This window comes from Arthrobacter castelli DSM 16402, assembly GCF_000430705.1.
GTDB classification, from domain to species: Bacteria; Actinomycetota; Actinomycetes; order Actinomycetales; family Micrococcaceae; genus Arthrobacter_C; species Arthrobacter_C castelli.
In genome coordinates this window covers 1-57,671 of record NZ_AUMN01000002.1, presented here as the reverse complement: position 1 = coordinate 57,671, position 57,671 = coordinate 1, and the positions used below count along the sequence as shown (strand labels likewise).

50 protein-coding genes, 1 tRNA gene, 2 pseudogenes and 1 riboswitch (1 of these 54 running past the window's edge) are annotated in these 57,671 nt (G+C 64.1%); of the genes and pseudogenes, 12 read left to right on the top strand and 41 right to left on the bottom strand.

The window, feature by feature from the left end; genetic code table 11:
* Positions 1–2,630 carry the 5' portion of a DNA polymerase III subunit alpha gene (locus tag H535_RS23150; protein ID WP_051298419.1) on the bottom strand. 883 nt of this gene lie to the left of the window's left edge, so the window shows 2,630 of its 3,513 coding nt (coding positions 1–2,630); its start codon is at positions 2,628–2,630; its stop codon lies beyond the left edge, outside the window.
* A 23-nt stretch (positions 2,631–2,653) separates the two neighbouring features.
* On the bottom strand, positions 2,654–2,977 hold the full coding sequence (locus H535_RS0102815; protein ID WP_342667709.1) for a DUF6504 family protein: 324 nt from the start codon (positions 2,975–2,977) through the stop codon (positions 2,654–2,656).
* A 187-nt stretch (positions 2,978–3,164) separates the two neighbouring features.
* Between H535_RS0102815 and H535_RS0102810 the strand changes: the two genes are divergently transcribed.
* From H535_RS0102810 to H535_RS0102800, 3 genes are all read left to right on the top strand, one after another.
* Entirely contained in the window at positions 3,165–3,623 is a 459-nt protein-coding gene (locus H535_RS0102810; RefSeq protein ID WP_026818336.1) for a VOC family protein, read from the top strand.
* Positions 3,624–3,688: 65 nt separating this feature from the next.
* On the top strand, positions 3,689–4,411 hold the full coding sequence (locus H535_RS0102805; protein ID WP_026818335.1) for an SOS response-associated peptidase: 723 nt from the start codon (positions 3,689–3,691) through the stop codon (positions 4,409–4,411).
* 59 nt (positions 4,412–4,470) lie between these two features.
* Positions 4,471–4,728 (top strand): mycoredoxin, encoded by a 258-nt coding sequence (locus H535_RS0102800; protein WP_026818334.1) that lies wholly within the window; start codon positions 4,471–4,473, stop codon positions 4,726–4,728.
* On the opposite strand, the gene H535_RS0102795 is transcribed toward H535_RS0102800, so the two are convergent.
* Entirely contained in the window at positions 4,725–5,552 is an 828-nt protein-coding gene (locus tag H535_RS0102795; RefSeq protein WP_211236511.1) for a DUF1684 domain-containing protein, read from the bottom strand. The two genes, H535_RS0102800 and H535_RS0102795, sit on opposite strands and share 4 nt — an antisense overlap.
* A gap of 114 nt (positions 5,553–5,666) precedes the next feature.
* On the opposite strand from H535_RS0102795, the gene H535_RS0102790 reads away from it, so the two are divergent.
* Complete coding sequence (locus tag H535_RS0102790) at positions 5,667–6,755, top strand: S-(hydroxymethyl)mycothiol dehydrogenase (protein WP_026818332.1); 1,089 nt, start codon at positions 5,667–5,669, stop codon at positions 6,753–6,755.
* Entirely contained in the window at positions 6,752–7,402 is a 651-nt protein-coding gene (locus tag H535_RS0102785) for an MBL fold metallo-hydrolase (RefSeq protein WP_026818331.1), read from the top strand. The genes H535_RS0102790 and H535_RS0102785 overlap by 4 nt, the downstream gene beginning before the upstream one ends.
* A gap of 142 nt (positions 7,403–7,544) precedes the next feature.
* On the opposite strand, the gene H535_RS27555 is transcribed toward H535_RS0102785, so the two are convergent.
* From H535_RS27555 to H535_RS0102770, 3 genes are all read right to left on the bottom strand, one after another.
* Positions 7,545–9,329 carry an HNH endonuclease signature motif containing protein gene (locus tag H535_RS27555; RefSeq protein ID WP_051298418.1) on the bottom strand — a complete coding sequence of 595 codons (1,785 nt, stop codon included), beginning with the start codon at positions 9,327–9,329 and terminating at the stop codon, positions 7,545–7,547.
* Between the two features lie 533 nt (positions 9,330–9,862).
* Positions 9,863–10,624: a lipoate--protein ligase family protein gene (locus tag H535_RS0102775; protein WP_051298416.1), complete on the bottom strand. Its 762-nt coding sequence runs from the start codon at positions 10,622–10,624 to the stop codon at positions 9,863–9,865.
* 17 nt (positions 10,625–10,641) lie between these two features.
* On the bottom strand, positions 10,642–11,427 hold the full coding sequence (locus tag H535_RS0102770) for a thioesterase family protein (protein ID WP_035768268.1): 786 nt from the start codon (positions 11,425–11,427) through the stop codon (positions 10,642–10,644).
* 98 nt (positions 11,428–11,525) lie between these two features.
* On the opposite strand from H535_RS0102770, the gene H535_RS0102765 reads away from it, so the two are divergent.
* Entirely contained in the window at positions 11,526–12,662 is a 1,137-nt protein-coding gene (locus H535_RS0102765) for a CapA family protein (RefSeq protein WP_211236510.1), read from the top strand.
* 122 nt (positions 12,663–12,784) lie between these two features.
* Here H535_RS0102765 and nrdF read toward each other — a convergent pair whose 3' ends face one another.
* The 5 genes and pseudogenes from nrdF to H535_RS29805 all read right to left on the bottom strand — a co-directional run bounded on the left by nrdF (position 12,785) and on the right by H535_RS29805 (position 20,551).
* On the bottom strand, positions 12,785–13,759 hold the full coding sequence (gene nrdF / locus H535_RS0102760) for a class 1b ribonucleoside-diphosphate reductase subunit beta (RefSeq protein WP_026818327.1): 975 nt from the start codon (positions 13,757–13,759) through the stop codon (positions 12,785–12,787).
* A 177-nt stretch (positions 13,760–13,936) separates the two neighbouring features.
* Positions 13,937–16,063 (bottom strand): class 1b ribonucleoside-diphosphate reductase subunit alpha, encoded by a 2,127-nt coding sequence (gene nrdE, locus H535_RS0102755; protein ID WP_026818326.1) that lies wholly within the window; start codon positions 16,061–16,063, stop codon positions 13,937–13,939.
* Between the two features lie 14 nt (positions 16,064–16,077).
* Complete coding sequence (gene nrdI, locus H535_RS0102750) at positions 16,078–16,548, bottom strand: class Ib ribonucleoside-diphosphate reductase assembly flavoprotein NrdI (protein ID WP_051298414.1); 471 nt, start codon at positions 16,546–16,548, stop codon at positions 16,078–16,080.
* A 47-nt stretch (positions 16,549–16,595) separates the two neighbouring features.
* Positions 16,596–16,841, bottom strand: coding sequence for a glutaredoxin-like protein NrdH (nrdH, locus tag H535_RS0102745; protein ID WP_026818324.1), 246 nt, complete (start codon positions 16,839–16,841; stop codon positions 16,596–16,598).
* Between the two features lie 479 nt (positions 16,842–17,320).
* Positions 17,321–20,551: pseudogene (locus H535_RS29805) on the bottom strand (S8 family serine peptidase).
* Between the two features lie 278 nt (positions 20,552–20,829).
* On the opposite strand from H535_RS29805, the gene H535_RS0102735 reads away from it, so the two are divergent.
* Positions 20,830–21,762, top strand: coding sequence for a LysR family transcriptional regulator (locus H535_RS0102735; RefSeq protein ID WP_026818323.1), 933 nt, complete (start codon positions 20,830–20,832; stop codon positions 21,760–21,762).
* Between the two features lie 122 nt (positions 21,763–21,884).
* Here the strand turns inward: H535_RS0102735 and H535_RS0102730 are convergent, their stop codons facing one another.
* The 4 genes from H535_RS0102730 to H535_RS0102715 all read right to left on the bottom strand — a co-directional run bounded on the left by H535_RS0102730 (position 21,885) and on the right by H535_RS0102715 (position 26,321).
* Entirely contained in the window at positions 21,885–22,826 is a 942-nt protein-coding gene (locus H535_RS0102730) for a glycine betaine ABC transporter substrate-binding protein (protein ID WP_026818322.1), read from the bottom strand.
* Between the two features lie 43 nt (positions 22,827–22,869).
* Complete coding sequence (locus tag H535_RS23135; RefSeq protein WP_051298408.1) at positions 22,870–23,718, bottom strand: ABC transporter permease; 849 nt, start codon at positions 23,716–23,718, stop codon at positions 22,870–22,872.
* On the bottom strand, positions 23,718–24,857 hold the full coding sequence (locus H535_RS23130) for a quaternary amine ABC transporter ATP-binding protein (RefSeq protein ID WP_245580149.1): 1,140 nt from the start codon (positions 24,855–24,857) through the stop codon (positions 23,718–23,720). Before H535_RS23130 ends, H535_RS23135 begins: the two co-directional genes overlap by 1 nt.
* A gap of 417 nt (positions 24,858–25,274) precedes the next feature.
* Positions 25,275–26,321, bottom strand: a complete 1,047-nt coding sequence (locus H535_RS0102715) for an App1 family protein phosphatidate phosphatase (protein ID WP_026818321.1) — start codon at positions 26,319–26,321, stop codon at positions 25,275–25,277.
* A 122-nt stretch (positions 26,322–26,443) separates the two neighbouring features.
* On the opposite strand from H535_RS0102715, the gene mshA reads away from it, so the two are divergent.
* A complete protein-coding gene (gene mshA, locus H535_RS0102710) occupies positions 26,444–27,685 on the top strand; it encodes a D-inositol-3-phosphate glycosyltransferase (RefSeq protein WP_155838536.1) in 1,242 nt (413 codons plus the stop codon).
* A gap of 25 nt (positions 27,686–27,710) precedes the next feature.
* Positions 27,711–28,475, top strand: coding sequence for a phosphatase (locus H535_RS0102705; protein WP_026818319.1), 765 nt, complete (start codon positions 27,711–27,713; stop codon positions 28,473–28,475).
* 55 nt (positions 28,476–28,530) lie between these two features.
* Here the strand turns inward: H535_RS0102705 and H535_RS0102700 are convergent, their stop codons facing one another.
* The 17 genes from H535_RS0102700 to H535_RS0102620 form a co-directional block, all read right to left on the bottom strand.
* A complete protein-coding gene (locus H535_RS0102700) occupies positions 28,531–30,801 on the bottom strand; it encodes a 2OG-Fe(II) oxygenase family protein (RefSeq protein WP_026818318.1) in 2,271 nt (756 codons plus the stop codon).
* A 104-nt stretch (positions 30,802–30,905) separates the two neighbouring features.
* Positions 30,906–31,064: a hypothetical protein gene (locus tag H535_RS28855; protein WP_155838508.1), complete on the bottom strand. Its 159-nt coding sequence runs from the start codon at positions 31,062–31,064 to the stop codon at positions 30,906–30,908.
* Between the two features lie 128 nt (positions 31,065–31,192).
* Complete coding sequence (locus H535_RS29540) at positions 31,193–31,354, bottom strand: nucleotidyltransferase family protein (protein WP_211236509.1); 162 nt, start codon at positions 31,352–31,354, stop codon at positions 31,193–31,195.
* A gap of 148 nt (positions 31,355–31,502) precedes the next feature.
* Complete coding sequence (locus tag H535_RS23120; RefSeq protein WP_051298405.1) at positions 31,503–32,123, bottom strand: M23 family metallopeptidase; 621 nt, start codon at positions 32,121–32,123, stop codon at positions 31,503–31,505.
* A 215-nt stretch (positions 32,124–32,338) separates the two neighbouring features.
* Positions 32,339–32,411: transfer RNA gene (locus H535_RS0102680), tRNA-Ala, on the bottom strand.
* Between the two features lie 136 nt (positions 32,412–32,547).
* On the bottom strand, positions 32,548–33,243 hold the full coding sequence (locus H535_RS0102675; protein WP_051298403.1) for a histidine phosphatase family protein: 696 nt from the start codon (positions 33,241–33,243) through the stop codon (positions 32,548–32,550).
* Between the two features lie 7 nt (positions 33,244–33,250).
* Positions 33,251–33,718, bottom strand: a complete 468-nt coding sequence (gene rsfS, locus H535_RS23115) for a ribosome silencing factor (RefSeq protein WP_081416406.1) — start codon at positions 33,716–33,718, stop codon at positions 33,251–33,253.
* 37 nt (positions 33,719–33,755) lie between these two features.
* The gene (locus H535_RS0102665; protein WP_026818316.1) at positions 33,756–34,376 is read right to left on the bottom strand and encodes a hypothetical protein; all 621 of its coding nucleotides are present in this window, start codon (positions 34,374–34,376) and stop codon (positions 33,756–33,758) included.
* 8 nt (positions 34,377–34,384) lie between these two features.
* Positions 34,385–34,969: a nicotinate-nucleotide adenylyltransferase gene (gene nadD / locus H535_RS0102660; RefSeq protein ID WP_281171220.1), complete on the bottom strand. Its 585-nt coding sequence runs from the start codon at positions 34,967–34,969 to the stop codon at positions 34,385–34,387.
* A gap of 82 nt (positions 34,970–35,051) precedes the next feature.
* A complete protein-coding gene (locus H535_RS0102655) occupies positions 35,052–35,297 on the bottom strand; it encodes a hypothetical protein (protein WP_026818314.1) in 246 nt (81 codons plus the stop codon).
* Between the two features lie 155 nt (positions 35,298–35,452).
* Positions 35,453–36,799: a glutamate-5-semialdehyde dehydrogenase gene (locus tag H535_RS0102650; RefSeq protein WP_026818313.1), complete on the bottom strand. Its 1,347-nt coding sequence runs from the start codon at positions 36,797–36,799 to the stop codon at positions 35,453–35,455.
* A gap of 54 nt (positions 36,800–36,853) precedes the next feature.
* Positions 36,854–38,002 carry a glutamate 5-kinase gene (gene proB / locus H535_RS0102645; RefSeq protein WP_026818312.1) on the bottom strand — a complete coding sequence of 383 codons (1,149 nt, stop codon included), beginning with the start codon at positions 38,000–38,002 and terminating at the stop codon, positions 36,854–36,856.
* A gap of 26 nt (positions 38,003–38,028) precedes the next feature.
* On the bottom strand, positions 38,029–39,579 hold the full coding sequence (obgE, locus tag H535_RS0102640; RefSeq protein ID WP_026818311.1) for a GTPase ObgE: 1,551 nt from the start codon (positions 39,577–39,579) through the stop codon (positions 38,029–38,031).
* A 222-nt stretch (positions 39,580–39,801) separates the two neighbouring features.
* Positions 39,802–40,065, bottom strand: coding sequence for a 50S ribosomal protein L27 (gene rpmA / locus H535_RS0102635; protein WP_026818310.1), 264 nt, complete (start codon positions 40,063–40,065; stop codon positions 39,802–39,804).
* 100 nt (positions 40,066–40,165) lie between these two features.
* Positions 40,166–40,474 carry a 50S ribosomal protein L21 gene (gene rplU, locus H535_RS0102630; protein ID WP_026818309.1) on the bottom strand — a complete coding sequence of 103 codons (309 nt, stop codon included), beginning with the start codon at positions 40,472–40,474 and terminating at the stop codon, positions 40,166–40,168.
* 133 nt (positions 40,475–40,607) lie between these two features.
* Positions 40,608–42,122 carry a bifunctional hydroxymethylpyrimidine kinase/phosphomethylpyrimidine kinase gene (gene thiD, locus H535_RS0102625; RefSeq protein WP_026818308.1) on the bottom strand — a complete coding sequence of 505 codons (1,515 nt, stop codon included), beginning with the start codon at positions 42,120–42,122 and terminating at the stop codon, positions 40,608–40,610.
* Positions 42,123–42,199: 77 nt separating this feature from the next.
* A riboswitch (TPP riboswitch) is annotated at positions 42,200–42,296 on the bottom strand.
* 16 nt (positions 42,297–42,312) lie between these two features.
* Positions 42,313–45,648 (bottom strand): Rne/Rng family ribonuclease, encoded by a 3,336-nt coding sequence (locus H535_RS0102620; RefSeq protein ID WP_026818307.1) that lies wholly within the window; start codon positions 45,646–45,648, stop codon positions 42,313–42,315.
* 461 nt (positions 45,649–46,109) lie between these two features.
* Between H535_RS0102620 and H535_RS23110 the strand changes: the two genes are divergently transcribed.
* Complete coding sequence (locus H535_RS23110) at positions 46,110–46,787, top strand: vitamin K epoxide reductase family protein (protein WP_035768173.1); 678 nt, start codon at positions 46,110–46,112, stop codon at positions 46,785–46,787.
* 39 nt (positions 46,788–46,826) lie between these two features.
* On the opposite strand, the gene ndk is transcribed toward H535_RS23110, so the two are convergent.
* From ndk to H535_RS0102590, 5 genes are all read right to left on the bottom strand, one after another.
* Positions 46,827–47,243, bottom strand: a complete 417-nt coding sequence (gene ndk, locus H535_RS0102610) for a nucleoside-diphosphate kinase (RefSeq protein WP_026818306.1) — start codon at positions 47,241–47,243, stop codon at positions 46,827–46,829.
* A 42-nt stretch (positions 47,244–47,285) separates the two neighbouring features.
* Entirely contained in the window at positions 47,286–47,726 is a 441-nt protein-coding gene (locus H535_RS0102605) for a DUF4233 domain-containing protein (RefSeq protein ID WP_026818305.1), read from the bottom strand.
* Positions 47,710–49,095: a bifunctional folylpolyglutamate synthase/dihydrofolate synthase gene (locus H535_RS0102600; RefSeq protein WP_026818304.1), complete on the bottom strand. Its 1,386-nt coding sequence runs from the start codon at positions 49,093–49,095 to the stop codon at positions 47,710–47,712. The genes H535_RS0102605 and H535_RS0102600 overlap by 17 nt, the downstream gene beginning before the upstream one ends.
* A gap of 2 nt (positions 49,096–49,097) precedes the next feature.
* Positions 49,098–52,712, bottom strand: coding sequence for an isoleucine--tRNA ligase (locus tag H535_RS23105; protein WP_081416405.1), 3,615 nt, complete (start codon positions 52,710–52,712; stop codon positions 49,098–49,100).
* 393 nt (positions 52,713–53,105) lie between these two features.
* Positions 53,106–53,705 (bottom strand): hypothetical protein, encoded by a 600-nt coding sequence (locus tag H535_RS0102590; protein ID WP_035768171.1) that lies wholly within the window; start codon positions 53,703–53,705, stop codon positions 53,106–53,108.
* Between H535_RS0102590 and H535_RS23100 the strand changes: the two genes are divergently transcribed.
* A complete protein-coding gene (locus H535_RS23100) occupies positions 53,698–55,890 on the top strand; it encodes an ATP-binding protein (protein ID WP_051298401.1) in 2,193 nt (730 codons plus the stop codon). The genes H535_RS0102590 and H535_RS23100 overlap by 8 nt on opposite strands.
* Before the next feature lie 160 nt (positions 55,891–56,050).
* Here the strand turns inward: H535_RS23100 and H535_RS0102580 are convergent, their stop codons facing one another.
* The 4 genes from H535_RS0102580 to H535_RS0102565 form a co-directional block, all read right to left on the bottom strand.
* Entirely contained in the window at positions 56,051–56,392 is a 342-nt protein-coding gene (locus H535_RS0102580) for a type II toxin-antitoxin system PemK/MazF family toxin (protein ID WP_155838504.1), read from the bottom strand.
* Entirely contained in the window at positions 56,389–56,589 is a 201-nt protein-coding gene (locus H535_RS0102575) for a hypothetical protein (protein WP_026818301.1), read from the bottom strand. Before H535_RS0102575 ends, H535_RS0102580 begins: the two co-directional genes overlap by 4 nt.
* Before the next feature lie 180 nt (positions 56,590–56,769).
* Positions 56,770–57,087, bottom strand: coding sequence for a type II toxin-antitoxin system RelE/ParE family toxin (locus tag H535_RS23095; RefSeq protein ID WP_155838503.1), 318 nt, complete (start codon positions 57,085–57,087; stop codon positions 56,770–56,772).
* Positions 57,084–57,335: an addiction module protein gene (locus tag H535_RS0102565; RefSeq protein WP_026818300.1), complete on the bottom strand. Its 252-nt coding sequence runs from the start codon at positions 57,333–57,335 to the stop codon at positions 57,084–57,086. Before H535_RS0102565 ends, H535_RS23095 begins: the two co-directional genes overlap by 4 nt.
* A gap of 57 nt (positions 57,336–57,392) precedes the next feature.
* Here H535_RS0102565 and H535_RS0102560 point away from each other — a divergent pair.
* A pseudogene (locus H535_RS0102560) lies at positions 57,393–57,671 on the top strand (AraC family transcriptional regulator); the annotation flags it as partial.

Here is a 57,671-nt window from a genome sequence, read left to right as displayed (position 1 = left end):
GGTCCCCCGCTCCCCTCCCCGGCCGGTGGTTCCGTATCCGGAATGCGTTCCACCCGGTACTGGCCTGTGCTGCGGTTGATGTCCAGGGGCAGGATTTCAATTCCCAGTCTCCGCGCTTCGGCCACCAGCAGGCGCCGTGGATACATCCCGGGGTCGTGTTCGAAAATGCCGGCCAGGAAGGCCTCCGGGTGGTGTGCCTTCAGCCAGGCCGACTGATAGGTGGGAACTGCGAAGGCCGCGCCGTGTGCCTTGCAAAAACCAAAGCTGGCGAACGATTTCAACGTGTGCCATACCTTGTCCACCACCTCAAGCGGGTAATTCCTGGCTATGGCCCGGGTCCGGAAGAACTCCTCGACCGCCGGTTCGGCGTCCTCGTCACCCAGTTGGCGTCGAAGCACATCTGCCTGGGCCATGCTGCACCCGGTAAAGACATGGAACGTGTGCAGTATCTGCTCGTGGAAGACGGTGACGCCGTGGGTTTCCGCCAGCGCCGGTTTCAGGTCCGGATGCGGATAATTCTCCGGTGCCCAGCCATGCCGGTGCTCCAGGAACGGTCGGACCATATCCGACTTCATCGGTCCGGGGCGGAACAGCGAGATGTCAATGATCAGGTCGTTAAACCCGGCGGGAGCGAGCTTGCCGATCAGTTCGCGTTGTCCCGGGGATTCGATCTGGAAGCATCCCAGGGTGTGGGTGCTGCGGATCAGTTCATAGGTGGGTTCGTCATCGAGCGGCACCGCGTCCAGGCTGATCTGTCCATCGCCGGAGATGAAGTCCGGGATGGAGCCGTCCGGTTTCCGGTGTCCGCCGGCGGAGGCCACCTCCGCGGCGGAGGGATGGATGCGGATGATTTCGTTTAAGGCGTAGGCCATCGAACTTTGCATCCGCACGCCGAGTACGTCCAGCTTCAACATCCCCATGGGATCCATGTCGTGCTTATCGAACTGCGACATCGGAAGTCCCAGCCCGCTGGGCTGGACCGGGCTGCGGTCCAACAGGTTCTTGTCTCCCAGGATCACCCCGCACGGGTGCATGGAAATATGCCTGGGCAACCGGTCCAGCCGCTCGGTCAGATCGACCAGCAGGTCCAGCTGCTGGTTCTGGTCCACTTGGGAGGAAAAGTCCCTCAGCTCCGGCTTTTCAGCCATGGCTTCACGGAATTTGCCGGCCGAAAACCGCCACAGCTGCTTGGCGATGGTGCCGACGTCGTCCTCATCCATCCCCAGGGCAAGCCCGGCATCACGGACGGCGCCACGGGCGCGGTACCCGTTCTGCATACTCATCAAGGTGACCCGTTCGGGTCCGAACCGCTCGAAGATCCGGTGGTACACGTTATGCCGTTCGGCGCTTTCGACGTCGATATCAATATCGGGCAGGGTGGAGCGGTCCTGGGAGAGGAAGCGCTCGAAGATCAGGCCATGCTCCAGCGGGTTCACATGGCTGATGTGCAGCAGGTAATTCACCAGCGATGAAGCGCCCGATCCCCTGGCAGCCGCCCGGACTCCCATGCCGGTAATCATTTTTGATACCTCCGCCACGGTGAGGAAGTAGGAGGAAAACCCGAGCCGGCCGATGATCCGCATTTCATGGTCCAGCCGACTTTGCACCCGCTCTTCCTGCTGATGCGACATCCCGGCGAACCTGCGGCCGATACCGGCCTCGCAACGGTTCCACAGCTCGGTCAGCGGCTCGGATTCAACACCGATGACCGACACTTCAGGGACCACCGGCTGTTTCCACCCCATGTCGGAGACCGGATCCATCCGGCAGCGGTCAGCTAATTCTTCTGTCGCCGCCAACAGCCGGGTGGCACCGGCACGGCCCAGATCGGCTGCCTTGGAAATTTCGGCAGCCAGCGCCTTCATTTGCCGGGCCGGTTTCAGCCATCCCTGGCCATTGGGCTGCAGGTCAGAGAGCTTCTCCAAAGCGGTCAGGGCGCGGGCCGAATCCAGCACATCGGCCGTGGCCGCGCCGTCGATATCGCAATACCGCACTGCATTGGTTAACACCGCCGGAAGATTGCGTTCGGCTGCCAGTTTGTACAGCTTCACCGCATGCCCGGTGCTCAACGACTGTCCCGGCGGGCTCAAATGCGTCACCACTTCAGCAGCCAGACTGCCGTCCGGCATCAGCTGCTGCCACCGGGAGATCAGCGAACGCGCCATGGAATACCGATGGGCGCGCAACGCCTGGCCGACGTCGGAATACGGGCCCAGCAACACGGTCAATACCGGGGTGAGGGTGGCAGGATCCAGGCAGCGGGAGGCTAGTTCTTCCATGGTGATGCCGACCGGTTGGTGCGACTGCGCTCCCGTCCCGGCATGCGCATCCGAGATCAGCCGGCATAGCGCCCGGTATCCCGCCCCCTGGATGTGTCCATGTGCCAGGATGACCACCCGGCCGATAGCCTGGCCATGATCCAGTACGGCCAGATCCACCCCTGCGATCGGGTCGATCCCCGCGCTGGCGCATGCCTTGAGGTGTTTCACCGTCCCGTAGAGCCCGTCGCGGTCGGTGCATGCCAAGGCACTGGCACCGTCAGCGGCAGCCGCGGCGGCCAGTTCATCGGGCCACGACACACCATAGTGGGCGCTGAAAGCGGTCGATACATGTAGATGGGTAAAACTCATCGCGGTTTCTGTCCGTCCAACCCTTACGCGCTCAGCTCCCGCACGGCATCATGGATCTTCACAATCCGCCACCGCCCGGTGTCCGCCTGATACGCGATGTCGAAGGTCCGCAGCTCCGACTGCTCATTCGCCCTGGCCTGGACCCGCCAGATTTCATGGTCCACCAGTCCTGCCCCGCGGCCCCGTTCGGCCCGCAGCTCCTCCTCCCACCACTTGCGCCGCTCATACCAGCGCAATGGATCCGCCGCGATTTTGTAGCTCCGGTTCCCCCATTGGAGCCGCAGCGGCTGCCCGGAAGGTGAACACACCACCTCTACCGATTCGCTGAAGAGTCCCACTTCAGCCACCTCCCAACCGTGTCTCTTACCTGTCTCATACTGCTTCATCGAATATGTGTTCGAGTATGGTTTTAAGCGTACGCCCGGCCGGTGACAAAATACAGATCAGTCGTTCAGCCCATCACGGACACCCCGCAACAGACCCGTACGTTGGGCCTTCAGCCCACGTTTATGAATCGTGTGAGAATATCGACACATGCAACCTAACGTCGATGTGCTGACCCTGGCCGTGGGCGATCTCGATGCATCGCGCAGGTTTTACATCGACGGGCTGAAGTGGGTGCCGACCCTGGACGTTCCCGGCGAAGTGATTTTTATCCAGATCGGCCATGGCCTGCTGTTGTCCCTGTACGACGCCGAAAAGTTCGCAGTCGAGGCGGACCTCGAGCCGTCAGCTGTCGCGCCTGTATCCCTGGGCCACAATGTGGACAGCATCGAGGAAGTCGAAGCCGTCATGGAACAAGCCGAAGCCGCAGGTGCAACGATTATTGCGCCCGCCCGCCGGATGAGCTGGGGCGGTTGTTCCGGCTACTTCGCCGACCCGGACGGTTTCCGGTGGGAAATCGTCTTCAATCCGGGACTGTCTGTTGACCAGGACGGAACAGTGCGCATCGAAGTCATCGACCAGGCAGACACCGCAGACCCGGCAGAGTAAACCGGCCGGCACCCGTAACCGCGGCTTCCGCAGCGGAATCGCCGCACCTGAACCATAATGGAGGCATGTGCGGCAGATATGTGATGGCTCGAAGCACCGGCGACCTCGTTGCCTCCTTCGATATCGATGAACCTTACGAGCAGCAGATCCCTCCCTCCTACAATGTGGCCCCGACCGACGAGGTGCCCATCGTCGTCGAACGCCAATCCCGGAACGGCGCGGAGCATTCCCGGCAGCTGGCCGGCGCACGGTGGGGGCTGGTTCCCTCGTGGTCAAAGGACCGCAAGGCCGCGGCACGGTTGATCAATGCCCGGGCCGAAACGGTGACGCAGAAACCATCCTTCCGGAAGGCCGCGGCGAAAAGACGCGCGCTGGTGGCCGCCGATGGCTACTTTGAATGGCAGAAAACAGACACCGGAAAAATACCGATGTACCTGCACGGGCCCGATGAGCAGATCCTGGCCTTCGCCGGATTATACGAGTACTGGCCGGACCCCGCACTGCCGGAGGACCACCCCGAGAAGTGGCTGCGCACCTGCACCGTGATCACCACCGCGGCCACTGATTCCCTCGGGCACATCCACGACAGGACCCCGCTGATTGTCCCGCCTGACTTCTATGACGACTGGCTGGACCCGGACACCACCAGCACGGCCGACGTCGCCCAACTGCTCGATGCCATGCCCGAACCCAGGCTGGTGCCCCGGACGGTCAGCAACCAGGTCAACAGCGTCCGCAACAACGGACCCGAGCTGATCGAGCCGGTCAGCGGACTGCTGTGGGAATGAGCTCGACGACGACGGCGTTGACCCAGTTGACAGCGACAACGCCACTACAAGGAGCAACCGTGGACTACACCCCCGACGCCGGCAGCATTACGATGTTTTCGACCACCTGGTGCGGCTATTGCCGCCGCCTGAAGTCGCAGCTGGACGCCAAGGGCATCGGTTACACCGAGATCAATATCGAAGAGGTCGAAGGAACCGCCGAGCTGGTCGAAACGCTCAACGGCGGCAACCAGACAGTTCCCACAGTGCTGTTCAATGATGGCTCCAGCGCCACCAATCCGTCACTGGCAGAGGTCCAGAACCGGGTCGCAGCCTAGCCGGCCGCACCGGGGACGTACTCCTTCTCCCCCGCCTCGACGGCGAACGGCAGCCTGTTCTGAGGCGGGGGCAGCGGGCAGGTGGCATGGCGCGTAAACGAGCACGGCATATTCACCGCCCGGTTGAAATCCAGCAGCACCGAACCGTCCGACGCCGGAGGCGCGACAAACATCGTCCGGCACAGTGCCGACGTGGCCGAGCCGGTGGTCTTATCGGTAAACAGCACCTGGAAAGAATTCGGTTCCTTGCCCGGGAACGCTGTGAGCCGGTGGGTCCGGCCGGCCAGGTCGAACTCCAGGGATCCGGGCGAATCATAGGTGTGCTGCACCCGTTCCAGCACCGATGCCACGGTGACCGGACGCCTGTTCGGGATGAACATGCCGGCCAGCTGCCAGCGGGGATCGGGCTCGAAGGTCGGCACGCCGGAAAAAGCCTTCAACGCGGGGGCATCGGGGCGCCGGGAACGAATCAGGTCTCCGCCACCGCGGCGGGCGATTTCGACGGCGAAATCCGCCGTCCGAACGGTAATTGACTGGCGCTCACGGAGCGCACCGAAGTTGTGGAACCCGGTGACCTGTCCGCCGTCGACAAACAGCTCCTCGGTCTCGGGCAGCTGCACCCATACGCCTGTTTCCGTGCTGGCCCATTGGCCGGGAATATCGGCAAAGCGGCGAGCCGTCGTGTCCAGCCAGTGCATGTCCGTCACGGACAACCATCCGAATGGATCAGATAAGGTGGCCTCACGGGTCAAGTGCCATGCCTTCCAATCCTGGATAAACGCACGCCGGTCGGCGGCGGGCATGGGAACTACGGATTCGCTCATGAGGCCATCATAGGAACCGGCGGTGCCTGTTACCTACGATGACCGAAACGCCCGTTACCGGAAGAGACGCGGTTGCCCCATCACAATGGTGCCCGGCGGAGAGGACAGGACTACATGGTTCATACAGTGCGTGGAGTGATCGCGCGCCACAAGGATGCGGACGTGACAGTGGAGAATATCCTGGTGCCGGATCCCGGCCCGGGCGAAGCCTTGGTGGACATCCTCACCTGCGGTGTCTGCCACACGGATCTGCAGTACAAGCAGGGCGGCATTAACGACGACTTCCCCTTCCTGCTCGGACACGAAGCGACAGGCGTGGTCAACGCCGTCGGCGACGACGTCACCGACATCGCCCCCGGTGACAAAGTCATCCTCAACTGGCGGGCGGTGTGCGGCCAATGCCGCGCCTGCAAGCGTGGTGAGCCGCAGTATTGCTTCGATACACATAACGCGACTCAGAAGATGACGCTCGAGGATGGTACGGAATTGTCCCCGGCGCTGGGCATTGGCGCTTTTGCCGAGAAGACCCTGGTCGCGGCCGGGCAGTGCACCAAGGTCGATCCTGACGCGGATGCGGCGGCCGTCGGGCTGCTCGGGTGCGGTGTGATGGCCGGCATCGGCTCCGCGATGAACACCGGCAATGTCAGCCGCGGCGACTCGGTGGCAGTGATCGGCTGCGGCGGCGTCGGAACGGCTGCCATCGCCGGCTCCCGGCTGGCGGGCGCGACGACGATCATCGCCGTCGACATTGACGCCGGCAAGCTGGAGACCGCCACGTCGATGGGGGCGACGCACACGGTCAACTCCCGCGAATCCGACCCGGTGGAGGCCATCCAGGAACTCACGGGAGGCAACGGCGCCGACGTCGTGATCGAAGCGGTGGGCCGCCCCGAGACGTACAAGCAGGCCTTCTACGCCCGGGACCTGGCCGGCACGGTGGTCCTGGTGGGCGTGCCGACCCCCGACATGAAGATCGAACTGCCGCTGCTCGACGTGTTTGGTCGAGGCGGCGCACTCAAGTCGTCCTGGTATGGTGACTGCCTGCCGTCGCGGGACTTCCCGATGCTGGTCGACCAGTACCGGCTGGGGCGGCTGGACCTCGACGCCTTCGTCTCCGAGCGGATCAAGCTCGATGAGATCGAAGAGTCGTTTAGCAAAATGGAACAAGGCAAGGTACTGCGATCGGTGGTGGAACTGGGATGACAGAGACAACAAGCGGATCCGCATTGCGGATTGAACATTTGGAAACTGCCGGGACATTTTCGCTCGACGGCGGTACCTGGGATGTGCAGAACAACGTCTGGATCGTCGGCAACGATGACGAGTGCATCGTCATCGACGCTCCGCACGACGCGGGCGCCATCGTCGAAGCCATCAACGGACGAAATGTAGTTGCCATCCTGCTGACCCACGCTCACGATGACCACATCAGGGTGGTCCAGGAGCTGAGTGACGCCGTCCGGGCTCCCACCCACCTGCACTCGTCGGATTTGATGCTGTGGGAACGGGTCTTCCCGTCGATCGACCCGAACCACGAAATCCAGGACAGGGACATCTTCGAGGTGGCCGGGCAGCGGATCAAGGCCCTCCACACCCCTGGTCACTCCCCCGGGTCCACGTGCTTTTACCTGCCCAGCGAAGGCGTCGTCTTCACCGGCGACACGCTGTTCAATGGCGGCCCGGGCGCGACCGGTCGTTCCTTCAGCGACTTCGAGGTCATCATTGAGTCGATCCGGGATCGGCTGTTCGAGTTGCCGCCCGAGACAGTTGTGCACCCGGGACACGGGGGATCAACTACGATCGGCGATGAGTCCCCGCACTTGGACGAGTGGTTGGCCCGCGGCGAGTAACCGCCGATGGTCGACGCAGGAGCGCGGAAGCCAGGGAAGCTAGTGCAAGCATGACACGGTTACCTGCCCAAAGCCGCTTGACGAGGCACTAGCACCATACGACCGTAGTCTGGCCGAAGTGGTCCTTGCGCGGCCTCGGGATTTAGAAGGGTGCTGGGTCGGTGGGGTCGTTTACCGGTTTGCCGTGAGTGGCGTCGCCGGCGATGCCATCCTTTTTGGTCTTGGGCACTTGCCAGGGGTCCTTCCGGGCCGGCTTCTTGCCCGGCCCCTGTGCTGGTTTGGCGTGGTGTTTGGCTGTCTCGAGTAGGGCGGCGATGTCGGGGGCCGGTCGCATGTCGGGCAGCGGGCCCTCGGGGGTGGTGGTGTATTCCCTGCCTGCCGGTGAGGTCCAATCCACCCTCCCGTTGCGGTGTTGGATATCGGACCAGAGTTTCGCGGTCTTGAGCGCATGGCTCGGCTTGCACTGCGCCTTGAGGTTGCCTAACTCGGTCTCACCGCCGGGGTACGGGATCGTGTGGTCGATTTCGCAGTGGCGTGCGGCCTTGTTGCACCCGTATCCGCGACAGGTCCGGTCCCGCAGCCGGACCATTTTTTGCAGGTCCTTGGGCACCGCGTAGCTGTCCCGCCCATACGATAACGGCGCGCCGGTCTCCGGGTGAGTCAGTAACCGCTTGAACGAGGGAGCATTCGCGGCCAATTGTCGGGCGGTGTCCTCATCGACGGGACCGTACCCTTCAAGATCGGCGGGCTCATCGGATAATCCCATCAGGGTCAACACCGGCACCACCACCGTCACTTCGGCCTTGATCCCGGCATAATTGGGGATCCGACCCGAACCAGGCGGAGCACCACCGCCGGCGCATCCGGTGGTTCCTGCGGTGCCGGGGGCGGCGGTCCCGTCCGGGGTCCCCGGTGGCGGCCGGCTGCCGTAGAAGACATCATTGACACTGCCCGACAGTGCCGCCGGGGGTAGTCCGGTGCCGGTGCCGGTATGGAGCAGGTCCGCGGCCACATCGGCCCGCAACTGCGACAAGTCCCGGGGTTCGTCGGGGCCCTGCAAGGTGCGGGCCAGGGACGTCAGCCGATTGAACGCGGCGGTGGCGGCCTCGGCCGGCAAATACATGCTCAGCCAGCACATGCCGTCTTCGACCGGCTCGAGGACCACCGTCCGATCGGCGGCTGCTTTTTCCTTGCGGTGTGTGATGGTCTCGGGGTGTGAGCGTTCCCGCACCCGGCGTGCCTTGGCCGCGACCAGGTGCTTGGCCCGGCCCGGGGCGAAGGCCACCATCTCGGCCTCAAACCCCGCATACGCCTCCGGTGGCAGCGACCCGCATTGATCGGCGATCACCTCCGCCTGGTCCGGATTCAACTCCCCGTTCTCCAGGGCCTCCAACGTGGCCGGCAGGCCGCCGGTGAGCAGGTTACTGTGCCCGATGAGCTTCTCCGTCGCCCGCTTCGACACATCCAACACCGCCCCGATCTCCGACTCGGCCACCATCGACGCCAACCGGTCGGCATCGGGGCCGGCCGGCGGCAACACATCTTCCTCATCGACCCGGTCGCCGGCCGTGGCACACACCCGCGCCACCGCCTTGACCTTCAACGCCTCCGCCGCGGAGGCAAGCCGGGCGGCCTCGTCCAGCAGATTCACCGCCTGCCGATAATCCAACGTTTCGGGATCGACATGGGCCAGCCCGTTCACGATTCCCCTCGCCAGCACCGGCTCATCCCGGAACCCGGCGGCCCGAAACAGCGCCACGGTCAAATCCAGCTCAGCCTCCACGCTCGGCCGCCCCTCCTCACCGGCAGCCGCACCAGCGCCACCAGGGTCAGAGCCGAAGGCACCGGAGGCACCGGTCCCGGCAGCGCCGGTACCGGCACCCGGCAGTCCGCCGCCGTCGTCGTCAACATTCCTTTGAACTCCCATACCCATAGCCAACCACCCGGGTACGACAAAATAGGCACACAGAAGCCACCGCATATAACGGTAAGATAACGAAAAGCCGCGCCCACTTGAGCCATAGTGGCCGGGCGACGTGGGGACGTTCCCCGGGGTTCTATAAGCGGTCCCGCAGTTCGCTCGCACCGGCGGCCAAAGTGCAGCTTCACAGTCCACCGCGTTCGGGCTGGTTTTTCAGGTGCTTCGCCCCGCCGTGGGGTTGGATAATTTCCACCTCAGTGGAAGTGCAAGCCAGCGCGTCGTCGGGCGGCTTTGGGCAGGTAACCGTGTCATGCTTGCGATCGACCTCTCCGGCCTTAAGGCTGGAGGTGAGTTTGATGGCGAGGAAACCGGAAGTGTTCGTGCGGGAATTGACCGCAGCAGCGGGTCAGCGGTTGCGGCGGCTGACCGACGGGCGAAGGATCCGCCCCGGCTGCAGGCGACGATTGTGACGGCCTCAGCGCCGGGTGTCCGGGGATATGTTTGTTCCGTCAGGCGCTGCGCCGTCAGCAGCGCCGCCGTCAGCCGCCTGTTGGAACTCTCCCGGCCTGCAGTCCGGCGTAGGCCGCGTATGCGCTCAATATCGCGGTCTTCACCGCATCGAGGCCCAGGCCGGGAACCAGATCCTCGGCGGCTCCGGCGGTGGCCGGATTCCATTCCAGGTCCAGCGCCGCATAGACGTCCGCGAGCACGGCGCGAAGCGGGGCGGAATCCGCAACGACGATGGAAGACGAGAACAGCCACGCCCCGGATACCACCCGCTGGGCTGTACCAACGAGTTTCAGCGCCGTATCGAGCCGGTCCGGACTTCGCAGGCCGTGCACGGTGTATTCGCCCGGGCAATATTCGCCCGGGATCTCGCCGACGCCGGCATCCACCCCGGCGGAGCCCAGCGCGGTGGCAAGCAGCCGGGCGAAGAAGGCAAAACGCTTCTTGGAGCCGGCGATGGCATCGGAATGCGGTTCGATGTGGTCGAGCACCAGGCAACCCTGGTGGTAGGCCGCAGCCCGTCCTCCCGCCCGGCGCACCATTGGGGTGAAACCGTGGTCCAGGCACGCCTGCCGTGCCGCTTCGAAGCCTGGCAGCCGGGTGTCGCGTTGGCCGAACGCCACGGTCGGTTGCGGAATGTAGAAGCGAAGCGAGGGCCCCAATTGTCCGGCACGGGCCTCATGGAGCATGGTGATGGCATGCTCCAGGTCCGCGACAGCTCCCAGCGAGGTCTGCTGGTTGATCACGGACAGGGATTCAGACAGCCCGGGCGGCCGCGGCGCATCGATATTCATAGACCTGCCAACGGCTCTCAGGAGCCGGGAAGCTGGCGGACGGTCAGGATCTGCTCGGCACGGCCGAACGGGCCATCGACGTCGTTGAGCACTGTCGAGGTGAGCCCGACGCCGTCGGCCGCGAAAGTGACCTTGGTATCCAGCCCCAGCCACTCTCCTGTTGGCTTGCGGTACAGATGCATTTGCAGATCGAGGTTCGGGAACATGTAGTTGCCCGGTCCCGGCGGAACCCTGGATGAAACCCCATTGGCTGTATCGACCAGGCCCAGCAGGTGGACGAAATCGGTGGTTTCCAGGCCCTCGATCATGGCGTAGGGCGAATTGATCCATGCCTGTCCCCTGCCCCTGCGGTGCCCTGGGATCACCCGGATATCCAGCGAGGCGATGTAGCCGCCCGGCCACTCGTCCATGCCGTCCCAGTGGACAGCCTCTTCGACGCCGGGCATGGCCTCATCTTCAAGCGCCGCCACCTCGGCGGTGTCGCTGGTGATCATCCGCCATGCATTGGCCCGTACGGCTGTGCGGCCACCGGCGGACATCTCCGCCTGGATGAGCTGGATCGTCCGGCCCGGCCGGATGGTCGTCGTCGTAATATCGAATTCGCCGCCGGGGATCATGCCGAGGATCTCGTAGCTGATCCGGGCCATCCGCATGTCCGGCCTCGGCTCGTGCTGCTCCAGGCAATGGGCGATCAACCCCGACACGGGAGCCATATGCTGTTCTTCTGGATTCCAGGCACCCTGTGCCAGAATCGTCGATTCAAATCGGCCATCGCCGAGCTGTCGGTAATACGAGTCAGTCATGGTGCCTTTGATGTGGTCGGGGCAGGTCCGCGCCTTATTATTCCCCACTTCGATGGACTTCTGCACTTCGTGGTTCGCCAGTGTACGACGATTAGTCCGTGAAGCGCCGTCGTAAACTGCGCAATGTGGGTATTACCTCCGGCACGATGACGGTGTTCCTGGCCGGAGACGTCATGACGGGCCGGGGACTGGACCAGATTCTGCCCAGCCCCAGCGGACCGCAATTGCATGAGCACTACATGCGGGACGCCCGCGGCTACGTAACGCTGGCAGAGAAGACCAATGGGCCGATACCGAAACCAGTCGAGGTGGATTGGCCGTGGGGTGACGCGCTGTCGATACTCGACGAGGCCGACCCGGACGCGCGATTGATCAATGTGGAAACCAGCGTGACCCGCAGCGACGATTACGCTCCCGCTAAAGGCATCCACTACCGCATGCATCCCGGCAATGCCGGGGTCCTGGCCGCTGCCCGCATCGATGTCTGCGCCATGGCAAACAACCACGTGCTGGACTTCGGAGTCCGCGGCCTTGAGGAAACGCTCGACACACTGGCCGGCGCCGGACTGAGCGCTGCCGGCGCTGGCAGGAACACGGAACAAGCGTGGCGACCCGCCGTCGTCGATGCCGGTGCAGGCCGGATCTTGATGTTGTCGGTGGCGCTGACTTCCAGCGGGGTGTCTGCTGCCGATGCCGCCGGCCCCAGCCGGCCCGGCCTGGCATTGCTGCCCGACCTGTCCGATGCCAGCGCCGCCATGGTCATTGAGGCAGTGCAGCGGCGCCGGCGCGCCGGTGACCTCGCGGTGTTGTCCGTACACTGGGGTTCGAACTGGGGGTACGACATCCCGGATGAACAGGTGCGCTTCGCCCACCGCCTCGTCGACGCCGGGATCGACATCGTCCACGGACATTCGTCGCACCACCCGCGCCCGATCGAGATCTATCGGGGCAAACCGATTCTGTACGGTTGCGTTGACCTGATCAACGACTACGAAGGAATCGGCGGCAACGAGCAGTTCCGTGACGACCTGCGGCTTTTGTACCTGGTCGCAGTCGACGCCGGGACCCGGGAGCTTCGTGAACTACGCATGGTTCCGGTACAGGTACGCCAGATGCGGCTGCATCGAGCGGCCGCATCTGACGTTGAGTGGTTGCGCGAAAGGCTCAACGGCATCAGCGCGCCCTTCGGCAGTCACTTCGCTGCCAACGACGACGGCGAGCTGGTCGCTGGATGACACCACCTCGGCCTGCTTTTAGAGCTTTTTACCCGCCAACTCCTTGACCCATCCAGGCGTGGCCTTATTCAGCTTTCCGTCGGTGGTGATACGGAGCCGGGCGCCGCTGCTGTGGTCCAGTCCTAGAAGTCCCAGTCCTCGTCTTCGGTGTTCACGGCCTTGCCGATCACGTAGGAGGATCCGGATCCGGAGAAGAAGTCGTGATTCTCATCCGCGTTCGGTGAGAGCGAGGCCAGGATGGCCGGGTTTACGTCCGTGACGCTGGAGGGGAACATCGCTTCGTAGCCGAGGTTCATCAGCGCCTTGTTGGCGTTGTAGTGCAGGAACTTCTTGACGTCCTCGCTCAGGCCAACGCCGTCGTAGAGATCGTGGGTGTACTGCACCTCGTTCTCGTACAGCTCGTAGAGCAGCTCGTAGGTGTAGTCCTTGATCTCCTGGCGGCGTTCTTCGGTTTCCTTCTCCAGCCCGCGCTGGAACTTGTAGCCGATGTAGTAACCGTGGACGGCCTCATCGCGGATGATCAACCGGATCAGGTCAGCGGTGTTGGTCAGCTTGGCCCGGGACGACCAATACATCGGCAGGTAAAAGCCGGAGTAGAACAGGAACGACTCCAGCAGCGTGGACGCCACCTTGCGCTTCAGCGGATCATCGCCCTGGTAATAGTCCAGGATGATCTGCGCCTTGCGCTGCAGGTTCTCGTTCTCCTGCGACCAGCGGAAGGCATCGTCGATTTCCTTCGTGGAACACAGCGTGGAGAAGATCGACGAGTAACTCTTCGCGTGCACCGACTCCATGAAGGCGATGTTGGTGTACACCGCTTCCTCATGCGGGGTGACCGCGTCCGGAATCAGGCTGACGGCGCCAACGGTGCCCTGGATGGTATCCAGCAGGGTGAGGCCAGTGAAGACGCGCATGGTCAGCTCCTGCTCCTCCGGCGTGAGCTGGTTCCAGGACTGGACGTCGTTGGAGAGCGGAATCTTCTCCGGCAGCCAGAAGTTATTGACCAGCCGGTTCCAGACCTCGTTGTCCTTCTCGTCCGGGATCCGGTTCCAGTTAATCGCCTCAACGTGGCTGAGCAGCGCCACTTTCTCTGTCATTTTGAATTCCTCTCGGTGGTCGAGCTTGTCGAGACCCGGTGGTCGAGCTTGGGCCCACACCCGCGGGGTTCCCTGGCCGAGCCTGCGAGGTTAGGGGGCGGGTGGGGAGCGAGACCCGGTGCTTGGTTGTGTGGCGAGGTGACGACGGCGGCGAGCCCCGCCGCCGTCGTCAATCCGTCAAAGTGCGCAGCTGACGCAACCCTCCACCTCGGTGCCTTCCAGGGCGAGTTGCCGCAGGCGGATGTAGTAGAGCGTCTTGATGCCCTTGCGCCATGCGTAGATCTGCGCCTTGTTGATCTCACGGGTGGTGGCGGTGTCCTTGAAGAACAGCGTCAGCGACAGCCCCTGGTCCACGTGCTTGGTGGCCTCGGCGTAGGTGTCGATGATCTTCTCGTAGCCGATCTCGTAGGCATCCTGGTAGTAGTCCAGGTTGTCGTTGGTCAGGTACGGGGCCGGGTAGTAGACGCGCCCGAGCTTGCCTTCCTTGCGGATCTCGATCTTGGAAGCCACCGGGTGGATGGACGACGTCGAGTTGTTGATGTAAGAGATGGAACCGGTGGGCGGAACCGCTTGCAGGTTCTGGTTGTAGATCCCGTGCTCCATCACCGAGGCTTTCAACTCCAGCCAGTCCTGCTGGGTGGGGATGGCGACGCCGGCGTCAGCGAAGAGTTCACGCACCCGCTCGGTTTTCGGCTCCCACACCTGCTCAGTGTACTTCTCGAAGTACACGCCGCTGGCATAATCCGACTTCTCGAAGCCGCCGAAGACTTCCCCCCGCTCCTTGGCGATCTCATTCGACGCGCGCAGTGCGTGGTAGACCACCGAGTAGAAGTACATGTTGGTGAAATCCAGGCCCTCTTCGGAGCCGTAGTGGACCCGTTCCCTGGCGAGGTAACCGTGCAGGTTCATCTGTCCCAGCCCAATGGCGTGCGACTGGTCGTTGCCATTCTCGATCGAGCGCACCGAGGAGATGTGGCTCATGTTCGAAACGGCGGTCAGGCCCCGGATCGCGGTCTCAATGGTGGCGCCGAAGTTCGATGAATCCATCGTCTTGGCGATGTTCAGGGAGCCCAGGTTGCAGGAGATGTCCTTGCCGACTTCCTGGTAGGACAAGTCGTCGTTATAGACCGTTGGCTCGGAGACTTGCAGGATCTCCGAGCAGAGGTTGGACATGATGATCTTGCCATCAATGGGGTTCGCCCGGTTCACCGTGTCTTCGAACATCACGTAGGGGTAGCCGGACTCGAACTGGATCTCGGCCAGGGTCTGGAAGAAGTCCCGTGCCTTGATCTTCGACTTCTTGATCCGGGAATCATCGACCATTTCGTAGTACTTCTCGGTGACCGAAATGTCGGAGAACGGCACCCCGTAGACGCGCTCGACGTCGTAGGGAGAGAACAAGTACATGTCCTCATCCTTCTTGGCCAGCTCGAAGGTGATGTCGGGGATCACCACACCCAGGGACAGGGTCTTGATGCGGATCTTCTCGTCCGCGTTCTCCCGCTTGGTGTCCAGGAACCGGTGGATGTCCGGATGGTGGGCATGCAGGTACACCGCGCCGGCACCCTGCCTGGCCCCCAGCTGGTTCGCGTAGGAGAAGGAATCCTCCAGCAGCTTCATCACCGGAATGACGCCCGAGGACTGGTCCTGGATCTGCTTGATCGGTGCCCCGACCTCACGGATGTTGGTCAGCGCGAAGGCGACGCCGCCGCCGCGCTTGGACAGCTGCAGGGCGGAGTTGATCGAGCGTCCGATCGACTCCATGTTGTCTTCGATGCGCAGCAGGAAGCAGGAAACCAGTTCGCCGCGCTGTTTCTTGCCGGTGTTCAGGAACGTTGGCGTGGCGGGCTGGAAGCGGCCGCTAATAATCTCGTCGACGAGCTGCCGGGCCAGTTCCTGATCGCCGCGGGCGAGGCCAAGGGCGACCATGCACACGCGGTCCTCGTAGCGTTCGAGGTACCGCTTTCCGTCGAATGTGCGCAGCGTGTAGGAGGTGTAGTACTTGAAAGCGCCAAGGAAGGTCTGGAAACGGAATTTGTGGCCGTAGGCCTGCTTGAACAAGGACTTGATGAAGTCGAAGCCGTACTGATCCAGCACCTCGGCCTCGTAATAGTCGTGCTCGATGAGGTAGTTGAGCTTTTCGCGCAGGCTGTGGAAGAACACGGTGTTCTGATTAACGTGCTGCAGGAAGTACTGATGCGCAGCCTCCCGGTCAGCGTCGAACTGGATCAGTCCGTCCGCCCCGTAGAGGTTAAGCATCGCATTGAGCTCGTGATATCCGAGTCCTTCGAAAGCCGCCGGCATCGGCTTCTCTGTTGCTACTTCCGGCTCTGCAACTGTCGTGTCCAAAACTCTTCCAATCCTTCATAAACCCTGGAAACGTCATCTGGCGTTCCCATCAGCTCAAATCGATACAAGTGGGGCACCTGGCACTTGGTGGCGATCACATCGCCTGCCAGGCAGTAGGTTTCCCCGAAATTCGTATTTCCGGCCCCGATCACACCACGGATCAGGTTCCGGTTCTCCTCACGATTGAGGAACTTAATCACCTGCTTTGGCACTGCGCCCTTGCCCGACACTCCCCCATAGGTGGGGACAATCAGCACGTACGGCCGCTGTGCCTGCAGCGTTTCTTCCTTGGTCCGCAGCGGAATCCGCCCCGCCTCTATCCCGAGCTTCTCGATGAACCGGTGCGTATTTCCGGACACCGAGGAGAAATAGATCAACGACGCGCAGGTGCTGTCCGGCTGCGCCGCTACTCCGGTGGAGGTCGAATCCCCTTCCATCATGACCGGTATTGGCATGGGAGCTGCTCCTGGAAGACGGTGGCTGTCGTTCAGGCCACCGACGTCGCTGCCGTGTCAGCGAGTTCGCTGATCTTGTCCGGGCGGAATCCCGACCAGTGATCCTTCTCCGTCACGACAACGGGGGCCTGCATGTAGCCGAGGGAACGGACGCGTTCCAAAGCGTCGGCATCCTGGGACATGTCAACGCTCTCGTAGGTGATGCCCTTCTTATCCAAGGCGCGGTAGGTTGCGTTGCACTGAACACAGGCTGGCTTGGTGTATACCGTTACGGTCATGGTCCCTCTCCCCTTGAACGTTCTCTTAACTGCATTGCGTTGGGCCTTCCGGCCGGAACGGGATGCCTCATCTTCAAGGCTGTTTCCCGCCTCATCCGGTGACCCCGCCAGCGTGGCGATCTTGTTCTTCGATACTACATCTAGTGCGCCCTCATGGAAGCCACCCCAAGATGATGTATTACAAGTATGTCATTCCCGCCGCCGATAGTCCACAGCCGGGGAGCTGATTTTTGCTTCCACATGCCCGGATTTACGGGGCAGACACGACGGTCGTCCACAGCTGTGGAGGAGGAGCTCCACAGGAAAATATCCACCGTGTCGCGGTGGTTCGGCGTGTCGTGAATGGGGACGGAAGCTGCCATAAATCCAGATAGTCGGGCGAAACAACAGGTATGGAACTATGCGCCCGGTATAACAATTGCAACGGGCCCGATGTTCCCCTGTCAGCCCCTTGTTATCCCTCTGGAGGCCGCTGCGCCTCAGGGCTTTCCGGTCTCCACTCTGACCGCGGTAGTGGCTGTGCTGCCGGAGTAGTCCACCAGTGAGCGGTAGACCGAGTCATGGTCCAGGTCTTCCCAGGACAGCTTGATCTGCCGGAGTTGTCCCTGCTTGGCTGTGACGCTCTTCGGCGTGGCCGCCAGCGACCCGTCGGCCGCCGAGGGGATGGCGAAACTGGTCAGTTCGAATTCAGCCATCGTGTTGGCCGGCGGCGGGGATTGCACCTTGACTTGCACCAGGTAGGCGGATGAGGCGGGGTCGTCGATGACCACCGTTTCGTCGGGTGACCCGGAGGCCGATTGCCATACTTGGGCCGGAATGCCGTCGCCGTCGAGTTTGACCACCACCAGATCCAGATCGGCCCCGTTGTTCATCGCGTCCAGGCTGAATCGTGCCTGGCGGGTGCCTCTGGGAATCTCGGTCTCGTATCCGATGGTCTGTCCTGCCAGTGCGCTGCCGCTGTGACCGAAGCTTTCCACCTTGCCTCCGCCGGTCGGGTCGCCCAGGAAACCGTCGATGAAGCGGCCCTGCGCAGGTTTGAAAACATGGCCTTTGACCAGTCCCATCGTGTTAATGGCGGTCTCACCCTCACCGTCCGGGGCGACTGTCATCTCCAAATTTCCGGTGGCGCCCTTGCCATTCACCGTGTCAGGGGCCGCCAGGTCCTGTGGGGCAACAGCCAGGGGCATGCGGATGGTGTCTCCGCCCTTGGATGTCCAGGTGAGGTACCCGGTGGAAATCTCATCGCCGGTTTCGCCGGCCGGTCTGGTGGGTTTGAAGGTGACTTCAAACGTCTTCTGCTGCCCCGCCTTGTTGAACTTCAGGTGTGACGGGCTGACCGACACATCAACCCCCGGCATTTTCACCGACGGCTTGTAGGTGCCCTTCTCAGTCGACACCACAGTGCGTTTGACCGTCTCGGTTCCGTCCATCTGCCCGATGGTGATTGAGGGAAGATTCAACTGGCTCCGGTCGGCTGCGGCCACATTCGTGCCGGCATCGAAGCCGAGTCCTTCCAAGTAACCGGCCCATTCATTCGTGCCTGCCGGGAAGTACATGCCGACGTCCAGATAGCGACCCGGGTCGACATGGCCGGCGCCTTGGGCCAGCACGTCAGTGCGGGGATCCCCGCCGGCATCGACGGTATTGGAGGCCGTTGTCATCAGGGCAGACTTGATTTCCGCCGGCGACGCGTTGGGATGCTCACCCAGATAGACCGCCGCCAGGCCGGCCACGTGAGGCGTCGCCGTCGACGTGCCCGACATCCGCGTCTGCACGGGGTCCTCGTCCCGGGCATTCGCCCCGGCCGCGAGTACGTGCGTTCCCGGAGCGACGACGTCGGGGGTGACGAAGGCCCCCGCTCCGGCCAGGGGCTGCTGATCGGAGTCTGTGGTCGCGTCCGCGGCTGCGTCCTTCGGCGGGTCCCCGTCCTGTGGCTGGCCGGTGGCGTTCTGCTCATTGGACTGATCGGCGCCCGTGTCCTTCTCAGGGGACTGATCGTCGTCCGTGTTCTCCTCAGGGGCTTGGTCTATGCCGGCGGATGCCGGCAGCTGCGGAGCGGGAAGCTCGAGCCGGTCGGTCGCCTCGCTGACCATCGATGCGGACGCGCCCTCTTCCTGTGCATAGGAACGTACCGCCTGCCGGTGCTTGGCCCCCAGGTGCACCGTCGGAACGGCGTAGTCGATCGCCTGTACGCCGTCGTCGCCATCAGACGTGTTCAACAGCACCATTGCTGTGCCTCCGGATTCGGCCACCTCCGCAGCTTTGGCCGTCAGCTTCATATCACCGCCGCGGTCGCAGACCACGATCTTGCCGTTGACCTGGTCCGGATCCAGGGAATCGGGCGCACACTGTCGGGCGCCTGTGCCGTCGTCCAACGCGGCATTGCCGGCCAGGACCAGTGGTGCGCTCCCCACCCCTTCGCCGGTCACCGTTGTCGAGGCGCCGGTCAGTTCGGTCCCGTCGTCCAGCACGAGGCTCGCCTGGGGCGTTCGGTAGCTGCTGGTTCCCACCGACGTAATCCACGGTGCCGAATTGGTCGACGCCGGGGAGGCGGATTCCGGGTTCGGGGCCGACGCGGCAACGAAGATCCCGGCGTTCGCGGCCCCGAGGAACGCCCGTTCGATGGCCGAGACGGTGTCTTCGGCCGGCACGCCGCCAATGGAATAGTTGATCACGTCCACACCATCGGCGGTGGCGGCTTCGACGGCCGCGAGCACGTCGGCCGTCGCGCACCCATTGTCCTTGGTGGTGCCGACTTAGTTGCCCGTCCAGCAGGCCTTGTAGGCCGCGATCTTCGCCGCGGGGGCGACGCCCGAAATCGAGTCGGTCTGTGCTTCATCGGCAGTGACGTCGACACCAAAGTTGCCGGCCGCCGTCCCGGCGACATGCGATCCGTGTCCATTGCCGTCGCGCGGGGACCCGTACTCGCCGTCCGTCTCCGGGGTGCCGATATTGGAGGGGCCGAATCCTTCGACAAAGTACTTTGCGGAGATCAGCTTCGTGTTGCAATCGTCCGGCATGAATTGTGCGCCACTCTGGCAGGCGCCGGTGAACGTTCCGCCGTCGGCCTTCTGGTAGATGATGTCGTCACCGTCCAGGTACGGCGTGGAGGCCGAGGGTTCACTTTCCAGCTCTTCGCCGGCGAATGACGGGTTCTCGGGTGCAATGCCCGTATCGATGACGCCGACGACGACGCCCCTTCCGGCTTCTTCGGTACCGCCAACGGAGTTCCACACTCCACCGCTTCCGTCGCGGTCGCTGCCCATGCCCAGGAAATCCGTACTGCTTTGCTGTACGTTGTGCAGCTGGCTCTTCTCAACTGCGACGACGTTCTTCTGCACCGCCAGCTTCTTGGCTTGAGTGGCGGATAACTCGGCGGCGAAGCCGTTAATCGTCAGGGTGTAATGGGACGAGGGGTCGGCATCGACCTTTGCGGCTGTCTCGTTTTGGTGCTTCAGCAGATGTTTCCGGTATTCCTGCACCGATTCCGAATCTGCCTTGAACTGCCCGTCTTCATCAGGGGTGGTGGCAGCAATGCCGCTGACGCCGCCGTCGTACATGGTGGCCGGATCCTCGGCCAGCGTGACGATGTATGTGGCCCCGTCGACAAAGCCCGAGGTGTCGACGGGTTGGCCCGTCGTTGACTGACGTTCACCCTGCTCAGGTTCGGCGGCTGCTGTTCCGGCAAGGCCCGCAATACCCAGCGCCACCACGGCGGCTGCGGAGAGAATCCATGCGGACGGGCGGCGCTGCGACCGCCCATTTTCCGGGGAATTTTTCCTCTTCACAACTCTCCATAGCCAGGAACATCGATGTCAGTTACCTCAAGTCCCCTATGTCCGGCGCGTGTGATGCGGAGCCTAACGCACTCCAGTTTACCGGCTATGGGCGCCTGACGTACCAGCAACATGCAGGCCGGGCGTAAAGGTATGACGCCACTATTCTACTGCCCGGGCCGCGGACGTCGCTGTGAGCTACAGTTTTCCTTATGGTCAATCCGATTCATTTGCGGACATTGCTGGAGGTTATCCGGCTCGGATCGTTCGCCGCAGCGGCAAGCCGCCTGGGGTACACGGCCTCTGCTGTGTCCCAGCAGATGTCGACCTTGGAGAAGGAAGCCGGGGCCGAACTCTTCCACCGCACCGCCCGCAGTGTGTTGCCCACCGAAGCCGCCGAGGTGATGTCGCGGCACGCCACCCGGGTGCTTTCGGATATGGAGGCATTGCTGGCGGCCACGTCCCGGACCCATAAGAACACCACACAGGAGCTCCGGCTGGGGATCTTCCCCAGTCTTGCGACCCATGTGCTCCCCCGGCTGATGGAGATGCCGGCCTGGCACGATCTGGGGATCAGCCTGCGGGTGTCGGTGGCCGAGCCCGCCGAAACCATCAAGGGGCTGCGGTCCGGAGGCGAGTTGGACGTTGCGCTGGTCTATCAAGTCGGTCAGACCGGCCTGGCGTGGCCGTCGACGATTGATAAGCAGTGGATTGGCGACGACGATTTCAGGGTGGTGCTTCCAGAGTCCTGGGGCATCGGGGCCGGCTCCCAGGTGAGCGCGACGCAGCTGTCCGACATGCCATGGATCCTCCACCACCCCGGAACCAGCGATGCGGCGGTCATCGAGCGGTTGTTCGCCAGCTGCAACCTGCATCCGCGGCGGGTGGCACTCAGTGACGACTTTAATGCCAGCCTGCAGATGACGGCGGCCGGTATCGGCGCATCGCTGGTCCCCGAACTTGCGCTGCTGAACCGGCCCGACGGCGTCGTCGTGCTGGATGTGCCGGAGATCCGCTTGGCTCGAAATCTCTTTTCCCTGCTGATCAGCGACAAGCAGACGGCGGAAGTGGGCGTATTCATTAATCTGCTGGCGCAGATCCTGGCAGAGCTGGATATCGCTCCCGACAGGTCCGTGCGCTCCTGACACAGCACCGGCGCACGCAGGCCCGCGCCCGCTGCTTGAACCGGGCCGGACAGCACTCAGGCCAGCCACCGGAGCGGTCCGGATGGCTGGCCTGAGTTCAGCAGCTGAGTCAGCGCGACTGCCTACTTGGCGGTCAGGCTGTCCACGTACTCCTGGTTCTCGGAAACCCACTTGTCGATGATCGGATCGTATTTATCCGTCTCGTTCTTGTTGAACATGACATTTTCGAGTGAGTAAAGCAGGTCGTTCTTCATCTTGAAGTTGGAAATCCACTTCGCGACCTTCGGGTATTCCTCCTTGATGTTCTTGGACCCGTAGGAGTAAATGCTTTCGGCAGTCCCCAAGGTGTTCTTTGGGTCCTTCAGATCCTTGATGTCGAACGCGTTATAGGCCCAGTGCGGGCGCCACAGCGTGACGACGATGTTCTCGTCAGCCTCCATCGCGGACTTCAGCTCCGAAAGCATGGCGGGAGTCGAGGAGGTGATGTATTCCATGCCCTCCAACCCGTAAGTGGGAATGACTTCTTCCGTGGTGGCCTCGGTCAAGCCCGCACCCGGCTCGATGCCGATCAGTCGGTTATCGAACTTTTCGGCGTTCTCAGCCAGTTCCGTTAGCGAATCGATTGGCGCATCCGCGTTGGTTGCAATAGTAAGCTTGGCCGCATCGTTCCAGGCGCCGAGCTCTGTGATGCTGTCTCCGTGTTCCTTCAGGTATTGCTCGTGAGTCGTCGGCAGCCACACGTCCATCAGCAGGTCATAGTCGCCAGCGGCCAGGCCGCTGAAGGCAGGGCCGGCTTTGGCGGTTTCCAAGTTGACCGTCATGCCCTTTTCTTCGAGGATGTGCTGCCACAGTTCGGATACAGCACGGCCCTCGGGCCATCCGCTGAACACGCCGATGGTCAGTTCCTTGCCTTCCAGGCTGGCTGCGGAAGTCTCGCCACCGCCACCACCACTGCCGTCGGTGTTGCCGCCGCCTTCGGAGCCACCGGTGTCGCCACCGCATCCTGCCAAGGCCAGCGCGGTAATCATCCCCATTGCTGCGATTGAGGTAAAACGCTTTTTCATCTTCTTTCCTTTCACCTGCGCGGAGCAGGGTTTATTCGAACGATCAGGCTGTCGACGCCGGTGTTGACGACTTGCCCAAAGTTGCGGTCAGTCGGTCGAGATAGATGGCCAGGATTACTACAGAAATCCCTGCTTCCATGCCCAGCGCTGTGTCTACACGGCCGAGCGCGAGGGAGACTTCACGGCCCAAGCCACCCGCCCCGACGAGCCCGGCGATGACGACCATGGACAGCGACAGCATGATTACCTGGTTGATGCCGGCCATGATGGTCGGCGCGCCCAGCGGGATCTGGATCTGACGCAGAATCCGCCACGGTGAGGATCCGAATGCCTGTCCGGCTTCGACAACTTCCTTGTCGACACCACGGATGGCTAGTTCGGTGAAGCGCACCCCTGGCGCCACCGCGAACACGATCGTCGCAAAGATACCTGGCACCACCCCGACGCTGAAGAATGCCACCGCCGGAAGGAGATAGACGAACACCGGCATTGTCTGCAGGAAATCGAGGATCGGCCGGAAGATGACGGACGCCACTTCAGACTTAGCCGCCAAAATCCCCAACGGTACGCTCATCAAAATCGCCAGGGAGCTCGCCAACATCACCAGAGCCAAGGTCTCCATCATCGGATCCCACATATTGACGCCGTAGACCAGAAGCAGTCCCACCCCAGTGCCGATGGCGAACTTCCAATTCTTTACCAACCACCCGATGGCTACCAGCGCCAGCAGGATGGCCCAAAACGGCGGGGTCAACAGGATCCATTCAAGCCCTGTGTAGATCGACTCGGCAGCGAATGAGACAAAATCGAATACGGCTTGGAACGTGCTTTCGAGCCACCCGAACCCGGACTCTATCCAGTCGCCCAGCGGAATCGTGAATTCGAACTCCATCAGCTGACACCTCCCTTACGCTTGTCATCATCCGCGCTGGGGGCATCGCCGCCTGCAACCCCGGCGCCTTCAGCCTGAGGCGCCGTTGTGGGTCGTTGGTACTTGTCCTGCTCTTCCACAAGGGTCTTCGGATGATCCGCGTTTGGATTGCTCAGGGCAGACAGCAGGGTTCCATGACCGAGGGACCCAACCACCTGGTCTTGGCCATCCACCACTGCCAGCGGCTTTTCGTTCGCCGCGGAGACGGCGAAGACGTCCGACAGCAGGGTGTCGGCCTTCACCGGCGTCATTCCCGGACGTGATACGAATTCAACGTCTTCCGGGCTGGCGTCCATCACAGATTCGACAGTCAGCACACGGCTGCGGTCAACATCCTGGACAAACTGCTCGACATAATCACTCGCCGGGGCGGTGAGAATCTGGTCCGGGGTGCCAATCTGCACGATCCGGCCATCATGCATCATCGCAATCCGGTCGCCCAGCAACATTGCTTCGTTCAGGTCATGGGTAATGAAGATGATCGTTTTGTCCAGCTCGCGCTGCAGGTCGATCAGCTGCTCCTGCATCTCCCGCCGGATCAGCGGGTCGAGCGCCGAGAAGGCTTCATCCATCAGGAGGACCTCAGTCTCAGCCGCCAAGGCGCGGGCCAACCCCACGCGTTGTTTCATGCCGCCCGAGAGCTGGGAGGGGAACTTCTCGCCCCAGCCTCCCAGGCCGACGCGTTCGAGCACCTTGGCAGCCCGTTCTTCGCGTTCGGACTGCTCAACCCCCTGCACTTCGAGGGCATAGGCGGCATTGTCGAGCACGGTGCGGTGCGGCATCAAGGCGAAGTGCTGAAACACCATCGAAACCTTCTGCTGGCGAAGCAGCCGCAACTCCTTGTCTGAAATCTCAGACAGCGAGGTGTCGCCGATGGTCACGGCTCCGGCAGTGGCAGGCAGCAGCCCATTGAGCATCCGGATCAGTGTGGACTTGCCCGAACCGGACAGGCCCATCACCACGAATATCTCGCCTCGGCGGACTTCGAAGGACGCATCGATGACAGCTGCCGTGCCGAACCGGCTCAGTTCCTCCCGGCTTTGTCCGTCCTGCAGCTTCTGGACAACTTCTGCGGAGCGGCGGCCGAAAACCTTGTACATGTTCTCGGCCTTCAGGGCAATGTTCTCGTTCACTCTTCCCAATCCATGGGCCCCCACGGTGAATATATCTTTGGTGTAGTTCCCCGTTGCGAGCACCATTATGCGTAGTGGGACGATGCACCGTACCGGCGTCCCCTGAACGGTAGGAGATGACGGCGGCGCTCTAAGGCAGTACAAGGCCACGTACTGTCTGCAGAATCCCGTTGGATCATGTGCTTTAGTAATAGAGCCTAACAACGCCTCGTTCACTGTGAGCGTAACGATATGGGATTAATTCAGATATAGCCGAGCCTCAAAGGAGCATAAGGCCCCTGAATGCCCTGAATTGGCGCGGTTTTAACGTGTTATAGCTTTGTTACTGCGGGGTAGCGCGCTGCGGCCTGTCGAGGGTGTCGAAAGTGTTGTCAGTCACTGATCTTATAGTAGCTCAAGCTGCTCGAGCTTTCTGGCCAGGCCCGCGCCATCGGGCCCATAGACCATAGGAACTTCGCTGTGGCCGCGATTGCTGTCCCGGGCGCGGCCACCGGCGAGCACTGCTTCGCTGACGGACAATTCCCGGATAGCGATAGCGGCGCTGTGACCGGGCAGGTTGCGGGCAAATTCTGAATAGATGTCTTCGTCGTGCTGCCCGTCGTCGCCGATCAGCAGCCAGCGGATGTGCGGGAACTCCCGTGCCAGCCTGGCCAGGTTGCTCCGTTTGTGTTCGGAGCCGCTGCGGAACCAGCGCTCGCGCGTCGGGCCCCAGTCGGTGAGCAGCAAGGTCCCGGCCGGGTACAGGTTCCTGGTCAGGAACCTGGTCAACGTCGGCGCCACGTTCCAGGCTCCAGTCGACAGGTAGATCACCGGCGCGCCGTCATGCGTCTTGGACAACCGCTCCAGCAGCACGGCCATTCCGGGAGTCGGCGTTCTGGCGTGCTCGTTCAACACGAAGGTGTTCCAGGCGGCCAGCAGTGGCCGGGGCAACGCGGTGACCATCACCGTGTCATCGATATCGGAGATGATGCCGGTTGTCGTGTCCGGAGCGACGATGAACACCATTGCTTCGGCCGGTTCCGACTGCGCGGTTTCCATAGTGATGGTGTGCCATCCCGGGGACAGGCCGGCGTCGACGACCACATCCACCACGCCTCCCCGGTCGGCGGTGACAACATGGCTGGTTCCGTTCAAGCGGACTGTCACCTCGGCGTCGGCCACCGGAATACTGGTGAAGCTCCGCCAGCCGCGCACGTTCGCAGCTGTTGACTGCATGTGCCGGTGGTGGGCGGGCTGCCGGGTGAGCAACACCCTGCCCAGTACCCGCACCCATTCGGTGGAGCCATAGCCTGCGTAGGCGATGATGGCCTCGGTGTAGTCCCTCCGGCGGGCGCGCCGTTCACGGAACATGTGAAAGGCGTCCTCGGCCCGGGCGGCGAAGTTGGTGACCCGGTCGCGTGCGGATTCCGTGCGTGGCGTCGCATCCGTCATAACAACAGTGTGTCATGACAGATCGGTCACGCTGCCCGGTCATGCCGATCGGTCAAGCTGCCGGCCTGACCCGGGACAGCTAGAATCGAAGCCATGGCAGGGCGCAGGAAGAAGGGTTGATGGTGCATCGGGTCCGCCGTGTGGCGATGTTGTCGCTGCACACCTCCCCGCTGCGGCAAGCCGGTGGCGGTGATGCGGGAGGCATGAACGTCTACATCAAGTCATTGGCGCAGGCGCTGGCCGAGTCCGGCATTGAAGTCGAAATATTTACGCGTGCCGATGCCGAGGATCAAGCCGAAATTGAGCATGTGTCGGACGGCGTGCTGGTGCGGCATATTCACGCCGGTCCGCGAACCGTGGCCAAGGAAGAGCTGCCCCGGCACGTCTCATCCCTGGCCGGAGCAATGAATCGGATCAAGGCTCTGCTCGCGGACGGCCATTTCGACGTCATCCATTCGCACTACTGGGTTTCGGGAATGACCGGATTATTGATGACAGACCATTGGGACACCCCGCTGGTGCATTCGATGCACACCATGGCCAAGGTGAAGAACCAGTCCTTGGGCCCGGCCGACCGGGCGGAACCGGCGGCGCGCGTGGCCGGCGAACAACGGATTGTGGAGCAGGCAGACCGGCTGATCGCGAACACCCAGGCCGAAGCCGGCGACTTGGAACGGCTGTACGGGGCCGATCCCGCCAGCATTGACGTGATCGCCCCCGGGGTGGACCTGTCAGTGTTCAAACCCGGCGCCCGCAGCGACTCCAGCCAGCGGTCAGACATAGGAATCTTCCATGTATTGTTCGCGGGCCGGATCCAGCGGCATAAGGGTCCTCAGGTGCTGATCAAGGCGGCTGCCGAACTGAGGCGCCGCCGCCCGGAGCTTCCTCTTCGTGTCACTTTGCTCGGGGCGCCGAGCGGTTCCGAGGCCCTCGAGCTGGGGCCGGAGGTGAGCCGGTTGGGGCTGGACGACGTCGTCACGGTCCTCCCGCCGGTGGAGCCGGCCGAGTTGGCTGATTGGTACCGGGCCAGTGACGTGGTGGCGATGCCGTCGTTCAGTGAATCGTTTGGTCTGGTCGCCCTGGAGGCCCAGGCCTGCGGAATTCCGGTGGTTGCCACCGACGTCGGGGGTCTGGGTAAAGCGGTCCGCGATGGCCGTACCGGCCTGCTGATCGATGGGCATGCGCCCGCAGACTGGGCAACCGCGTTGGAACAGTTGTACGACGACGACGAAACCCGCCGCGCCCTGGGCCGTGCCGCTGCCCTCTACGCCCAGGGGTTTGGGTGGCAGCACACGGCTGAACTGACGGCGGACAGCTACCAGCTCGCGGTCGCGGCCCACTCGGGCACCTCCGGGGTGGAGTGAGCGGCCGGTTCACTAGACTTGAGGCGTGAATTCGCAACAGCTGGAAGAATACCTGGACTCAGTACGCATCACCGGCCATGTCGCCACCCCGCGGGAGGTGAATGTGCGCCACATCCACCGGTTCATTGACGGGGCGGAAGATCTCGGGTTCGGCGTCCGGTGGAGCCACCGGTGGACCTACGACGATGTGTTTGAGCTGATGCATCACCGAGTGGGCACCAGCTCCGACCAAGAACACCGCCAGGGCCAGGACACTATCAGCGCCCGGTTGTGTGTGGCGGCCCTCGACAGATTCGCGGCACGGCTTGCCGCGGCTGCTGCCAAACGGGAGACTTTGCTCTTCGCCACCGGGCACCCGGCGGGGCTGCTGCCGGTGCACGCCGCGCTGGCCCAGGCCATGGCCGGTGCCGGTTGTCCCGTTGCCGCGATCCCGGCCGGCATCGGCTTCGATGCAGGCGACATCCGGCAGATCAATCACGTAGTGATGTGGCATCAACACGGCAGCCTGATGCATACCCACCTGCCGGTGCCCATGGAATCGGTGCTGGCCCGGCTGCAGGCCGACGGCGGGCCGCTGCCGGATCTGGTGGTCGCCGATCACGGGTGGGCCGGCCACGCAGCCGAGGCGGGAATCGACGCGATGGGCTTCGCGGACTGCAACGACCCGGGCCTGTTTGTCTCGGAAGCGCAGGGCCAACTGCAGGTCGCCGTACCGCTGGACGACAACGTGTCTCCGCAGTTGTATGAACCGATGATCGACTACGTGCTGGAACGGTCCGGACTCAACTGATACAGGCCCCACCTGATACCTGCTGACGCGCTTCGGTATATGGCGCCTGGCTCGCTTACCCGAACGCCGACGTTAGCCACGCGAGATCCGTCCGTGCCTGCCGGCGTACTTTATCCTCGCGGTGGAACAGGTCGTCGGTCTTCGCCAGGATCAGGGTGTAGGGTCGGCCCTGTCGGCGGGTTGTGTGCCGGACAGGTAGGTCGGCGGCGTCGATCTGCTGGTGAACGTGTTGGCGGCCCGGCTTGGCCAGCGGCCATTCGTCGGTGTGTTCGGAGTGGGCTCTCAGGAATTGTGCCAGCCGATCGCACACGTCACATCCGCATCCGGTCCAGGTCATCGACCAGTCGCCCTCGGCTCGTGCCGGACGGTCCCCGAGCCGGGTCAGCCGGCTCCGGCAATCGTGTGCGATGGCGACCAGTGCAGGAGTCGGTGGCGGGCGATGGGCCCGCAAAAGCGGAACCAAGAGTTCGACCACGTTGTCGCCCGAGGATCGCAGCGCGTCGGCAATGGTGGCGCCGAGATCGTGGGACGCGGCTTCCAGCACCCGTGCCAGCGGCACTCCAAGTTCAGCCAAGTTTGTACGTCGTCGCTCGGGGTGATCCTGCCCGATCCACATCTCAATCCGGCCCCACAGCCAGTGCCAGACCCGGTCAGCGCACCCAGCTGCAATCTGGTCCGCGTCATGCTCGCGCAGCTTCTGGCATAACGGAAGCAGGGATTCGGCGCCCCACGTGAGTCGATTCACACCATCGGACCGGTTCGAGGACTCCCAACTGGCGATAAGCTCCAGCAACCACGGGTCGCCGTACTCCCGGGCGAGTGCCGCCAGAAGCGGACCATGGTCGGCCATCAGCATCTCTATGCGGAAGGGCGCCGCCACCACTCGCGCGATCGTGGCGTCACGCAGCTCCGCCGCAACCCGAAGTGCAGGCGCCAGAAACTCATCCTCGAGGTGGAGCCAGAACGGCGCCAGCGATGCCGCGTGCGCACGTGCTCCGTCGAGGTCGCCGGCGTCAATCCGGTCGAGGAGAGTCCGCAGTGCCCAGGCTGAACTCGCCTCGGCGCGCGCCTCGAAGGACTTCTCCTTCGGCCACACGACCACCGCTGCCCGACGGTACCACCGGTCCAACGTGTTGCCATAGTTACCCGTGTAGCCCTCGTACTCGGTCTCGTACGGCGTCAGCGACTTCGTGGGTGTGGCCGTGCAGACTTCGTGGTCGCCCAGGGAGAGCCGGATTGTCTCCGCTCTGGTGTCGTCAGGGCTGGTCCACCACCCAAGAGTGATCTCGTCATCGATCAGCTCGTTGAGTTCGAAATCGTCATCATCTTCGTGAACAGATTCGTCGGCGAGCTCATCGTCGTCATCCTCGTCCTCGTACCAGTCGTACGGCCAAGGGTCTTCGGCCGGCAGGACGTCCCAGGTCTCCTTGATCTCGGTCAGGGCAAGCACGCTCTGACACCCGGCTTGCTCCGCGGCTGAGCGCAGCGTCGCGACCCGCTCCGCGTCCGCGCCCTTGAAGCGGCCAGCTGCCAGACCGCCTTGGGTGTACTCGTGGTCCAGCAGGAACGCCAGCCGCGTAGGCTCGCCGAGGTCGCGGCCGCCGTACGGGCTGGAGACGCGCGTGGTGAAGTGCTCCGTGAGATAGGATGACGCTTCGGCAACCGGAGCGGCCGCGGAGGTCGCACTCGGATCGGCGAGGAGCAGGTTGAAGGTCAGCGTGACTCGGTAGCCCGACCGGACCGGCCGGACCTCGTGGCGGCGATCGGCATAGAACGCGACCAGGACAAGGTCGTCACGGGAACCGCAGTAGGTCTGCTCGCTGCCGGCGTCGTCAACGACGAGCTCTCCGCCGGTGTGCACCGACGGCAGCATGACCACTAGGGACGCGACCATCCCCTCATGTTTCTCGGAATCCTGGTGGGGCAGGAAGAACTGGCCCTTGCCGTAGACGAGCAAGGACTGCAGCTCGGCGGTCAATCGCGCACCGGCAGGCAGGCCGAGCTCGTCGCAGAAGTCATCCAACGCCGCCTCGAGATGAGCCTGCCAGGTCGGGCCGCCAAGGTTTACCTGATCTGGGGCCACCTCCCAGGTGTCGCGCACCGAGGTATCGCTCAGCGTGTCCTCCCCCCGTCCATACTGGGCAGGGTGGGCCGCCCCGATCAGCTGTTTTGCCTGAGCCGCGCGGATCGGGGTTTGAGTCGGGCTAAGGTTGGCGACTTCCAGCGTGAGTACGTCGCCGGGCAGGCGGAGCATGGCGCTGTCGGCCCTCGTCGGGCCTGTCCCCGCGAGGAGTCGTGCGAGGCGGTCGCGGGCAGTCTTGGGCATGAGGACAGCTCCTGCCAATTAGTAGTCAGAGTAACCGTACGCGATTTCTGACCGCTTTCTCGAGCGCGGCGGGTCCGAGGGCGGCGGCTCGGGACGGAATCGGGCTATGACTCCGGAACCTCGGGTGCCGAACCGGCCTCAGACCGCAACAGCAGCTCATCGAAGAACTCGGTCTTCGTCTTGCCTGCCACGAAGTCGCATATGGCCTTCGTTGCCTCGGAGGCATCCCAGACGCGCGCAGCGGACTCAGGCCGCTTAGACATCCTCCGCACTGCTGAAAGCGGACGCCCTAAAATAGGGGTTCCGCACGGCACGGGCGACAATGAGATCGACTTCGCGACCGACGATCTTGCCCAGCAATTCACGGAGCCCGAAGTAGTCATCGAAGAGGTCACCGCGCCCCGGGGAGGAAGTCAACCAGGAAGTCGATGTCGCTGTGCTCCGGGTCAAACCGATCCGACAGCGCCGATCCGAATACCCGGAGCCGCTCCACGCCATACTGCTCGCAAGCGCCCCGGATCGCTTCGCTGTCGAGGAGAGTCGCCGCGTCCATCTCTCCAGTGTCCCATCCCTGCGCGGTTCGGACATATCCAGTGTGTTCTTGTCAGGAACCTGGCGTGGATCCAGCGGCGAACTTCAAGATGCGACGAGCCCCGGCGCATGAACTGCGGGGTCCCAGAACATGTCGACGGCTGATGGCTTCAGGGCGAGCGCATTGGCGTCCGGAGCGGAACCAGACCGGGCGTAGACCCCCAGGTGCCGTCGAGGTAACGGCCCAGCGCGGTGATCTGCCAGGGCAGCGCCGCGGCGGTGAATGGATCGGCCGATGTCATGGCCTGCACATGAACGTGGGGCACCAGCGAGTTGCCAGAGTTGCCGACCTCACCGAGTTGGTCGCCACAGGTCACCGCGTCGCCATCGGCCACGACGACCGAGCCGCGACGCAGGTGGGCGAGCAACACAAATCCACCGGCGACTTCGAGCACGACATGGTTGCCCGCCATCGCGCTGAGGATCTTCCCAGCCCGAAGGGGACTGATGACCAGAACCTTCGGAACGTCACGTACGAAGCTGACCGTGGGTCGATCCGGTTCTCCGTCGTGTGCGGAGAGCACCGTCGCGTCTGTTGGGGCGATCACGCCCTGCCCCCAGCCGGCGAACCGTTCAGCGCCGAGCGATCCCATGCCACGCCACAGGGACACGTCGGCTGGGCGCAGCCGCCGTGCGTTCAAGCCGATCACATCCACCACGTGCCGGGCGTGGCCCGGAGGCCGAATGGCCATGCAGGGCCCGACTACGGGGAGACGTTCGAAGGTGAGCATGTGATCACCATTACGGAGAGCGGAGAACGAGAGGGCGACGTTTCACCAAAGTCTACATCGACGACTACGAACTGGCGGGTCGAGAACTAATGGCCCTTCGAAATGCTGCTGGATACGGAGGGCAACCCCAGCGCCCTCAAGGGCTCGAAACAGCAATGAGGCCCGAACCAAATCAGCGTTTCCGTTGGCTTGGTTGGGGCCTCATGTGCGTCGGGTGGAGCTGAGGGGACTCGAACCCCTGACCCCCTGCATGCCATGCAGGTGCGCTACCAGCTGCGCCACAGCCCCGGATTTTGCCCCGCAACGGGAGGGAAACCCTTCCCGCGCCGAAGCAACTTATTTAGTTTAGGACAGACGTTTCCCGGATTCCAAATCGGCCCACATCAGGCCCACATCAGGCTCACATCAGCCGCACGGATTTTGACTATCCCTCCTGGACTGTCACCGGCCTGGGCAACGTTCCGGCGTTATGTTCGGTCAACCGCCAACGCACTTTCCCCTCCAGGGCGCTGTCTTCGACCTCTTCGAGCATCGACCAATTGCAATTTCCGAGTCCGGACAGCACACCCCAGTGCTCAGGGGGCAGCCCGAGCAGATGCGCGATCGCCACCCGTGCCGCTCCCCCATGGGTGACGACGACGACGGTTTCGTCGGCCCCCAGGGTCCCGGCCGCTTCGCTGATACTGTCACCCATCCGGATGGCCATTTCGGCACGGGTCTCTCCCCCGCCCGGACGCACCTGAACGGAACCGGCCGCCCATTGCTCGACCTCGTCGGGGAAACGTTCACTGATGGTGGCAAAGGTCAGCCCCTGCCAATGGCCCAAATAGGTTTCGCGCAGTCGCGCATCGGTGTCGACCCCGGTGCCCGTCAGCTGGGCCAGCGCCTCCGCGGTGTCACGGGCGCGCCGCAGGTCCGAGGAGATAATTCTCGCCGGATCGGTATGCTGCAGATGCCTGGCCGCGGTCGCTGCCTGTTCTCTGCCGGCATCGTCCAGCTCAATGTCCTCCTGGCCCTGGAACCGGCCCTCGGAGTTCCAGCCGGTCCGCCCGTGCCGCCAGAGGATGATCCGTCGGCGGGTCCGGGCAGGATGCCACGCCGGCAGCTTTTGTCCGGACACTGCCTGCCTACCCGGCCGGATCTGTACCGGAGTCGCTGCCGGCCGCGGCGGCGTCGTCCGTCTGTTCCGTGCGGCCCGTGCCCCCGGTGTCTCCGATGCCACTGTTGCTATCGCGCTCCGGCAGTTGCAGATCAACGGCCGGGCAGTCGCCCCAGAGCCTTTCGAGGGCGTAGAAGACGCGGTCCTCTTCGTGCTGGACATGGACCACGATCTCGGCGTAGTCGAGCAATACCCATCGTCCCTCGGACCGTCCTTCGCGACGGACTGGTTTGAGGCCGTGCTTGAGCAGTTGCTCCTCAACGCCGTCGACGATTGCATTCACCTGCCGTTCGCTGGATGCCGAGGCGATCACGAACACATCTGTGATTGCCAAGCGGTCGCTGACATCAAGGGCAACAATGTCCTCGGCCAATTTGTCCGACGCCGCGTGGGCGGCCTGTCGTGCCAATGTGATGGACTCGTCGGTTGCGTTCACCAATCTCCTCAAGTGTTGTTGTGTGCGGGCGGCCCTGTCAGCTGCCCATAATCATAATCAGCCCGACCGCGATGGCAATGGCACCGAGCGCCACCACCAGGGTCTGGATGAGCCTCAGGCGGTTCACACGGGCAAGCCCCCCTGTCATGCTGTCCAATGGCTCGAGCCCGTGAGCGGTATGGGCGCCGACCGGGACGATTTCACCGGCGGAATCTGTTCCGGCGCCACCGGCGCCGGCTGTTGCGGGCCCGGCAACAGGCCGGACCGCTGCGGAGGTAACAACCGGGATGTGCGACGTCGGCGGCGGCTGCATCACCGGATGTTCCCGCCCGGGTACGTGCACGAACTCCAGCGGCGTCACCATCGCCAGATTGTGCGCGGCGGATGGATCATTCGGCGGCGGAACCTGCTGTTGGTGCTGTCCGGCGGCCGGCGGCTGCCGGGACTGCAGCTGTGTTTGCTGCTGCTGCTGCGGCTTCCGGTCTTCGGCGGCCAGGGGCTTATGAGCACGCAGCGCCTCACGGTCGCGGGCGCGGGCCCGCGGCTTCCGTTCGCCCGCTCGTTCCGGCGAGGCGTCCACTGGCGAATCGGCCGCCCGCCGTCGTCCAGGCGCGCGTACAGCTGAACCGCCGCCTTCCGGTTGCCGTTCCTCACTCATTCATAAACTCATTCAGTGCTGTTGATTGATTGGCCATCCCGGTACAGCCGGTACTTTGCGATGTATTGGACGACGCCGTCGGGAACCAGGTACCAGACCGGCTTCGACGCCTCCACTCTCGTCCGGCAATCAGTTGAGGAAATCGCCATCGCCGGCACCTCCAGCAAGCTCACATCCTTGCGTCCCAGATCATCCAGCTCATGGCCGGGCCGCGTGACCCCGACAAAGTGCGCCAGCGACCAGAGTTCGTCGATGTCCTTCCATGACATGATCTGTGCCATTGCGTCCGCACCGGTGATGAAGAACATATCAACTTCAGGGCGGGCATTCTTCAGATCACGCAACGTATCGATGGTGTAGGTGGGGCCCGGCCGGTCGATATCCACCCTGCTGACAGTGAACCGGGGGTTGGAGGCGGTCGCCACCACGGTCATCAGGTACCGGTGCTCGGCGGTGCTGACCCTGCGGCCGTCTTTCTGCCACGGCCTCCCGGTCGGCACGAAAACGACTTCATCGAGACCGTAAACGGCCGCCACTTCGCTGGCGGCCACCAAGTGGCCGTGATGGATGGGGTCGAACGTGCCGCCCATCACCCCCAGGCGAAAGCCCGTTCGCCCGCCGGGCTCCTCTGCTTCCGTTACAGCTGAGGCGGAGGAGGGCCCGGGGGCAGGCACATCAGTAATTGATCTGCTCTTCGTCGTCGTGGCGCTGTTCAACGGGGAAGGTCTTGTGCGGGTCGAGGTGCTCGTCATGCGCTTCATGGCGGTTGCCGAGGTTCGTGAAGGCCACCGTGGTCAGCATCAGCAGCAGGAACACGCCCATGATCCCGACGCCGTAGAGCCATGCCGGCATCGGCAACTCGGTGTGGTGCTGTGCTGTTTCTGCCGAAATTTGAACGACCCCAAGAAGCGGTGTCAGCATGTCTCTCCCCTGGTTTATGTTGAAATCAGCACCAACTGTTGCTGAAAAGGATCTGGACTACATCCTACGCGTTCGCCGGCGGCGCGTCCGTCAGGGTGCTGCGCGGTTACGGCGCCGCGTCGCTGTCGTGCAGCGTCACTGTCGAGTCGCGTCGGTCAGGGCTTAATGTGCCCGTTGCCATTGACGATCCATTTGGTGGTGGTCAGTTCCGGCAGGCCCATCGGACCGCGGGCATGCATCTTCTGCGTGGAGATTCCCACTTCGGCGCCCAATCCGAGTTCGGCGCCGTCGGTAAACCGGGTGGAGGCATTAACCATCACCGCTGCGGAGTCGACTTCTGCGGTAAAGAGCTCGGAGTTGGCCAGGCTGTTCGTCACGATGGCCTCGGTGTGGCCGCTGCTCCAGGTGCGGATGTGCTCCATCGCCTCATCGACGTCGTCGACCATCGCCACGGCCATTTCCAGGTCCATGTACTCGCTGGCCCAGTCGTCGTCGGTTGCCTCCGTTGCGGTGACTCCCCCGGGCAGGGCGGCCATCACCCGCCGGTCCACATGCAGCCGGACGCCTGCCTCGCTCAACCGGGTCAGCAGGGTGCCCAGATGCGGCGAGTCCTTGTGCACCAGCAGGGTTTCGGCAGCGTTGCAGACGCTGGGACGGTGCGTCTTGGCATTGACCGCGATGTCGGCGGCCATCTCTTCGTCCGCCGTGGCATCGACGAACACATGCACGTTGCCTTCGCCGGTCTCGATCACCGGCACTGAGGCGTTGTTGACGACTGTCTGGATCAGGTTGCGGCCGCCACGCGGGATCAGCACATCGACACGGCCGCGTGCCTTCATCAGCGCGTTGGCCCCTTCGCGGCCGTATTCATCGACACTCTGCACGGCATCGGCCGGCAACGATGTCCTGACCAACTCATCCCGGATAATGCCCACCAGCGTCTCGTTGGTGCGGGCCGCGGCACTTCCGCCGCGCAGGATGACCGCATTGCCGCTCTTGATAGCCAATCCGGCGATATCGACAGTCACGTTCGGCCGGGCCTCGTAAATCGCCGCGACCACACCCATCGGCACGTGGACCTGCCGCATCCGCAGCCCGTTGGGCAGGGTCTGCCCGCGGACCACGCTGCCCACCGGATCGGGCAGCGATGCGAGGTTCTCCAGCGCGGAGGCCAGTGAAGCAATCCTGTCCGGATCGAGCCTCAGCCGGTCCAGCAACGCCTTGCTGGTTCCGTTCTCCCGTCCGGCTTCAACATCGAGGGCATTGGCGCGCAGGATGACGTCCTGTTTGGCCATCAGCGCTTCGCCGATGGCCAGCAGTGCGCGGTCTTTCCAACCGCGGTTGGCCCTGGCCACCCGGCGCGAGGCCGTCCGCGCCTGGTCGGCGATGGAGTGCACTGCGGCCTCCACCGGCGATACTGCGGCCTGCCCGGAGCCGGCGTTACCGGCCGCGGTTTGTCCGGTCGATTCTTGTTCAGACGATTGCTGGGCGCTGATAGTCATAAATCCATTCTATCGTTGAGGCATATCGGTTATCGGCGGCCGGTCAGGGCCGATTCAGCGTGGAGGCGGAGTCTTGAACGCCACGAGGTCATTGACGTGGACCACGGATCGTTCGTATTCGCTGCCGAGTTCCCGCGCCAGGTCGCGGGTGGTGCGGCCCAGCATCTTAGGAAGTTCTTCAGAGTCATAATTGACCAGTCCGCGGGCCACGACGTCGCCTTGCCGGTTCACCATTTCAACGGGATCCCCTGCTTCGAAATTTCCACTGACGTGGGTGATGCCCGCCGGAAGCAGCGACCGGCGGCGGTCACGTACGGCACGGGAGGCGCCGTCGTCGAGCTCCAACGTCCCCTCGATCCTGGCCAGATGCGCCAGCCACAGCAGCCGGATCGGCTTGCGGCGACCCTTCGCCGCGAACCAGGTCCCGACGTCGTCGCCGGCCAACGCCTGCGCGGCCTGATCCGTGCTGGTCACCAGCGCGGGGATGCCGGATGCGGCAGCCATCCTCGCGGCGTCGACCTTGGTCACCATCCCGCCGGTTCCCACCCCGGCCGCACCGGTCGAGCCAATCTTGATGTCTTCCAGGTCCGCCGGGCCGTTGACCTGGCTGATCCGCTGGGCGCCGTGCTGTGGCGGCCCGTCGTAGAGCGAGTCGACGTCGGAGAGCAGGATCATGGCGTCGGCCTTGGCCAAGTGGGTGACGAGGGCGGCGAGCCGGTCATTATCGCCAAAGCGGATTTCGTGGCTGGCGACGGCGTCATTTTCGTTCACAATGGGCACGACGCCGAAATTCAGCAGCCGTTCCAGGGCCCGGTGGGCGTTGGCATAGTGGCTGCGGCGGATCAGGTCATCGGCGGTCAGCACCAGCTGGCCGACCTTGACACCGTGGGCGCCGAAAGACTGGTTGTAACGCGACATCAGCAGCCCCTGCCCCACGCTGGCCGCCGCCTGCTGCGAGGCCAGGTCTTTGGGGCGCCGGTCCAGGCCCAACGGGGCGATACCAGCGGCGATGGCGCCCGAGGAGACAAGAATGATCTCCGTGCCCTGCTTGCGCCGTTCAGCAATCACGTCCGACAGACTGATCAGCGCCTGCTCATCGATCCCTCCGGCGACGGAGGTCAATGAGGAGGAACCTACCTTAACGACCACCCTTTGGGCGGTGTCCAGAGATGAGCGGGTTCGCAGGGTACGTTTTGAGGTCATTCGTTCCTAATCGGTGGCGTCGTCGATTATTCGGCGGATTCTTCATCTGTTCGGTCAGAGGTGTCTGTGCCGGTCCAGATCCCGGCGTCCCGTTCGGCGTCAAGCTCCGCCCGGGCAGCGGCGCGGGCATCTTTGCGCTCCTGGTACAACTCACGCTTTTCGCCACGGGTCGGCCGGTCGTAATCTTCCAGCCGCCGATCGTTGCCCCGGGACGAAGCAAGCCGTTCGGCGCCTCCGACCATGGTGGGCTCCCAATCGAAGACGACGGCGTCGTCTTCGCCAATGACCACGGTGGAGCCGGGGACGGCTCCACCCTTGAACAGCTCGTCTTCGACGCCGAGTTTGGCCAGCCGGTCGGATAAGTAGCCAACGGCCTCGTCATTGGTGAAGTCGGTCTGCTGCACCCAGCGCACCGGTTTGGCACCGGTCACCCGGAACAGCGGTTCGCCGCTCTTCTCCTCGCGCCGGATGGCGAACGCGGACTCGTTGACCGCCTTGGGGCGAAGCACGATGCGCGCCGGTTCCGACGCCTCGATGGTTTCGCGGGCAGCGTCGACCAGTGAAGCCATGGCGAACGTCAGCTGGCGCAGCCCGCCGTGGGCGGCGGCGGAGACTTCGAAGACCTGATAACCGCGTTCTTCGAGTTCGGGACGGACGAATTCCGCCAGCTCCCGGGCCTCCGGAACATCGACCTTGTTCAGCGCCACCAGCTTGGGGCGCTGGTTCAGCGGCACCTGGTGGTCCGCTCCGGCATAGCTGGCGTCCACCTCGTAGGCTTGAAGCTCGCGCTCCAGGGCGTCCAGGTCGGACAGCGGATCCCGGCCCGGTTCCAACGTCGCGCAGTCGAGGACATGGACCAGGGCCGCGCAGCGTTCCACGTGCCGCAGGAACTCGAGCCCCAGGCCCTTGCCCTGGCTGGCCCCCGGGATGAGTCCTGGAACGTCTGCAACGGTGAAGCGGGTCGATCCGGCCTCGACGACCCCGAGATTCGGAATCAGCGTGGTGAAGGGGTACTCGGCAATCTTTGGCCGCGCCGCCGACATGGCAGCGACCAGGCTCGATTTGCCCGAAGACGGGAACCCGACGAGCGCGACGTCGGCGACTGTCTTCAATTCGATGACGACATCGCGTGCTTCGCCGGGGACGCCGAGAAGTGCAAATCCGGGTGCCTTGCGCTTGCGGGAGGCGAGCGCGGCATTGCCCAGGCCACCCTGGCCGCCGGCAGCGGCGACAAATTCCGTTCCGGCCCCCGTCAGGTCGGCCAGCACCTCGCCGTCGCGGGTTTTGACCACAGTGCCGTCGGGGACGGGAAGAACCAGCGTCCCGGCGGTGGTTCCGTGTCGCATGCCGCCCTTGCCTGCGCCGCCTTTATCGGCATTGCGGTGAGGGGCGTGATGGTAGGACAGCAGCGTGGTGGTCTGCGGATCGACGCGCAGGATCACATCCCCGCCGTGTCCGCCATTTCCACCGTCGGGACCGCCGAGCGGCTTGAACTTTTCCCTCTTGACCGAGACGCACCCATGTCCGCCGGTACCGCCGGAGACGTGCAGCACGACCCGGTCCACAAAGCTGGCCACTGTGTCTCCTTCGATGTCGCTCGATGTTGGTTGGATGCCCTGTCGGTCAACAGGTGTTGGTTAAAGCTGCTGGTTAACGGCTCGGTTGATGCCGTTGGTTGAATGCACTGTCGGTTAAATGCAATGGGGGCGAGCCGGATGGCTCGCCCCCATTCAGTCTTCGACCGCGCTCCCGGCCGCAGGCTCTCGGCACTGCACAGCGCCGCCGGCGGGTCGTGGAAGCTACTGTGCCGCGGTGCCGCTGACGATGTTCACGACCTTGCGGCCGCGGCGGGTGCCGAATTCGACGGCGCCGGCGTCGAGGGCGAACAAGGTGTCATCGCCGCCACGGCCGACACCGTTTCCGGGGTGGAAGTGGGTGCCGCGCTGGCGGACCAGGATTTCACCTGCCTTGACGACCTGGCCGCCGAAACGCTTCACGCCCAGGTGCTGAGCGTTGGAGTCGCGGCCGTTACGTGTGGAGCTGGCGCCCTTCTTATGTGCCATCTGATTGCCTGCCTTCTAAGAATCTGTACTTGTGCGTCGGTGCCCGTTCGGGTGAAGTTCAGTCGAACTTCGGTGCCGGGTGGAACCCACCCGGCATGGACTATGCGATGTCCGTGACCTTGACCTTGGTCAGCTCCTGGCGGTGGCCCTGGCGCTTCTTGTAGCCGGTCTTGTTCTTGTACTTCTGGATAACGACCTTCTTGCCCCGCAGGTCCTCCAGGATCTCGGCGCTGACCTTGACCTTGGCCAGGTCCTGCGGCGCCGAGGTGATCTTCTCACCGTCGACCAGCAGCAAGGCCGGCAGTTCGATGGTGCTGCCGGCTCCTCCGGGGACGCGGTTGAGGGTAACGAAGTCTCCTACCGAGACTTTCTCTTGGCGGCCGCCTGCGCGGACAATCGCGTACACCACTTGGGAACTCACTTCTCTCGACGTTTCATACTTAAAAGTTTGCGAATGCGAAAGCCGCTACGGTTATGTGCGTGCGCAACAACGGCTGCACGTATCTGGACACGGCTCGCTACGCGGCTATTTGCACTGAGGATCAAGAATACGCCAGATTCGCTCCCTGCCGCAAATGGAGCGGCATAGGCGCGTCGAAGAACTCCAGCTCCCACGCCGCCGCCGTCGTAAACGCTTCGCGGACCTGTCCATGGTTCCCGGGGCCTGCGGCGGCCGCAGCAAAGTCCATGATCCGCACCGCGCGGTCGGTGGCAGCGCGGAAGGCCGGATCTGCGTAGGTATCCAGCCATGCCCGGTACGGATGGGCAGCGGCTTCCGGTTGCTGCAGGTAGCGGCCGTGCAGGGTTTCGCCCACATGCGCGTACAACCAGAAGCACGGCACGACTGCCGCCACGGCAACGGCGTAATCGTCCGTGTCCGCGGCCGATTCCAGGAACTGCAGGTAGCCTTCAGTCACCGGGCCGGCAGACGCGGCCGTTGCATCGGTGCCGAGCCATTCGCGGTGCAGCTCGGCTTCGACGTTGATGCAATTGGCTGCGGCGTCGGCCCAGAAGACGCTGTCCGCTTCAGTCGGGGCCAGCGACGAGATGGTGTGGAGCACCCGGGCGTAGCCCTGAAGATACACGGCGTCCTGGCTCAGATAATAGTCGAACTGCTGCCGCCCGAGCGTCCCGCGCTCCAATTGCCCGATGAACTCCAGGGCGAAGATCCGGCCCCTCACGCCCGCGGTGTCTTCCCACAGGCGGCGGCTGAAGGTGTCCGGCGCCTCCGTCTTGTACCGGTGAAAGTGGTGCACCGGCCCACGGCCGTTGCCGACGTCGAGCACTTGTGACTGTTCCAGCGCGGTACCGAGCCAGTCCTTCACCAGCGACAGGGCTTCGATCCAGCTCTCTGTCTGTGGCCGCACGGCAGCCAGCGCCGAGGACAGCGAGCAGCCGGTGCCATGGGTGTTCCGTGTGGCTATCCGCTGGCCATTGAGCTCGTGGACCTGCTGGTCGGCCGGCAGGGACATGTCGACCACGGCATCGGGACATCCGCCGGAGGCCAGGTGCCCGCCCTTGACCAGCACGGCGGTGCCATGGCGGGTGGAGAGCCGCCGGGCCTGCTCGAGGGCTTCATCCCAGTCAGCTGCGGGAGGCTCCTGCAGCAGCACGCCCAATTCGGCAAGATTTGGTGTCACGAGGTCGACGTGGTTCACCAGCTCGCACAACGCTTCCTCCGCGTCGGTCGCCAGCAGCCGGTCACCGCTGGTGGCCACCATTACCGGATCGAGTACGACGACGGGCGGCCGGTTTGGCTGCAGCCATTCGGCGACGGTTTCAATCACCGCCCGCTGACCCAGCATGCCGATTTTGACCGCATCGATCACCACATCGTCACTGACGGCGTCGAGCTGCTCCCGTAGAAACGACACCGGCGGGGTGTGGGAAGAGCGTACGCCCCCGGTGTTCTGGGCCACCAATGCAGTGACCACTGCCATGCCGTATCCGCCATTTGCACCGATGCTCTTCAGGTCGGCCTGAATTCCTGCCCCGCCTGTGGGGTCGGTGCCGGCGATACTGAGCACCCGGGGGATGGACTTGTCCTTGCGTCTCATCTGTTTCCTTCGCTTCGCTCAGCGAAAGGACATCAGCGGCAGTGCAATCGTGCTGCGCAGTTGATGTGCAACAGTTCCAGATGCCGACGCGACATCCCTTCGCCAGTGCTAACTGGTTCAGGTTCAACGGGTGTGGTTCTCAGCTCCTGGTGCGGAGCACCCCGTGTCACTGTCTTTGACTCTATAGCAATTAGAGCTCAGATGCCGGTACGCCGGTTCCCAGCACCATTGGCGCAGGCGCCTGCTTCCCGGCGTCGGGGGCGCCATCGGCCTCGGGGGCGCCGTCGGCGGCAGCAGCACCGGCGGATTCGGCGGATTTCTCCCCGGAGCCGGAAGCGCCGGTCATTGCGGTATGTCGGTGGGCGGCTTGGGTGGATCCGGGCTGTGACTCGTCGTCGTACGCTTCCACCGGGTTGCTGTTAGCCGCGCCCTGCGCGCTGCGTGCGGAACGATGCCTGCGCGGGCGTCGCTTGCCGGCGCCTGCGACGGAAGGACTTTCCGGGCCGGGCTGCCGGGCGGATTCTGGTGCACCCTTGCCGGATTGGCCTTCGAAGGCCTCCGTCAAGCTGTCCAGAGTGAGTCGAGGCTCCTGGTCGGCTTCGGCGGCCTCGGAGGCGTCCGATTTAGGCACCACGACCGGTTCGCCCTGGATCGTCAGCACAGTCCCTTCGTCCGCTGCCACCTTCGAGCGACCTGCCTGAGCCGGCTCCCGGGACTGTTCGCTTGCGGCAGCAGCCTCCTCGCCGGAGGTGCCTTTACCGGACTGCTTACCGGACTGCTTACCACCCTGCTTACCGGACTCCTTACCCGTGGGCTGCTGCGCTTCCGGCATTTCGGCGTCTTCCTTGGGGTGCTCGCCGGAGGTATGGGAAGCGGCGGCAATATTGGCCAGCGCCTCCCGGGCGGCGTCAGCCTTGGCCTGCCGGTCGCTGTCCGACTCCTCGCTGTTGGCCTGCCTGGCCGGCTGGTTCTCCTGTTGCCGCTGCTTCCGGCTGCGCTTCTTTTCGCTGCGCGACTGCTTTTCGGACCGCAGGTGCTGCTGGTGGTGGCCGTGGTCGACCTTGTGCTGTTCCACCGGCTCGCCATGGGTTACGACTCCCCTGCCGGCGCAGTGTTCGCATGCCTCTCCGAACACTTCCAGCAGCCCGGTGCCCATTCGCTTGCGGGTCATCTGCACCAGGCCGAGCGAGGTCACTTCAGCCACCTGGTGCTTGGTCCGGTCGCGGCCCAGGCATTCGACCATCCGCCGCAGCACCAGGTCGCGGTTGGACTCCAGAACCATGTCGATGAAGTCGATGACAATGATGCCGCCGATGTCCCGCAGACGGAGCTGCCGGACCACCTCCTCGGCAGCCTCCAGATTGTTCTTGGTGACCGTTTCTTCGAGATTGCCGCCGCTGCCGGTGAACTTGCCGGTGTTGACGTCGACGACGGTCATGGCCTCGGTGCGGTCGATCACCAGCGAGCCACCGGAGGGCAGGAAGACCTTCCGTTCCAGTGCCTTGGTGATTTGTTCATCGATCCGCCAGGCGGCGAAGATATCTTCGTCCTTGGTCCACTTTTCCAGCCGGCCCACCAGGTCCGGTGCCACGTAGGTGACGTAGGCCTCGATAGTGTCCCACGCCTCGTCGCCGGAGATGACCAGTTTGGAAAAGTCCTCGTTGAACACGTCACGGACCACCTTGATGGTCAGGTCCGGCTCCGCATAGAGCATTTCCGGAGGGACGGTCTTATTCGAGGTGGAATTGGACTCGATGGATTCCCACAACGCCCGCAACCGGTTGATGTCGTTGGTCAGTTCCTGTTCGCTGGCACCTTCGGCGGCGGTGCGGACGATCACCCCGGCGTTGTCCGGCAGCCGGTCCTTGAGGATCTTCTTCAGCCGGTTGCGTTCGACGTCGGGAAGCTTGCGGGAGATACCTGTCATGGAACCGCCCGGCACATACACCAGGTAGCGGCCCGGAAGTGATACCTGGCTGGTCAGCCGGGCACCCTTGTGCCCCACGGGATCCTTGGTGACCTGCACGACGACGGAATCGCCGGACTTGAGAGCGTTCTCGATCCGGCGGGGCTGGTTCCCCATCCCGGCGGCATCCCAATTGACCTCGCCGGCGTACAGCACCGCATTCCGTCCACGCCCGATATCGACGAACGCTGCTTCCATCGACGGCAGCACGTTCTGCACCTTGCCGACATACACATTGCCGATCAGCGAGTCCTGCTGGGTCCTGGACACAAAATGCTCGGCGAGCACGCCATCCTCCAGCACGCCGATTTGGATCCGTTCATCGCTTTGCCGCACCACCATGGTCCGGTCGACCGACTCCCGCCGGGCGAGGAACTCGGCCTCGGTAATGACCTGCCGCCGGCGTCCTGACTCCCGGGATTCGCGCCGGCGCTGCTTCTTGGCCTCCAACCGGGTGGAGCCCTTGACGCTGGTCACCCCTTCCGACGCGGGTGCCTCGCTGTGCTGGCGCGGGGCCCTCACCCTGGTCACGGTATTGGGCGGGTCGCCATCGTCATCGCCGCCGGTCAGTTCGAGGTCTGAATCACCGCGGCGACGCCGACGACGACGGCGCCCGCTGACGCTTCCGTTGCCGCCATTTCCTTGATCGCCCTTGCTGCCGTTGCCGGTGTCGCCGGAGTCGTCCTGCTCGCTGGCGGGCGTTCCGTCATCGGCGCCGTTGCCGCCGGTGCCACTGTTGTCGCCGTTGCCGCTGTCCCGATTCCGGTTCCTGTTCCGGTTCCGCCGGTTACGGCGGGGCTGGTTGCTGCCCCCGTCGCCGTCAGCGTCACCACCGGAGCCGGCGGTTTCCTCAGCTGTCGCCCCGGAGGGAGAATCCGGGCCAGCGGAAGGCGAAGTGGCGGACTCCGAAGAAGGCGACTTGTCCTTGCCCGACCGGATTTCGCTCAAATCCGGGGCCTGGAAGAGCACCGACACCGGCGGGGTGGCAGGGGCCGACTGAGCGGCGGCTTCCCGCTCATCCTGGTGGCCTGGCTGGTCGCCTGTGCCGGCTGCGGCCCCGGCGGTGGTTGCGTCGGCGCCGCCGGTCGTAGCGGCACTTTCGGTGCCGGCTGTGTCGTTGGTGTCGTCGGCTCTGTCGGTGGCGCTGCCTGCGGTACCGCCGTCGTCGCTGCCTGACTTCGCGTTTCTGCCGCCGGCGCGGGAAGGCGCAGTCCTCTTCTTGGCGGGCGCCCGCGCCGCTTTCCGGGTCGTGGCGCCGGCGCTGCCCGTGCTATCGGCGGTGACCGTGGTCTCCGGCTCGTCGGCTGGTGCATCTCCGCCGGCGGTGTCATTGTTGGCCGGCGGAGCTTCGCTCGCCGCGGCGTCATTTCCCGCAGTCGGGCTCCCGCTTTCCGCCGCCGGAGCTTCACCCGCCGCGGCGTCACTCTGCGCAGCTGGTGCGGACTTCCGTGTCCTGCTGCGGCGTGCGGGCTTTTCGGCCGGAGCCGCCGGGGCGGCTTGATCGTTCAGTTGTTCAGCGGGTTGTTCAGAATCGCTTGATGGAACCTGATCATTATCCATATACAGCTATACTCCAGTCCCTGGCGGTACCGGCCACATTCCGGTCCCCGGGGGACAGTTGTCGTCTGCGCCGCGGGCCGTAGGCCGTCGCGCCAGACGGAAATCGTCATGGTACCCGTGAGCTCGCACCATCACTTGGGGTGCAGTATCACTCACCGGCCAGCGGTAGCTCGTTCCCTGCTGCCTTACCTTTTTCACCAGCAGTGGTTTATCGGCGGATTTCAGGTGCCCTCCGTCACGGGAGCTCTTCGCCCGAAGCATCGCCCACAAGCTTCTCACTGGATTGGATAGACGAATGTGGCTCGCCACCCAACCTGGACTCATTGTCTCACATAGGCCTTCAGTTCTCAGGTAGGCGGTCATGCGCCCCGAGTACAACCCGGCTATGGACCGACCGCGTCGAATCGCCGTTGCCAACTAGAATCGACAAGACAGCCCGGCGAACAGATCCAGGAGACATAGTGGAATCAGCGCGAGAAACCGGTCCTTCCAGCGGCCGCAAGCACCCCGGAGACGACGGCCGCAGGCCCGACTCCGGACCGGCAGCACGGGACGACGCGCCGCGGTTGACCGGCCGGCGCAGCTTTGGACTGTTTCTGGTGATCACCGGCGCTGTGGCGTGGCTCGCGGCCTGGGTACTGGTGTTGGAACGGCTGGCCTTGTTCCGCGACCCCAACTATATTGCCAGCTGCGACATTAACCCGTGGGTCTCCTGCACTTCAGTGATGAAGACCGATCAGGCTGCCCTCTTCGGCTTCCCCAATCCGCTCATCGGCATTGTTGCCTTTGCCGTTCCCATCACCACCGGAATGGTGCTGCTGGCAGGTGGCAGTGTCAGTCGCTGGTACTGGATCGGGCTGCAGACCGGGGTGACGCTGGGCATGGCATTCATCGGATGGCTGTGGTTCCAGTCCGTCTACGTCATCGGAGCCCTGTGCCCCTATTGCATGGTGGTGTGGGCGATGATGATTCCGATGTTCGTCTGGGTCACCGTCCGAAACGCAAACCACGGCGTCCTGAAGCTGCCGGACGGTCTGCTCCGGGTGGTCAATGAATGGGCCTGGGTGCTGGTGGCCCTTGCCTACCTCGGCATTATCACCAGCATCATATTCAGGTTCTTCATCGGCAACTTTGGCTGATGACTGATCGGTTGGCCGCGACGCGCCGGCGGTTTCGGGTCAGCCGAACCAGATTCCGATCTCGCGTTCGGCCGACTCGGGCGAGTCGGATCCGTGCACCAGGTTCTGCTGCACCTTCAAGCCCCAGTCCCGGCCAAAGTCGCCACGGATGGTGCCCGGAGAGGCAACCGTCGGCTCAGTCGATCCCGCCAGGGTCCGGAAACCTTCGATGACCCGCTCCCCGGTGAAGATGGCCACCACCATCTGCCCGCTGAGCATGAACTCCACCAGCGGTTCATAGAACGGCTTGCCCACGTGCTCCTCGTAATGCTGCTCCAATTGTGTGCGGGTCGCGTTGGTCAGCTTCAGGTCGGCCAGGGTGTAGCCCTTGGCCTCCACGCGGGCCAGGATAGTTCCGGTCAGCTGACGGGATACGCCGTCGGGCTTAATCAGAACCAGGGTGCGTTCAGTGCTCATAGATGTCTCCTTGAATCGTTGTCGATGGATAGCGGTTTAACTCTAATTGCCTGGCTCGGGATGGTCGCGCTCCCACTCGGCCTGCGCAGCATCCCTCCGGGCATTTTCCCGGTCCAGCCGGGCACCGGTATGAATCCCGTACCACCAGGTCAAGGCAAACAGGACACCGACCAGGAACATCATCGGGACGATAAACCCGGTCGCGATCAGCAGCACCTGCAGCAGCCATCCAACGGTGTCGCCGAAGCTCTTGGCCAGCAGCGCGCAGGCGGCCACCAGTACGCCACTCAGTGCAATACCGCACGTCAGCAGCACCGCCGGCGGCAGGCCCTGTGCTTCGATCCCGAACGCGACAAGGGTCGCGAAGAACACCACAAAGGCTTCCAGCGCCAGCACAGTGGAGCCGAACATCACCTTGATGGAACGCCGCTTGCGCGGCTTATCGGGATGCCATTCGCGTTGGGCTTTAGTCAGCCGGGCCATTGGCACTCCCCTTTGGCAGCAACAGCGTGCGGGCTTCGCCGACGACGGTGATCGAGCCGGTAATCAGGATTCCTCCGGCCAAATCATTGTCCTCTTCGCTGCGCGCCACCGCCCATTCGATGGCGTCGTCGAGGGCGGGCTGGACGAAAACCGACTCCGAAGGGACGCCCCATCCGACGGCGTCCTCGGCCAGCTGCTCCGCGGGAATGGCACGCGGTGACGATGATTGGGTGAAACAGAAGACCGGATTCAGCTCAGCGAGCGAGTCCTTCAGTTCGGTCACGATTCCCTGGGCATCCTTCTCCCGCAGGGCCCCGAGCACGATCACCAATTTACTCAAGCTGAAGGATTCCAGCACGGCACCAGCGGTGGCCCGTGCGCCGTCGGGATTGTGCGCGGCGTCGATAATCGTGGTCGGCGCAGCACGCACCACCTCCATGCGCCCGGGCGAGGTCACTTCGGCGAACGCCTCGCGCAGCACATCGGTCTCCAGCGCCTTCTGGCCGCCTCCGATGAATGCCTCCAGCGCGGCGACGGCGACGGCGGCATTCTGCGACTGGTGAATGCCGTGCAGGGGCAGCAGCAGATCTTCGTAGGTGCCCGCGAGGCCGGATATGGTCAGCTGCTGTCCGCCGACGCCCATTACCCGGGCATCGACGCCGAACTCGACCCCCTGGAAACGGAACGGAGCCTCAACCTCCTGGGCCCGCTCCAGCAGTACCTGGGCGGCTTCCACCGGCTGCGCGGCGCTGACCAGGAAGCCGCCCTCCTTGATGATCCCGGATTTCTCCAGTGCGATTTCCGTCAGCGTCTCGCCCAGCAGGTCCGTGTGGTCCGCGGAGATCGGCGTGACGACGGCGACCTGTCCATCGGCGACGTTGGTCGCGTCGGTGATTCCGCCGAGACCGACTTCAACCACTGCCACGTCGATCGGCTCGTCCGCGAAGACGGCGAAGCCCAGGATGGTCAGGCATTCGAAGTAGGTCAGCCGCGGCTCGCCCTCATCGGCGAGTTCGTGGTCCACCATGTCCAGCACCGGGCGGATCTCGTCCCAGATCTTCACGAAGGTGGCGTCGGCGACCGGTTCGCCATCCACGCTGATCCGCTCGGTCACCTTGGCCAGGTGCGGGCTGGTGTAGCGGCCGGTCCGCAGCCCGAGGGCCCGCAGCCCGGCTTCGATGATCCGCGCCGTCGAGGTCTTCCCGTTGGTGCCGGTCAGGTGGATCACCGGGTAGGCCTTCTGCGGGTCCCCGAGCAGTTCCATCACCCGGAACAGCGGGTCGAGACGCGGTTCCATCTTTGACTCCGGCGCCCTCGAGAGCAGGTCCGCATATACGCTTTCGACGGAAAACTCGTCGTCGTGTGCCATGTTCAGGCCTCCAATTTCTCGACTGCCACGGCCATCAGGTCGTCGGCGTCATCTGTGGCCGCCGCGTCCGGGCGTGCGTCGGGTCCGTTTCCTGCGCCTGGTGTGCCGGTTCCGGCGGGGTTCAACACCAGGTCGTCGGTGAGTGTTTCGGTTTTGACCAGTTCGCTGTTGGCCTCGATCGCGTCGAGGACCTGTTGCTCGGCCGTTACGGCCGTGCGGATGCGGTCACTGATGTGCAGCCCGGCATCGCGCCTGGCCTGCTGGATCGCCCGCACCGCGTCACGGGACATTCCCTCGGCCCGCAGCGCATCGGTCAATTCGGTATCCAGCACCACGAAACCGCCGGCGGGAAGCACGCTGACCGCCCGGCCGGATCCGCCGTCATCGTCAACAACTGTCTCCAGCGAGTACTCGCCGTGCTGCAGCGCCAGCGAGCCGGCAGTGACTGTGCCGTCGTCGTCAACGGACCAGTCGCCGCTCTTGGCACCCTTGATCGCCACCTGCACATCCTTGCCCAGCCGGGGCCCGGCGGCGCGGGCGTTGACGACCAGCTTCTGGCTGATGCCAAACTCCTCCGGCTGCGCCGCGGTGTCATCCACCAGCCGCACGGACTTGATGTTCAGCTCGTCGGCGATGATCGAGGCATAGTTGCCGTCCAGCCGTTCGGCGGAAGGTGCGACAACTGTCAATTCCTGCAGCGGCTGGCGCACCCTCAGGTTCGCAGCCTTGCGCAGGCTGGAACCGGTCGAGCAAATCTGCCGGGTGCGATCCATGTCCTCGACGAGCCCGGTATCAACCGGGAAGGCCGCCGCCTCCGGCCAGTCGGTCAGATGCACCGATCGTCCGCCGGTCAGCCCGCGCCAGATTTCCTCGCTGACCAGAGGCAGCAGCGGGGCGGCCACCCGGGCCACGGTCTCCAGGCAGGTGTACAGCACGTTGAAGGCGGCCGGGTCTTCGGCAAAGAAGCGCTGCCGACTGCGGCGCACATACCAGTTGGTCAACGTATCCAGATAGAGCCGGAGGTTTTCGGCCGCGCCGCTGATATCGAAGGCATCCAGCGCCGTCGTCATGGAGCGGACCAGATCGCCCGTGTTGGCCAGGATGTACGCGTCGAGGGGGTCGGTGGGGGTCTCCACGCGGGTCTCCGCGCGCTCGCTGGCGCTCGCTTGGTCGACCACCGGGGCGTTGGTCGAGTCAGGCATCGAGACCGCACTGGCGTCGTAGCCGTTGCCGCCGTCGGCCGCGTTGGCGTACAGGCTGAAGAAGTGCCAGGCGTTCCACAGCGGCAGCATCACCTGCCGGACGCCGTCGCGAATCCCCTGCTCCGTGACCACCAGGTTGCCGCCACGCAGGATGGGACTGGCCATCAGGAACCAGCGCATCGCGTCCGAGCCGTCCCGGTCCAGCACCTCGGTGACGTCCGGGTAGTTCTGCAGGGACTTGGACATCTTTTGCCCGTCCGAACCCAGCACGATGCCGTGGCTGATCACGTTGCGGAACGCGGGCCGGTCGAACAACGCCGTGGCCAGCACATGCAGGGTGTAGAACCAGCCGCGGGTCTGGCCGATGTACTCGACGATGAAGTCACCCGGGTTGTGGTTGTTGAACCACTGCTCGTTTTCCATCGGGTAATGCACCTGGGCGTAGGGCATCGACCCTGAATCGAACCAGACGTCGAGCACGTCCTCGACCCGGACCATGGTGGAGCCGCCCTGCTCGGGGGTGCGCGGATCGTCCGGATTCGGGCGGGTCAGTCCATCGATGAACGGCCGGTGCAGGTCCGGCTCGCCCTCGTGGTTGCGCGGTATCCGCCCGAAGTCGGCTTCGAGTTCGGCCAGCGAGCCGTACACGTCGGTGCGCGGGTGGGCCGGGTCGTTCGACTGCCACACCGGGATGGGACTGCCCCAGTACCGGTTGCGGCTGATGGACCAGTCCTTGGCGTTTTCCAGCCACTTGCCGAATTGGCCGTCCTTGACGTTCTCCGGGATCCAGTTGATCTGCTGGTTCAGCTGGCCCATCCGCTCGTTGAAGCTGGATACTTCGACGAACCAGGAGGACACGGCGCGGTAGATGAGCGGGTTACGGCACCGCCAGCAGTGCGGGTAGGAGTGATCGAGGGTGGACTGGCGAAGCAGCCGGCCCGATTCCTTCAGCTGCCGGACGATCGCCTTGTTCGCCTCGAACACCTGGACACCGGCGATGGCCGACAGCGGCCCGTCGGCGAACAGCGGGAGGAATTTCGCGCCTTCGTCGACGGAGAGGATCACGCCGATGCCGGCCTCTTCGGTGATCTTCTGGTCTTCTTCACCATAGGCCGGCGACTGGTGCACGATGCCGGTGCCGTCGGTGGTTGTGACATAGTCAGCGACCAGGAAGCGGAAGCCGTTGCGGTAGCCACCGCGTTCGGGGTCGGCGAAGTAGTCCCACAGCGGCTCGTAGCCCAACCCGTCCAGTTCCCGGCCGGTCAAGGTGTCGACGACGGCGGCGTGCGCCTCTTCGGCGGTGTCGTAACCGAAGTCCTTGGCATAGCTGCCGAGCAGATCCTCGGCGATCAGGTACCGGGTCTCCGCGCGCTCGCTGGCGCTCGCTTGGTCGACCACCGCGTCGGTGGTCGAGTAAGGCGCCCCGCGCCGCATCGAGACCGCGCTCGCTTGGTCGACCACCGCGTCGGTGGTCGAGTAAGGCGCCCCTCGCCGCATCGAGACCGCGCTCGCTTCGTCGACCGCCGTTGGTCGAGCAGGGCGCCCCGCGCCCGTGTCGAGACCGGGCACGACGACGTAGTTGATGTCGGGGCCGACGGCGAGGGCGGCGTTGGTCGGCAGGGTCCACGGCGTCGTCGTCCACGCCACAGCCTTGACCCCCGCCAGCCGGGCGGCACCTGAGCTGCCGCCGTCGTCGTCGGCCGGGCCGGTAATGGGGAACGTGACAGTGACCGTCGGGTCCTGGCGCATCTGGTAGACGTCCTCATCCATCCGCAGTTCGTGGTTGGACAGCGGCGTCTCGTCTTTCCAGCAGTACGGCAGCACCCGGTAACCGCTATAGGTCAGGCCCTTTTCATGGAGCGACTTGAAGGCCCACATCACAGATTCCATGTACTCGACGTTGAGCGTCTTGTAGTCGTTGTCGAAGTCGACCCACCGGGCCTGGCGGGTGACGTAGTCCTTCCATTCGTCGGCGTACTTCAGCACCGAAGCCCGGCAGGCATCGTTGAACTTGTCGATGCCCATGGCTTCGATCTGTTTCTTATCCGTCATGCCGAGTTGCTTCATCGCCTCGAGCTCGGCCGGAAGACCGTGGGTGTCCCAACCGAAGCGGCGCTCGACCCTGCGGCCGCGCTGGGTCTGGTAACGGCCCACCAGGTCCTTGGCGTAGCCGGTCAGCAGGTGGCCATAGTGTGGAAGCCCGTTGGCGAATGGGGGGCCGTCGTAGAAGACGAACTCGTTCTCGCCGTTCTCGCCCGGGTCCCTGGCGTCGATACTTGCCTGGAAGGTGCCGTCCTGGTCCCAGTACTTGAGCACACGCTCTTCGATCTGCGGGAAAGAGGGTGAAGATGTAGCGGCCGCCGTGGCGGAGTCGGCGGTGGTGGCTTTGGGATAATTCTGAGGCATCTGGGACATCCTGGTTGTGGCCGGTACAGGATGCGAGGACGTCAGCTGCCACCGTCGACGCCGGCCACCTGATGACCGCTGCGTCGCGCCGGCACCACTTGGCGCGGTACCACCTCACTTGCCACCGCCGACGGCTGTTGCCAGCTGTCGAACGGTCGCCGCTCGTTAGCTGCTGTGACGGGCTTACCCGTCCGGTTCTACTGGGAATCCCCGCTGCGGTGCGGGTGGTTCCGTTCTTCCGGAAGCTCGCCGGTGATATCCGGGTCAACGCCGATACATCGATTCTACTAGTACCGGGGCTGCGAGCGCCAAAGCCGGCCGTGAGCACCTGTCAGTTGTGGGGATGCGCGCACTCGCCGGAGCAGGCGGCGGCCGACGGCTTGTCGCAACAGCCGCCGCCGGCTACGGAGAACTCAGCCGGGGCCTTCGACACGGGCGCGCTGCAGAAACAGGACGACTGCACGTCGTGGCGTGGTTCGAGTCGACCACGTCCCGGTAGTTTCCGCACTGGACATCAATGTGCGTTGGCATATGCACCAGATGTCCGGCGTCGGGCACCAGGTTCCGCAGTTCATCGCCGCAGGTCAGCGCCTGTTCCGGCACCGGCGACATTTCCATCAGGTGCAGATACAGGTGCCATAGGCCCGGGTGCGGGGGCAGACCCGCGGCACGCACCCGCCCCATGCTGTCGGCGAGGACATCGAGGCATTCCTCCGTGTCGGCGCCGTCGGCGGGCTGTCCGGAATGCAGGTCCCACATTTTCCAAGGACTGCGGTTCATCAGTGCTTCGACGAAGTGGGCCGCAACATCCGGGTCGTCGCCGAACTGCCGGTGGAGCGTCCTCATCTTGTTGGCGTAAGCGGTGTTCCAGGCCTGCATATCCGCTGCCGGCTGGTCGGATTGATAGCGGAAGAGCAGGGCGTTGACCAAGGCTTGTTCGACGGCGGAGGCACCGTCCATGTGCCGGCGCGCCTGCGCGCAGGCGCGCCGGGCCGTGGACACCTCCCTGTCCAGTTTTGTGGGCCACACCCGCGACATGGCAGCAATCATCGACCAGCTGCGGCAGGTGCGGCTGCTGACGTTGACCGGCGCAGGAGGCGTCGGCAAGACCCGGCTGGCGGCGGCGGTCGCGACCTCTTTGTCCCAGGAGTACGGCGACGGCACCTGGCTGTGCGAATTGGCACCGATCCGGGAGGCGGCGGCGGTCGAAGAGTCGCTGCTGACTGCCCTGGGAATTAAGCAGCAACAGGGGGCAACGGTCATGCAGAGCCTGCTGAACGTATTGCGCGGCCGGAGATTGTTGTTGATCCTCGACAACTGCGAGCACGTGATCGATACCGTCAGCCACCTGGCGCAGGCGATTGTCTCCAGCTGCCCGGCGGTGACAGTGCTGGCGACGAGCCGGCAGCCGCTCAACATCGAGGGCGAGCAGCGGTGGCCTGTCGAGCCGTTGTCCGTTGTTGCACCGGGAGGAGCCGAGGCACCGGATGGAGCCGCAGGGCACAAGCCGGCAGCTGCCGCCGAACCAGCTGCCGCCGTCCGACTGTTCCGCGACCGTGCCGCGTCCGCGGATCCTGCGTTCGATGGGTCCTCAGCCGAAGCTATCGCGGAAATCTGCGAACGGCTCGACGGCGTCCCGCTCGCCATTGAGCTGGCAGCCGCCCGGGTGCCGGCGCTCGGAACCGACGAGCTGCGGCGCCGGCTGGATGACCGGTTCCGCCTGCTGACTGCCGGTCCGCGCACAGATCCGAGGCACCGCAGCCTGTCCGCCGTCGTCGACTGGTCCTACGACCTGTTGTCCGACGAGGAGCAGATCGTTTTCTCCCGGTTGTCCGTCTTCGCCGGCAGCTTCACCCTCGATGCGGCCGAACAGGTGTGCTGCTCGGGCAGTATCGAGCGCGGTTCTGTGGCGGTGTTGGTTGCCGGCCTGGTCGACGCTTCCATGCTGGTCAGGGACCGGACAGGCACTGCGGGCGACCGGTTGCGGCTGCTCGAAACGCTGCGCCAGTACGCCGCCGAACGCCTTGCCGCACACGGTGACACCGATCTGCTGCGCCACCGGTTCGCGGAATATTATGCCGGCCTGGCCGAAACGGCCGAACCGCAGATACGCGGTCCGGACGAGGCTGCCTGGGTGTCACGCCTCGACGATGAACTGGACAATTTGCGAGCGGCTCACCAGCATGCCATCGGCGCCGACGACGTCGAACTGGCCCTGCGGCTGCCCGCCGCATTGCACTATTACGCCTTCTTCCGCCTGCGCGATGAGGTCCACGGCTGGGCCGAGGCTTCGCTGGCGCTGACCGGCGACCGGTGGCACCGGTTGCTGGCGCAGGTGCAGGGGGCCGCCGCCGAACGAGCCGGGCATCATGGCGACCTCCACCGAGCCATCGGGCTGGCCGAGCGCGGTCTTGCCGCCGCCCGTGACCCGCTCTCCAAGATCCGGCCGCTGGAGACACTGGCCGTCGTGGCCTTGTATGAAGGACGCCTGGACGATTGCTTCGGCTACGCCCGGGAGGCGCTTGAGGTGACGGTTCCGGCGCACGAACATTACAACACCGCTTTTGCCTATCTGCACCAGGTGCTGTCATGCATCTACGGTGGCGACCGCCCGGCCGCGCGCCGCCTGATGTCCAAGGTTCAGGAGGCAGCCGAGCTGTGCGGAAACCCCACCCATCTGGCGTGGACCGCCTACTGCCGGGGTGAACTCCTGTCCGCCGAAGACGCCGACGCAGCGCTGGCCCGCTTCGAGGACGCCGTCGCCATCGCGGACACGGTCCGGAACTCTTTCACAGCCGGAGTCGCGCGGGTGTCCATCGGCACCCTGCGCAGCCGCCACGGTGATACCGGCGACGCGCTCCGGTCATTCCACGAGGTAATCGAACACTGGTACCGGGTCAACGATTGGGTCCACCAGTGGACCACGCTGCGCAACTTGATTGACCTATTCGCCCGGCTCGAAGCGAACCTTGATGCTGCAGTTTTGTACGGGGCTGTTGTCCATCCCCGCACCGGCGCCACCGCCTTCGGCGCCGACCAGGAGCGGATGTCGGCGGTGGCCTCGTCGCTGAGGAAGGCGATCGGCGACGACGACTTTGAAGCCGCAGTCGCCCGCGGCGGCCAACTCTCTGACGATCAGGCAGTTGGTTACGCCCTTCACGGTATCGAACGGGCATTGCAGGGCTGATCGGCTGCTGTGGCTGGTTCGGCAAAGTCCTCCCCACACGCCATGCTTCCCCCACATCTACGCCACCGCCCAGGTCATTCGTTCAGGCGACTCGTCCAGTAGGCCGGCCGGCGCACGGCTGGCGACGTGTGTCACCTAAGGATCCTTGACCGGTCGCCGTCTATGAAGACCGGGGTGGGTTCACGTCCTGAACTCCGAGGTAATGGGCCAGCGCGAGCTCGACCTCTGCAAGTTGATCCCGGATGAGGTAGTCGACGGGGTCACCGACGACGTAGTCCACGTCGATCGAGCGGATTTGGTCGACCAGCATTCGCGTCGATCGACCAGCGACTTCGAGCTCGGGACGATGGACAGATAGGCCAGCCGAGGTGGACGTAGGAACCACGGTGACGACGGACAACGGCGAGTCCGACGGGGACAGGACCAGACCCAATCGCTTGCCGCCCTGCTCGTGGCTCCGAGGGCGACCCAAGTCGACCCTGTAGACGGCCCCGCGGATCACCAGGCCTCTGGCTCCGTGTTGATGTCCTCGCCCTTTAGCGCTTCAGCGTCTGCGCGGAACTGGGCCAACCAGCGTTGGTGATCCAGCAGCCGTAGCGCGCGGCGCAGCGTGTCCGAGGTACTCTCGCCGGGCTGCCCCGCCTCGCGCAGGATGCGCTCGTCGTCCGGCGTCGGACGGAAACCGATCGATGTAGACATGGCACTAATCTTACCGCACGTTTGACAAATGTTGAACACAGGGGCCGGCATGAGCCCCTTAGCGGATCCCCTGCGGGACGCGCAGATCTCGGGGAAGGTCCCCACTTACAGATCAGTGCCAACTTAGGAGCCTCGACCGTGTCCGCTGAGCATGACGAGCGGCCGAGCCCACCAAGCAGGTTACTCGTTGAGGCGATTCGTCCAGTAGCCGGGTCGGCGACGCTCGTGCGCATACGCCACAATGACGACTTCGTCATTGTGGACGATGTACTTGATGTCGTATCGAAATCCCGCGACGCTCCTGGTGCGGACGGCCGGTTTCCGACGCTCACCTCTGTGCAGACCCCAGCTATGTGGAGAATCCAGAATGCTATTGATTGCGGCCTCGACAGCGTCAGCGAACTTGTCGCCCCAGCCCTCGCGTTCGTCCTCGAGGAAAAGCACAGCCTCACGGAGCTCGGCGTGGGCTGCTTCATGCTCACGCCATCGATACGTCACTTACGACGCGCAGCGAGCTCAGCGCGGATTTGAGTCAAGCCATCGCGTCCATCTACGAGTCTGGCCTGTCCACTGACGACCTCCGCGACACGTCGGTCAATCACGTCATCCCACGCACCATCGATATCGGCCTGTTCGCTGTCGGTGTCCTGATCAACGCTTAAGCGGAGCATCCGAGCGGCCTCCAGCCGTTCGTCAGGCGTCAGCTCGTAACCCGCCTCAACGTACTCCGCAAACCTCTGTGCCATATCAATAGTCTACGCCAGCTCGCCGACATCGACACGGCCGAGTACGCCGACGGCTGCGTGGTCACCACGCCCACCCGCACGTTGGAGTTCGGCTACCCGCTCTGGACCCGGTCAGTCGGCGTGCACCTCAAGCCGTGGGGGTCGGCGCCGTTCCTGCCGATGCCCGCGGCCGAGCTGTGTGACCGGCCGGTGATGTTGGAGCAGGTGTGGGGCCGGCACGCCGTCGCTGAGCTGCGAGACCGGCTGGCCACGGCGGACGGACCGCATGAGATGCTGACGCTGCTCGAGGATGAGCTGCTGCGACGGCTGCGCGAGACCGCCGGCCTGGGGCTCGTC

What these genes read in the sequence shown, in the direction of transcription:
- H535_RS0102810 (WP_026818336.1), top strand. Translation starts at nt 3,165, where the DNA reads ATGCAACCTAACGTCGATGTGCTGACCCTGGCCGTGGGCGATCTCGAT.
- H535_RS0102805 (WP_026818335.1), top strand. Translation starts at nt 3,689, where the DNA reads ATGTGCGGCAGATATGTGATGGCTCGAAGCACCGGCGACCTCGTTGCC.
- H535_RS0102795 (WP_211236511.1), bottom strand. Translation starts at nt 5,552, where the DNA reads ATGAGCGAATCCGTAGTTCCCATGCCCGCCGCCGACCGGCGTGCGTTT.
- H535_RS0102790 (WP_026818332.1), top strand. Translation starts at nt 5,667, where the DNA reads ATGGTTCATACAGTGCGTGGAGTGATCGCGCGCCACAAGGATGCGGAC.
- H535_RS0102785 (WP_026818331.1), top strand. Translation starts at nt 6,752, where the DNA reads ATGACAGAGACAACAAGCGGATCCGCATTGCGGATTGAACATTTGGAA.
- H535_RS27555 (WP_051298418.1), bottom strand. Translation starts at nt 9,329, where the DNA reads ATGGGAGTTCAAAGGAATGTTGACGACGACGGCGGCGGACTGCCGGGT.
- H535_RS0102775 (WP_051298416.1), bottom strand. Translation starts at nt 10,624, where the DNA reads ATGAATATCGATGCGCCGCGGCCGCCCGGGCTGTCTGAATCCCTGTCC.
- H535_RS0102770 (WP_035768268.1), bottom strand. Translation starts at nt 11,427, where the DNA reads ATGACTGACTCGTATTACCGACAGCTCGGCGATGGCCGATTTGAATCG.
- nrdF (WP_026818327.1), bottom strand. Translation starts at nt 13,759, where the DNA reads ATGACAGAGAAAGTGGCGCTGCTCAGCCACGTTGAGGCGATTAACTGG.
- nrdE (WP_026818326.1), bottom strand. Translation starts at nt 16,063, where the DNA reads ATGCCGGCGGCTTTCGAAGGACTCGGATATCACGAGCTCAATGCGATG.
- nrdI (WP_051298414.1), bottom strand. Translation starts at nt 16,548, where the DNA reads ATGATGGAAGGGGATTCGACCTCCACCGGAGTAGCGGCGCAGCCGGAC.
- nrdH (WP_026818324.1), bottom strand. Translation starts at nt 16,841, where the DNA reads ATGACCGTAACGGTATACACCAAGCCAGCCTGTGTTCAGTGCAACGCA.
- H535_RS0102735 (WP_026818323.1), top strand. Translation starts at nt 20,830, where the DNA reads ATGGTCAATCCGATTCATTTGCGGACATTGCTGGAGGTTATCCGGCTC.
- H535_RS0102730 (WP_026818322.1), bottom strand. Translation starts at nt 22,826, where the DNA reads ATGAAAAAGCGTTTTACCTCAATCGCAGCAATGGGGATGATTACCGCG.
- H535_RS23135 (WP_051298408.1), bottom strand. Translation starts at nt 23,718, where the DNA reads ATGGAGTTCGAATTCACGATTCCGCTGGGCGACTGGATAGAGTCCGGG.
- H535_RS23130 (WP_245580149.1), bottom strand. Translation starts at nt 24,857, where the DNA reads ATGTACAAGGTTTTCGGCCGCCGCTCCGCAGAAGTTGTCCAGAAGCTG.
- H535_RS0102715 (WP_026818321.1), bottom strand. Translation starts at nt 26,321, where the DNA reads ATGACGGATGCGACGCCACGCACGGAATCCGCACGCGACCGGGTCACC.
- H535_RS0102700 (WP_026818318.1), bottom strand. Translation starts at nt 30,801, where the DNA reads ATGCCCAAGACTGCCCGCGACCGCCTCGCACGACTCCTCGCGGGGACA.
- H535_RS28855 (WP_155838508.1), bottom strand. Translation starts at nt 31,064, where the DNA reads ATGTCTAAGCGGCCTGAGTCCGCTGCGCGCGTCTGGGATGCCTCCGAG.
- H535_RS29540 (WP_211236509.1), bottom strand. Translation starts at nt 31,354, where the DNA reads ATGGACGCGGCGACTCTCCTCGACAGCGAAGCGATCCGGGGCGCTTGC.
- H535_RS23120 (WP_051298405.1), bottom strand. Translation starts at nt 32,123, where the DNA reads ATGCTCACCTTCGAACGTCTCCCCGTAGTCGGGCCCTGCATGGCCATT.
- H535_RS0102665 (WP_026818316.1), bottom strand. Translation starts at nt 34,376, where the DNA reads ATGAGTGAGGAACGGCAACCGGAAGGCGGCGGTTCAGCTGTACGCGCG.
- H535_RS0102655 (WP_026818314.1), bottom strand. Translation starts at nt 35,297, where the DNA reads ATGCTGACACCGCTTCTTGGGGTCGTTCAAATTTCGGCAGAAACAGCA.
- H535_RS0102650 (WP_026818313.1), bottom strand. Translation starts at nt 36,799, where the DNA reads ATGACTATCAGCGCCCAGCAATCGTCTGAACAAGAATCGACCGGACAA.
- proB (WP_026818312.1), bottom strand. Translation starts at nt 38,002, where the DNA reads ATGACCTCAAAACGTACCCTGCGAACCCGCTCATCTCTGGACACCGCC.
- rpmA (WP_026818310.1), bottom strand. Translation starts at nt 40,065, where the DNA reads ATGGCACATAAGAAGGGCGCCAGCTCCACACGTAACGGCCGCGACTCC.
- thiD (WP_026818308.1), bottom strand. Translation starts at nt 42,122, where the DNA reads ATGAGACGCAAGGACAAGTCCATCCCCCGGGTGCTCAGTATCGCCGGC.
- H535_RS0102620 (WP_026818307.1), bottom strand. Translation starts at nt 45,648, where the DNA reads ATGGATAATGATCAGGTTCCATCAAGCGATTCTGAACAACCCGCTGAA.
- ndk (WP_026818306.1), bottom strand. Translation starts at nt 47,243, where the DNA reads ATGAGCACTGAACGCACCCTGGTTCTGATTAAGCCCGACGGCGTATCC.
- H535_RS0102605 (WP_026818305.1), bottom strand. Translation starts at nt 47,726, where the DNA reads ATGGCCCGGCTGACTAAAGCCCAACGCGAATGGCATCCCGATAAGCCG.
- H535_RS0102600 (WP_026818304.1), bottom strand. Translation starts at nt 49,095, where the DNA reads ATGGCACACGACGACGAGTTTTCCGTCGAAAGCGTATATGCGGACCTG.
- H535_RS23105 (WP_081416405.1), bottom strand. Translation starts at nt 52,712, where the DNA reads ATGTCCCAGATGCCTCAGAATTATCCCAAAGCCACCACCGCCGACTCC.
- H535_RS0102575 (WP_026818301.1), bottom strand. Translation starts at nt 56,589, where the DNA reads ATGTCTACATCGATCGGTTTCCGTCCGACGCCGGACGACGAGCGCATC.
- H535_RS0102565 (WP_026818300.1), bottom strand. Translation starts at nt 57,335, where the DNA reads ATGGCACAGAGGTTTGCGGAGTACGTTGAGGCGGGTTACGAGCTGACG.